Annotated in this window: 51 protein-coding genes and 2 tRNA genes (1 of these 53 running past the window's edge); 31 read left to right on the top strand and 22 right to left on the bottom strand. The window is 58.8% G+C overall.

The genetic code is table 11. From position 1 onward, the window contains the following. The 9 genes from JNB91_RS24995 to JNB91_RS24955 all read left to right on the top strand — a co-directional run. A protein-coding gene (locus tag JNB91_RS24995; RefSeq protein WP_220328186.1) for an Mrp/NBP35 family ATP-binding protein crosses the window boundary here: on the top strand, positions 1-1,036 show its 3' portion. Its footprint begins 119 nt before the window's first position; 1,036 of the gene's 1,155 nt are visible here — the last part of the coding sequence; its start codon lies off the left edge, out of view; the stop codon is at positions 1,034-1,036. 291 nt (positions 1,037-1,327) lie between these two features. After that, the gene (locus JNB91_RS24990; RefSeq protein WP_220328185.1) at positions 1,328-3,229 is read left to right on the top strand and encodes a potassium transporter Kup; all 1,902 of its coding nucleotides are present in this window, start codon (positions 1,328-1,330) and stop codon (positions 3,227-3,229) included. Between the two features lie 216 nt (positions 3,230-3,445). Further along, positions 3,446-4,624, top strand: coding sequence for a cell wall hydrolase (locus tag JNB91_RS24985; RefSeq protein WP_220328184.1), 1,179 nt, complete (start codon positions 3,446-3,448; stop codon positions 4,622-4,624). A 228-nt stretch (positions 4,625-4,852) separates the two neighbouring features. Next, entirely contained in the window at positions 4,853-5,212 is a 360-nt protein-coding gene (locus JNB91_RS24980; RefSeq protein ID WP_223218376.1) for an AtpZ/AtpI family protein, read from the top strand. A gap of 61 nt (positions 5,213-5,273) precedes the next feature. Continuing rightward, a complete protein-coding gene (locus tag JNB91_RS24975; RefSeq protein WP_220328183.1) occupies positions 5,274-6,026 on the top strand; it encodes a F0F1 ATP synthase subunit A in 753 nt (250 codons plus the stop codon). Between the two features lie 67 nt (positions 6,027-6,093). Beyond that, positions 6,094-6,321: a F0F1 ATP synthase subunit C gene (locus JNB91_RS24970; RefSeq protein WP_112455014.1), complete on the top strand. Its 228-nt coding sequence runs from the start codon at positions 6,094-6,096 to the stop codon at positions 6,319-6,321. Positions 6,322-6,412: 91 nt separating this feature from the next. Beyond that, the gene (locus JNB91_RS24965; protein ID WP_220328182.1) at positions 6,413-7,024 is read left to right on the top strand and encodes a F0F1 ATP synthase subunit B; all 612 of its coding nucleotides are present in this window, start codon (positions 6,413-6,415) and stop codon (positions 7,022-7,024) included. A 3-nt stretch (positions 7,025-7,027) separates the two neighbouring features. Beyond that, complete coding sequence (locus JNB91_RS24960) at positions 7,028-7,507, top strand: F0F1 ATP synthase subunit B (protein ID WP_220328181.1); 480 nt, start codon at positions 7,028-7,030, stop codon at positions 7,505-7,507. Between the two features lie 184 nt (positions 7,508-7,691). Then, positions 7,692-8,396 (top strand): hypothetical protein, encoded by a 705-nt coding sequence (locus tag JNB91_RS24955; protein WP_220328180.1) that lies wholly within the window; start codon positions 7,692-7,694, stop codon positions 8,394-8,396. 122 nt (positions 8,397-8,518) lie between these two features. On the opposite strand, the gene JNB91_RS24950 is transcribed toward JNB91_RS24955, so the two are convergent. Beyond that, positions 8,519-9,172, bottom strand: coding sequence for a ribonuclease HII (locus JNB91_RS24950; RefSeq protein ID WP_220328179.1), 654 nt, complete (start codon positions 9,170-9,172; stop codon positions 8,519-8,521). A gap of 385 nt (positions 9,173-9,557) precedes the next feature. Beyond that, a complete protein-coding gene (locus JNB91_RS24945; RefSeq protein WP_220328178.1) occupies positions 9,558-10,715 on the bottom strand; it encodes a PA0069 family radical SAM protein in 1,158 nt (385 codons plus the stop codon). Positions 10,716-10,842: 127 nt separating this feature from the next. Here JNB91_RS24945 and JNB91_RS24940 point away from each other — a divergent pair, with 127 nt between their 5' ends. Beyond that, on the top strand, positions 10,843-11,358 hold the full coding sequence (locus tag JNB91_RS24940; RefSeq protein WP_220328177.1) for a glycosyltransferase family 2 protein: 516 nt from the start codon (positions 10,843-10,845) through the stop codon (positions 11,356-11,358). A 41-nt stretch (positions 11,359-11,399) separates the two neighbouring features. On the opposite strand, the gene JNB91_RS24935 is transcribed toward JNB91_RS24940, so the two are convergent. Both JNB91_RS24935 and mutY read right to left on the bottom strand, forming a co-directional pair. Further along, positions 11,400-12,014 carry an HAD family hydrolase gene (locus tag JNB91_RS24935; protein ID WP_220328176.1) on the bottom strand — a complete coding sequence of 205 codons (615 nt, stop codon included), beginning with the start codon at positions 12,012-12,014 and terminating at the stop codon, positions 11,400-11,402. A gap of 33 nt (positions 12,015-12,047) precedes the next feature. After that, complete coding sequence (gene mutY, locus JNB91_RS24930) at positions 12,048-13,139, bottom strand: A/G-specific adenine glycosylase (RefSeq protein ID WP_220328175.1); 1,092 nt, start codon at positions 13,137-13,139, stop codon at positions 12,048-12,050. 93 nt (positions 13,140-13,232) lie between these two features. On the opposite strand from mutY, the gene JNB91_RS24925 reads away from it, so the two are divergent. From JNB91_RS24925 to JNB91_RS24905, 5 genes are all read left to right on the top strand, one after another. Continuing rightward, positions 13,233-13,751, top strand: coding sequence for a DUF721 domain-containing protein (locus tag JNB91_RS24925; RefSeq protein ID WP_220328174.1), 519 nt, complete (start codon positions 13,233-13,235; stop codon positions 13,749-13,751). Positions 13,752-13,893: 142 nt separating this feature from the next. Further along, a complete protein-coding gene (locus JNB91_RS24920; protein ID WP_220328173.1) occupies positions 13,894-14,595 on the top strand; it encodes a DsbA family protein in 702 nt (233 codons plus the stop codon). A gap of 36 nt (positions 14,596-14,631) precedes the next feature. Beyond that, positions 14,632-18,093, top strand: coding sequence for a chromosome segregation SMC family protein (locus JNB91_RS24915; protein WP_220328172.1), 3,462 nt, complete (start codon positions 14,632-14,634; stop codon positions 18,091-18,093). Positions 18,094-18,475: 382 nt separating this feature from the next. Continuing rightward, positions 18,476-21,148 (top strand): pyruvate, phosphate dikinase, encoded by a 2,673-nt coding sequence (gene ppdK / locus JNB91_RS24910; protein WP_220328171.1) that lies wholly within the window; start codon positions 18,476-18,478, stop codon positions 21,146-21,148. An 87-nt stretch (positions 21,149-21,235) separates the two neighbouring features. Then, entirely contained in the window at positions 21,236-21,595 is a 360-nt protein-coding gene (locus tag JNB91_RS24905) for a VOC family protein (protein WP_220328170.1), read from the top strand. Positions 21,596-21,602: 7 nt separating this feature from the next. On the opposite strand, the gene JNB91_RS24900 is transcribed toward JNB91_RS24905, so the two are convergent. Then, positions 21,603-21,872 carry a hypothetical protein gene (locus JNB91_RS24900; RefSeq protein ID WP_220328169.1) on the bottom strand — a complete coding sequence of 90 codons (270 nt, stop codon included), beginning with the start codon at positions 21,870-21,872 and terminating at the stop codon, positions 21,603-21,605. 210 nt (positions 21,873-22,082) lie between these two features. On the opposite strand from JNB91_RS24900, the gene JNB91_RS24895 reads away from it, so the two are divergent. After that, complete coding sequence (locus tag JNB91_RS24895; RefSeq protein ID WP_220328168.1) at positions 22,083-22,976, top strand: DUF1499 domain-containing protein; 894 nt, start codon at positions 22,083-22,085, stop codon at positions 22,974-22,976. 10 nt (positions 22,977-22,986) lie between these two features. Here JNB91_RS24895 and JNB91_RS24890 read toward each other — a convergent pair whose 3' ends face one another. Further along, entirely contained in the window at positions 22,987-23,931 is a 945-nt protein-coding gene (locus JNB91_RS24890) for an MBL fold metallo-hydrolase (RefSeq protein ID WP_223218375.1), read from the bottom strand. Between the two features lie 222 nt (positions 23,932-24,153). Here JNB91_RS24890 and JNB91_RS24885 point away from each other — a divergent pair. Then, positions 24,154-24,228, top strand: a tRNA-Gln gene (locus JNB91_RS24885). Positions 24,229-24,286: 58 nt separating this feature from the next. Here the strand turns inward: JNB91_RS24885 and JNB91_RS24880 are convergent. The 3 genes from JNB91_RS24880 to JNB91_RS24870 all read right to left on the bottom strand — a co-directional run bounded on the left by JNB91_RS24880 (position 24,287) and on the right by JNB91_RS24870 (position 28,174). Beyond that, a complete protein-coding gene (locus JNB91_RS24880; RefSeq protein ID WP_220328167.1) occupies positions 24,287-25,279 on the bottom strand; it encodes a GNAT family N-acetyltransferase in 993 nt (330 codons plus the stop codon). A 389-nt stretch (positions 25,280-25,668) separates the two neighbouring features. Further along, positions 25,669-26,757 (bottom strand): glycosyltransferase family 4 protein, encoded by a 1,089-nt coding sequence (locus tag JNB91_RS24875; protein WP_220328166.1) that lies wholly within the window; start codon positions 26,755-26,757, stop codon positions 25,669-25,671. Positions 26,758-26,773: 16 nt separating this feature from the next. After that, entirely contained in the window at positions 26,774-28,174 is a 1,401-nt protein-coding gene (locus JNB91_RS24870) for an NAD(P)/FAD-dependent oxidoreductase (RefSeq protein WP_220328165.1), read from the bottom strand. Positions 28,175-28,499: 325 nt separating this feature from the next. Between JNB91_RS24870 and JNB91_RS24865 the strand changes: the two genes are divergently transcribed. The 9 genes from JNB91_RS24865 (at position 28,500) to JNB91_RS24825 (ending at position 39,150) form a co-directional block, all read left to right on the top strand. Continuing rightward, positions 28,500-29,939 carry a lipopolysaccharide biosynthesis protein gene (locus JNB91_RS24865; RefSeq protein ID WP_220328164.1) on the top strand — a complete coding sequence of 480 codons (1,440 nt, stop codon included), beginning with the start codon at positions 28,500-28,502 and terminating at the stop codon, positions 29,937-29,939. 338 nt (positions 29,940-30,277) lie between these two features. Continuing rightward, positions 30,278-31,051 carry a glucose-1-phosphate cytidylyltransferase gene (gene rfbF, locus JNB91_RS24860; protein WP_220328220.1) on the top strand — a complete coding sequence of 258 codons (774 nt, stop codon included), beginning with the start codon at positions 30,278-30,280 and terminating at the stop codon, positions 31,049-31,051. A 21-nt stretch (positions 31,052-31,072) separates the two neighbouring features. Then, on the top strand, positions 31,073-31,633 hold the full coding sequence (locus tag JNB91_RS24855) for a dTDP-4-dehydrorhamnose 3,5-epimerase family protein (protein WP_220328163.1): 561 nt from the start codon (positions 31,073-31,075) through the stop codon (positions 31,631-31,633). Then, positions 31,633-32,961: a DUF4910 domain-containing protein gene (locus tag JNB91_RS24850; RefSeq protein ID WP_220328219.1), complete on the top strand. Its 1,329-nt coding sequence runs from the start codon at positions 31,633-31,635 to the stop codon at positions 32,959-32,961. Before JNB91_RS24855 ends, JNB91_RS24850 begins: the two co-directional genes overlap by 1 nt. Beyond that, positions 32,958-34,235, top strand: a complete 1,278-nt coding sequence (locus tag JNB91_RS24845; protein ID WP_220328162.1) for a class I SAM-dependent methyltransferase — start codon at positions 32,958-32,960, stop codon at positions 34,233-34,235. The genes JNB91_RS24850 and JNB91_RS24845 overlap by 4 nt, the downstream gene beginning before the upstream one ends. Further along, a complete protein-coding gene (locus tag JNB91_RS24840) occupies positions 34,235-35,176 on the top strand; it encodes a DUF707 domain-containing protein (RefSeq protein ID WP_220328161.1) in 942 nt (313 codons plus the stop codon). The genes JNB91_RS24845 and JNB91_RS24840 overlap by 1 nt, the downstream gene beginning before the upstream one ends. Before the next feature lie 13 nt (positions 35,177-35,189). Then, positions 35,190-36,236 carry an NAD-dependent epimerase/dehydratase family protein gene (locus JNB91_RS24835; protein WP_220328160.1) on the top strand — a complete coding sequence of 349 codons (1,047 nt, stop codon included), beginning with the start codon at positions 35,190-35,192 and terminating at the stop codon, positions 36,234-36,236. A 43-nt stretch (positions 36,237-36,279) separates the two neighbouring features. Beyond that, positions 36,280-37,605, top strand: coding sequence for a protoporphyrinogen/coproporphyrinogen oxidase (locus tag JNB91_RS24830; RefSeq protein ID WP_220328159.1), 1,326 nt, complete (start codon positions 36,280-36,282; stop codon positions 37,603-37,605). Positions 37,606-37,755: 150 nt separating this feature from the next. Further along, positions 37,756-39,150 carry a hypothetical protein gene (locus JNB91_RS24825; protein ID WP_220328158.1) on the top strand — a complete coding sequence of 465 codons (1,395 nt, stop codon included), beginning with the start codon at positions 37,756-37,758 and terminating at the stop codon, positions 39,148-39,150. Here JNB91_RS24825 and JNB91_RS24820 read toward each other — a convergent pair. The 4 genes from JNB91_RS24820 to JNB91_RS24805 all read right to left on the bottom strand — a co-directional run bounded on the left by JNB91_RS24820 (position 39,141) and on the right by JNB91_RS24805 (position 43,582). After that, positions 39,141-40,055, bottom strand: coding sequence for a glycoside hydrolase family 16 protein (locus JNB91_RS24820; protein WP_220328157.1), 915 nt, complete (start codon positions 40,053-40,055; stop codon positions 39,141-39,143). The genes JNB91_RS24825 and JNB91_RS24820 overlap by 10 nt on opposite strands. Before the next feature lie 356 nt (positions 40,056-40,411). After that, positions 40,412-40,720, bottom strand: coding sequence for a hypothetical protein (locus JNB91_RS24815; protein WP_220328156.1), 309 nt, complete (start codon positions 40,718-40,720; stop codon positions 40,412-40,414). 387 nt (positions 40,721-41,107) lie between these two features. After that, positions 41,108-42,355: a polysaccharide biosynthesis/export family protein gene (locus tag JNB91_RS24810; protein WP_220328155.1), complete on the bottom strand. Its 1,248-nt coding sequence runs from the start codon at positions 42,353-42,355 to the stop codon at positions 41,108-41,110. Positions 42,356-42,457: 102 nt separating this feature from the next. Beyond that, a complete protein-coding gene (locus JNB91_RS24805; RefSeq protein WP_220328154.1) occupies positions 42,458-43,582 on the bottom strand; it encodes a glycosyltransferase in 1,125 nt (374 codons plus the stop codon). Positions 43,583-43,861: 279 nt separating this feature from the next. Between JNB91_RS24805 and JNB91_RS24800 the strand changes: the two genes are divergently transcribed. From JNB91_RS24800 to JNB91_RS24785, 4 genes are all read left to right on the top strand, one after another. Further along, a complete protein-coding gene (locus JNB91_RS24800; protein ID WP_220328153.1) occupies positions 43,862-44,560 on the top strand; it encodes a sugar transferase in 699 nt (232 codons plus the stop codon). 220 nt (positions 44,561-44,780) lie between these two features. Further along, positions 44,781-46,820, top strand: coding sequence for a glycosyltransferase (locus JNB91_RS24795; RefSeq protein ID WP_220328152.1), 2,040 nt, complete (start codon positions 44,781-44,783; stop codon positions 46,818-46,820). Beyond that, positions 46,817-48,463, top strand: coding sequence for an exopolysaccharide biosynthesis protein (locus JNB91_RS24790; RefSeq protein WP_223218373.1), 1,647 nt, complete (start codon positions 46,817-46,819; stop codon positions 48,461-48,463). The genes JNB91_RS24795 and JNB91_RS24790 overlap by 4 nt, the downstream gene beginning before the upstream one ends. Further along, the gene (locus JNB91_RS24785; RefSeq protein ID WP_220328151.1) at positions 48,460-49,554 is read left to right on the top strand and encodes a glycosyltransferase family 2 protein; all 1,095 of its coding nucleotides are present in this window, start codon (positions 48,460-48,462) and stop codon (positions 49,552-49,554) included. The genes JNB91_RS24790 and JNB91_RS24785 overlap by 4 nt, the downstream gene beginning before the upstream one ends. A gap of 13 nt (positions 49,555-49,567) precedes the next feature. On the opposite strand, the gene JNB91_RS24780 is transcribed toward JNB91_RS24785, so the two are convergent. From JNB91_RS24780 to JNB91_RS24755, 6 genes are all read right to left on the bottom strand, one after another. Beyond that, on the bottom strand, positions 49,568-50,392 hold the full coding sequence (locus JNB91_RS24780; protein WP_223218372.1) for an ABC transporter permease: 825 nt from the start codon (positions 50,390-50,392) through the stop codon (positions 49,568-49,570). A 20-nt stretch (positions 50,393-50,412) separates the two neighbouring features. Continuing rightward, a complete protein-coding gene (locus JNB91_RS24775) occupies positions 50,413-51,759 on the bottom strand; it encodes a KpsE/RkpR family capsule polysaccharide export protein (RefSeq protein WP_220328150.1) in 1,347 nt (448 codons plus the stop codon). A 2-nt stretch (positions 51,760-51,761) separates the two neighbouring features. After that, positions 51,762-52,421 (bottom strand): ABC transporter ATP-binding protein, encoded by a 660-nt coding sequence (locus JNB91_RS24770; protein WP_220328149.1) that lies wholly within the window; start codon positions 52,419-52,421, stop codon positions 51,762-51,764. Further along, positions 52,418-53,188, bottom strand: coding sequence for an ABC transporter permease (locus JNB91_RS24765; RefSeq protein ID WP_220328216.1), 771 nt, complete (start codon positions 53,186-53,188; stop codon positions 52,418-52,420). The genes JNB91_RS24770 and JNB91_RS24765 overlap by 4 nt, the downstream gene beginning before the upstream one ends. A gap of 185 nt (positions 53,189-53,373) precedes the next feature. Next, entirely contained in the window at positions 53,374-53,730 is a 357-nt protein-coding gene (locus JNB91_RS24760; protein ID WP_220328148.1) for a hypothetical protein, read from the bottom strand. 64 nt (positions 53,731-53,794) lie between these two features. Further along, a complete protein-coding gene (locus JNB91_RS24755; protein ID WP_220328147.1) occupies positions 53,795-54,088 on the bottom strand; it encodes a hypothetical protein in 294 nt (97 codons plus the stop codon). Here JNB91_RS24755 and JNB91_RS24750 point away from each other — a divergent pair. Beyond that, positions 54,061-54,137, top strand: a tRNA-Pro gene (locus JNB91_RS24750). The genes JNB91_RS24755 and JNB91_RS24750 overlap by 28 nt on opposite strands. 69 nt (positions 54,138-54,206) lie before the next feature. Here the strand turns inward: JNB91_RS24750 and JNB91_RS24745 are convergent. The 3 genes from JNB91_RS24745 to cysD form a co-directional block, all read right to left on the bottom strand. After that, on the bottom strand, positions 54,207-55,097 hold the full coding sequence (locus tag JNB91_RS24745) for a hypothetical protein (RefSeq protein ID WP_220328146.1): 891 nt from the start codon (positions 55,095-55,097) through the stop codon (positions 54,207-54,209). Positions 55,098-55,314: 217 nt separating this feature from the next. After that, positions 55,315-56,832: a sulfate adenylyltransferase subunit CysN gene (cysN, locus tag JNB91_RS24740; RefSeq protein WP_220328145.1), complete on the bottom strand. Its 1,518-nt coding sequence runs from the start codon at positions 56,830-56,832 to the stop codon at positions 55,315-55,317. A gap of 1 nt (position 56,833) precedes the next feature. Beyond that, positions 56,834-57,671 (bottom strand): sulfate adenylyltransferase subunit CysD (gene cysD, locus JNB91_RS24735; RefSeq protein WP_220328144.1); only part of this gene is annotated, 838 nt, incomplete at its 5' end.

Below are 57,671 nucleotides of genomic sequence, written 5' to 3'. Positions count from 1 at the left end.
GGTCTATTTTTCGATCACCGTGCCTTCCGACAAGGCTCAGGAACTCGAACCCCTGCGGCTGGCCGCTGAAAAGGCGGTTACGGCCGTGCCGGGCGTCAAGGGCGCGCTGGTCACGCTGACTGCGGATCGCAAGGCGTCTGCCGCGCCGCAGCAACCTCCGGCCCCGCAGGCGCCCAATCATTCCCATTCGCATGCGCCCGCAGGCGGCCCGTCCCGCGGTCCCGGCAATGTAAAGGCCGGCGTGCCCGGCGTCGGCGCGATCATCGCAGTCGCATCCGGCAAGGGCGGTGTCGGCAAATCCACCACGGCTGTCAATTTCGCCCTCGGACTGCAGGCGAACGGCCTGCGCGTCGGCATTCTCGATGCGGATATCTATGGCCCCTCCGTGCCGCGGCTCCTGAAGATTTCCGGCAGGCCGGAACAGATCGACGGCCGGCTGATCAAGCCGATGGAGAATTACGGTCTCAAGGCCATGTCGATGGGTTTCCTCGTTGATGAGGAAACCGCGATGATCTGGCGCGGCCCGATGGTCCAGTCGGCGCTTCTGCAGATGTTGCGCGAAGTCGCCTGGGGCGATCTCGATGTTCTCGTCGTCGACATGCCGCCCGGCACCGGCGATGCCCAGCTGACCATGGCCCAGCAGGTGCCGCTCGCCGGCGCGGTGATCGTCTCGACGCCACAGGATCTGGCGCTGATCGATGCCCGCAAGGCCGTGACCATGTTCCGCAAGGTGGAAATCCCGCTTCTCGGCATTGTCGAAAACATGAGCTATTTCCTCGCGCCCGATACCGGCAAGCGTTACGACATCTTTGGCCATGGCGGCGCTCGCGCAGAGGCCGAACGGATCGGCGTTCCCTTCCTTGGCGAAGTGCCGCTGACGATGGATATCCGCGAGCGCTCCGATCTCGGGACGCCGATCGTGCATGCCGAGCCGGATGGTGAGATTACCGGCATCTACAAGGAAATTGCCGCCAAGGTTTGGGCGCAGCTCTCGCAAGGGTCCCGCCGCAAGGCGCCATCGATCGTTTTCGAATAGTCGGAGGGCTTGTGGCCGATCGCCGCAAGCCTCTTGCGAACAGCGCTTTGAAGCGCCATTTTCTCTGCATTGTCCGGGGCACCCCGCCTCCCGACCTTGGCAATCGCCATCTTGCATACGCCTCGCTTTAAAAGCTGGCGGCAGGCAGGCCGTTCTCGGACAGCAAGTTGAGACTGATCAAGACCCGCTATTTCGAAACGTCGTCTGGAACTCCGCCCGCTCCATTCCGCATGCCGCTATCCAATCCATTGTCCGTCGTCTCCTGAAAGGCTGACTGAGGTCAGGCACTCCATGGGTCACCCCGCTGAACATCACGCTGCTGAAAAGACGCGCACCCACAGCCTGTTCGCGCTCACCCTCGGCTCTGTCGGCGTGGTTTACGGCGATATCGGCACAAGCCCGCTCTATGCCTTCCGCGAGGCGTTGAAGCCCGTCGCCAATGATGGCGTGACGCATATGGAGATCATCGGCCTCATCTCGCTGATGATCTGGACGCTGACGATCATCGTCACCCTGAAATACGTGATCTTCCTCTTGAGGGCCGATAATGACGGGGAAGGGGGCACGCTCTCGCTTCTGGCGCTGTTGACCAAATCGGCCAATGGCCAACGCGCCATGCTGATGCTGCTCGGCCTGATCGGCGCTGCCCTTTTCCTCGGCGACGCGATGATTACGCCCGCGCTTTCGGTCATGTCAGCGGTCGAGGGCCTGAAACTGGTGACGCCGAAGCTCGACAATGCCGTTCTGCCGATCTCCGTGATCATTCTGATCGCACTCTTCGCCATCCAGTCGAAGGGCACTGCGCTTGTGTCCCGCTTCTTCGGCCCGATCACCGCGCTCTGGTTCATCGTCATGGCGGCGATCGGGCTGGTGCATATTGCCGATGATCTCAGCATTCTTCGAGCCTTCAATCCCTGGTACGCGATGGAATTCATGCTGCGCGAGGGCTTTGCCGGCATCGTCGTTCTCGGCGCGGTCTTCCTGACTGTTACGGGGGCTGAGGCGCTTTACGCGGATCTCGGTCATTTCGGCCGCAAGCCTATCCAGCTGGCCTGGTTCCTGCTGGTCTATCCGGCGCTGACGCTGAACTATCTGGGGCAGGGCGCCATGGTGCTACAGCATCCGGAAGCGATGAATAATCCCTTCTATCTGATGTTTCCCGAATGGGCGCTGATCCCGGTCATCCTTCTGGCGACCGCTGCAACCATCATCGCCAGCCAGGCGGTGATCACCGGCGCTTTTTCGCTGGTGCGCCAGGCGATCCATCTGGGCTACCTGCCGCGCATGCAGATCCTCTTCACCTCGGAGACCAATACGGGGCAGATTTTCCTGCCCGCAGTCAACACGCTGCTGCTTGCCGGCGTCATCGCGCTCGTGGTCGGTTTCGAAAGCTCGGAGGCATTGGCCACCGCCTATGGCATCTCCGTCACCGGCGCGATGGTGGTAACGACGTTGATGGCCTTCGAATTCGTCCGGCTGCGCTGGATGTGGCCGCAGACGGTAGCGATCGCAGTCCTTTCGCCGCTGCTGGCGTTTGAACTGGTCTTTCTCGGCGCGAACCTTTTGAAGATCCATGACGGCGGCTGGGTGCCGGCCATGATGGCCGCGTTCTTCACCCTCATCATGTGGACCTGGAAACGCGGCACCGCGATCCTGTTTGAAAAGACCCGCCGCATCGATGTTCCGCTCGAAGCCTTCGTGCCCATGGTGGAGAAGAAATCGGACCATGCCCCGGTATCCGTGCCCGGCGTCGCGATCTTCCTGACCAGCGACCCGGAAACAGCGCCTGCCGCACTCCTCCACAACATCAAGCACAACCACGTCCTGCACGAAAAGAACGTCATCCTGACGATCCGCACGGTCAACAAGCCGCGCGTTTCGATCGATGAGCGATATCGGGTCGAAAAAATCTCCGAGCGCTTCACCGTGATCGAGCTGCGCTACGGTTTCATGCAGTCGCACAATGTCTCCCAGGCTTTGGCCTATCTGCGCAGGACCGGCTTCAAATTCGACATCATGTCGACCTCGTTTTATCTCGGCCGCCGCAAGCTTATCCCGGATGCCCAATCGGGCATGCCCATGTGGCAGGACAGGCTCTATATCGCCATGGCCAATGCCGCGACCGACCCGTCCGACTATTTCCATTTACCGGCCAACCGTGTGGTCGAACTCGGCGCGCATGTGATCATCTGATCGGCACGAAGCCACCGCCTGCGCGTGTCCCGGCGGCAACATTCACGCCTTTGTTAAATGCGGGTGTGCTGAACAAGCTTGCGCTGCAAGGCTTTCCGCCCTGCGCGTTAACCGCTCATCAAGGTTAATGATTCATTCTTCAACCATAGTCGCTGCCCTGTCGGCTCCATTGGGAATGCTGGCAGGCCTCTATGGTTACCTTGTGGAGTTGCCGTTTTGCGTTCGAAAAGAGTTCTGCGTAAGAGGTCCCTGCCGCGTTGGGACAGGTTGGCCTCTCCGGTTCTGCTGGGCTTTACCGCCTGGCTGGCCTTCCCGGCAGTGCCGTCCCAGGGTGATCTCACCGACCTTTTTGCCGGCCGCAACGGATCTTCCGAAAGTTGGCGCATGGTGATCACCCAGTCGCCGGCCGGATCGCTTCACGCCGCCTCGATCGCCTTCCCGGGTGGTTCGCATGTGCTGGGTGGCGATGCGGGTGTCGTTCTGCCGGACGGGCGCAAGGTGGCTCTGGCCGACAAGGACAAGCCAGGGGAGGGCACGCCCGACGAGGACCGCATCAACCGTTCCGAAAAGAAGGGCCGGATCGTTGCCGTCATGCCGATGCTGCCGCCGAAGGCATTTTCCGCCGGCTCCATCCTTGAGCGTTCAAGTTCGTTGACCAAGCCTGTAGACGAGGAAGACGAGATGACCGCCTTCGTCAAGGTCGACAAGGGCGAGCAGGCCACTCAGCAGCCGGTCGAGGTCGCAGAATTCTACTTCCGCAAGGATGAGGTGAAGGAAAAGAGCCTGCCGCCGATGATCGCCAGCCTTGTTACCAACGACCGGGCAGACATTCTGGCGACGGCCTATGCCTCATCCGCTCCGGATTTCTCCCGCCAGTCGCCTTTCGATGCGATTCTGAGCAAGCCCGAGGCCGGGCGTTTCATTCCGCCGATCGGCCCGCAGGATCACGCCTGGGCGGCAAACCCGCTGCCGGCTGATTCTTTTTCGTCCAAGCAGCAGCAATGCCTGGCCTCCGGCATCTATTTCGAGGCGAGAGGCGAATCGGTGCGCGGACAGGCGGCCGTAGCCCAGGTTATCCTCAACCGCGTGCGCAATCCGGCCTATCCTTCGACAATCTGTGATGTCGTCTACCAGAACGAAGACTGGCGCAACCGCTGCCAGTTTTCCTTCGCCTGCGACAACATCAAGGACCGCGTTCGCTCAGGCGATCATTGGAAAGTGGCGCGTGAGGTGGCCATGGCCACGACTGCCGGCAAGATCTGGCTGCCAGAGGTCGGTTCCGCGACACATTATCACGCAACCTATGTCCGCCCGAACTGGGCGAAGACAATGAAGAAGGTGGGTCGCATCGGTCTGCATGTCTTCTACAGAACCTATGGTGGTGGTTGGAGCTGATACAAGCGCCCTATCGGCCGTTGATTCCCGCATCAGTTTTATTCGCTATCCTGCCGCCTAAGCTTTAAGGCGATGAATTCATTAGCTTTAAAACCCTTGGGGCAAGCTTGTTCAGCGCCTTGACTAGCAAGGCGGTGAAAACTATGTTGCGCGCACTTGAAAGAGGGCCGGAAGGCGCGAAATCCCTCGCTAACCGTCGTGTGGCTTCGCCGCGCGGGAGAGCCGGTGATGGAGGACGCGATGAACGAGCCTGATGATGGTCTTGATGAGCGCCGTAAACGCCTTTCTTCAGCCCTGGCTGACAGAAAAGCCGAAAGTGCTGCAGAGGATCGGAGAAACGGACAATCGGAAGCCAGCCGCAAGGGCATGGCGCTCGGTTTGAAGATATCCTCCGAATTCATTTCTGCCATCGCCGTCGGCGGTGTCATAGGCTATCTGATCGATTGGGCCATCGGCTCAAAACCTTGGGGGATGATACTTTTTGTCCTCCTCGGATTTTGTGCCGGTGTGTTAAGTGTGCTCCGCGCCGTGGGTATGGTGGCTCAGCCGCCGCATCTTGATGGCCGAAGCAATCAGGACAAAAAGTGAGACGAGTTTTCTCGTCTCGTCAAAACAGGCCGCATGAGCGGTGAACGAAAGAGGGTAGACGGTGGCAAACGATCCGATCCATCAGTTCCAGATCAGCAAGATCGTTCCGATCGAGATCGGTGGCGTCGACTTCTCCTTCACCAATGCTTCCCTGTTCATGGTCGCGACGGTCGCAGTTGCAGCCGGCTTCCTTTATTTCTCCACCTCGCAGCGCTCGCTGATCCCGGGCCGCGCGCAGTCGGTTGCCGAAATGTCCTATGAATTCGTCGCAAATATGTTGCGAGAAGGTGCGGGCAGCCACGGCATGAAATTCTTCCCGCTGGTCTTCTCGCTGTTCATGTTCATCCTGACGGCGAACCTGATCGGCATGTTCCCTTACTTCTTCACCGTCACCAGCCAGATCATCGTCACCTTCGCCCTGTCGATCCTGGTTGTCGGTCTCGTCGTTGTTTACGGTTTTGCCAAGCACGGTCTTCGCTTTCTGAAGCTTTTCGTGCCGTCGGGCGTTCCCGGAGCGCTTCTGCCGCTGGTTGTTCTGATCGAGGTCATCTCCTTCATCGCCCGCCCGATCAGCCTCTCGGTTCGTCTTTTCGCCAACATGCTGGCTGGCCACATCACGCTCAAGGTTTTCGCAGGCTTCGTCACCTCGCTCGGCGCACTCGGCGCACTCGGCATTGGTACGGCCATCCTGCCCCTCATCATGACCGTCGCTCTGACTGGTCTGGAATTTCTCGTTGCATTCCTTCAGGCCTACGTCTTCGCAGTCCTGACATGCATGTACCTGAACGATGCCCTGCATCCGGACGGTCACTGAGAAATAAAGTCGTTGGTGCTTCCAGCACCAGTCCAAAGCCGCAACAAACCATTCGAAGGAGTTCATCATGGACGCGGAAGCAGCAAAGTACATCGGCGCAGGTATCGCATGCCTCGGCATGGGTGGCGCAGGCATCGGCCTCGGCACGATTTTCGGCAACTACCTGTCGGGCGCTCTGCGTAACCCGTCGGCTGCGGATGGCCAGTTCGGCCGCCTGATCTTCGGCTTCGCCGTTACGGAAGCTCTGGGCATCTTCTCGCTGCTCGTAGCTCTCCTTCTCCTGTTCGCTGTCTAAGACTATCGTCTAGCGGCATAGGATAGGATCACGGCCGGCCGGCAACGGTGAGCCGTGATCCACTTTATATGGAATTCACCTGGAGGTGATGATGTTCGTGACCTCGGCATACGCGCAGACCGCGCCGGCCGCATCTGAAACGCCTGCTGCGCCCGCAGGCGAGGTTCATACCGAAACCGGCGTCGCTCACGGCGGAGAGCACGAGTCTGCGGGTTTCCCGCCATTCGACTCGTCGCATTTCGCATCGCAGCTGCTCTGGCTCGCCATCACTTTCGGCCTTTTCTATCTCGTGATTCAGAAGGTCATCATGCCGCGCGTTGGCGGTATCATCGAAGATCGCAAGGGCCGTATCGCCGGCGACCTCGAAGAAGCCGGCCGCCTGAAGGCGGAAGCCGACGCTGCCGTCGAGACCTATGAAAAGGAACTGGCCCAAGCCCGTTCCAAGGCAAACGGCATTGCCGACGCTGCCCGTAACGACGCCAAGGCGAAGGCCGCTGCCGATCGCACCGCGATCGAGGCGGAGCTTGCTGCCAAGCTCGCTGCAGCTGAAACCCGCATCGGCGAAATCAAGTCCAAGGCTTTTGCCGAAGTGGGCGCGATTGCCGAAGACACCGCGACCGCGATCGTCGATCAGCTGATCGGCGGCAAGGCCACCGGCGACGACATCAAGGCTGCTGTCGCAGCTGCCAAGACGGGAGCCTGATCCATGGACGCAACATTTTGGGCCCTTATCGGTCTCGTCCTCTTCATCGGCCTGATGGTTTACATCAAGGTTCCGGGTGTGGTGGGCCGCTCGCTCGACAAGCGCGCCGACAATATCCGTGGCGAACTCGACGAGGCCAAGCGCCTGCGTGAGGAAGCGCAGGCTCTGCTGGCCGAATACCAGAAGAAGCGCAAGGAAGCCGAAGCCGAAGCTGCAGCCCTGATTGCCGCCGCCGAACGCGAAGCAGCCCTTCTGACCGAGGAAGCCCGCCAGAAGACCGAGGAATTCGTTGCTCGCCGCAACGCTCTTTCGGAACAGAAGATCAAGCAGGCCGAAGCCGACGCCATCACCGCCGTCCGCTCTGCCGCCATCGACATCGCAGTCGAAGCCGCGGGCAAGGTCATCGCTGCAAAGACCGACAAGCCCACCCAGACAGCCCTCTTCAAGGACGCCGTCGCCAAGGTCCAGTCGCGCCTGAACTGATCAGTCGATCGGATATGGAATTTGAAAAGCCGGGTGGAAACGCCCGGCTTTTTTGTTGCGCCACTGAGTGTTGGGAGGGGCTTTCAGACAATGTACGTAACTTAGTATAAGCTGAGATAACTTGAAGCATTCGATCGGCTATGCGCTAGATACGCGATAGGATGAGGTGTGCTATATCTGACAAATGGACACTATTGAACAGAATCTCGCCAATTGGCGAGCATCGCTCCTTCAGAATATTTCCGTTGCTGGCCTGTATTCGCGTAACCCACTGGTCCACAAGTGGAAAGCACCTTTCCGGTGCATGATGATACGGGAGTGCGTATTTTGGCGGCTCACTGATTTGATCACGCAGTCGCTCGTTCTACATCGGCAGCGGCACGGTCTTGGATCCCGCATTTTACTACGCAGCGGATTTGAGACGCTAGCAATCTTGATTTACTTAAATCAGCTAATTGAGCAAGTACTCGCGGGTGCTCTCAATTTTCATGTGTTCTCGGAGAAAACATGCGTTCTGCTGCTCGGCTCGCGTAATGGCTCTACAGAGCACAAGTCCCTAAACATTATCACTATCCTTGAGAAGTGTGAGATACGGTATCCGGGTGTAGCTAAGCTTTATGCTGAGCTCTCAGAGAGCGCACATCCAAACTACGAAGGAATCCTCGCCGGCTATTCCAATGTAAATCGCGATGAGTACCAAACTGATTTCCAAAACAGATGGATGGATCGTCACGGCGAAAGCCATCTCGATCTCATTAGGTTGTGCATGGACACCTTCCATCACGAGTACAATGATGTTTGGACGAGTCGGATGGATGATTTGGAAGGTTGGATAGCTGCTCGAAGCGCGATGCTAGAGAATACGAAAGACAATCCGCTGCCTGCCTGATTCTGACCACTGCAGATATCAGCGTGAAATATTTCGGATGCCGTGAGGCTCGCTATTGTGAATGCGAGCAGCTTTGGTGTCTACCTCTGGAGCTTTTTTGAGGCTAGTAGCCTAGCCCAAGCCTAATCGTCCTTCTTCAACGGCCGAAAACTCATCCGGTGCAGCGGGCAGGGGCCGTCTGTGATGATCGCGTCACGGTGCTGCTTGGTGCCGTAACCGGCGTGCTTGGCAAAGCCATAGGCGGGATAGACGAGGCCGGCGCGGTCCATCATTCGGTCTCGCGTCACCTTGGCGATGATGGAGGCGGCGGCGATGGAGACGGAGCGGCTGTCGCCCTTGATGACCGCCGTGCCCGAGCAGGAAAGCCCCTTGGGCACATCGCGGCCATCGACCAGAACATGGGCGGGCGCGACGGAGAGACCGGCGACAGCGCGGCGCATGGCGTCGAGGCTGGCGCGCAAAATGTTCATTTCGTCGATCAGCTTCGGTCCGGAAGAGGCGATCGACACATGCGCCGTCGCCATGATCGCTGTAAACAAAGCTTCGCGCTGTTTGAGGCTCAGCTTCTTGGAATCGTTGAGCCCGGCCGGAATATTATCCGGATCGAGGATCACTGCCGCAGCGACCACGGGGCCTGCGAGTGGTCCGCGGCCTGCCTCGTCGGTTCCGGCGACCGGCCAGTGCCCGGCATTACGGGCGGCAAGTTCCAGGCTGAAATCACAGGTAAGGGGGCTATCGAAAGGCATCGGAGAATCGGGCGGCGTGTGAACCAACATGGCGGCAGGCTCGCACGCCGTCCCGATCTCCTGCAACCCCGAAAGCGAGTGCGGCTTCGCTTTCCACTGCCTGAATGCAGCGGGCTCGGGGCAATGTTCTCGGCGGGGCAAGGGGGCGGAGACCTGACCGAGAACGAAGTTGAAATGCGCCTAGAGAATTTCCGCCTTTCTTCGAAACGCGAAACTGCTCTATCTCTTTGTTTCTACGCAATTCCGGACGCAAAACCGGTTCCCGCTTTCGCTGGAATTGCTCTTGCCTCAGGGGAGGCGCATGGATGATGCGAAACTCGATATGCGAAGGACTGGAAGCAAATCTGGCTCAGAATGCGCGGGCATTCTTGGACGTTTCCCTTCCTGCGTGTCCCACGAGATCGATGCTTATCCTCTAAAGAAGCGACAGCTGGATGCCGCCACCATTGGGGCGGATGAACAGGTCGTCGCGCAGATGCATGCCGCGCCGGCCAAGCCCCAGCCTCTTGGTCGCCATTTCGAAACGGCGGCCGATCTGCCAGGCATAGGGACCGGCGCCCTTCATCCGCTTGCCGAATTCGGCATCGTAATCCTTACCGCCCCGCATCGAGCGGATCAGCGACATGACATGCCGGTAGCGATCCGGGTAATTGCGCAGCAGCCAGTCGCGAAACAGCGGGCTGACTTCCAGGGGGAGACGCAAAAGCACATAGCTTGCTTCTGTCGCACCCGCCGCATGGCCGGATTCCAGAATGCGTTCGATCTCGTGATCGTTCAGCGCCGGAATGATCGGCGACGCCATGATCGCAGTCGGTATGCCGGCATCGGACAAGGCCTTGATCGCTTCCAGCCGCTTGGCCGGTGTCGAAGCGCGCGGCTCCATCGTTCGGGCCAGCTTGCGGTCCAGCGTCGTCACCGAGATCCCGACCTTGGCAAGCCCCTTCGACGCCATGTCGGAGAGAATGTCGATGTCGCGCATGACGAGCGCCGATTTCGTCACGATCACCACCGGATGATTGGCCTTCTGCAGCACTTCGAGGATCTGGCGCATGATCCGCCATTCCCGCTCGATCGGCTGATAGGGATCGGTATTGGTACCGATCGCGATTGCCCGCACCTTGTAATCCGGCCTGCTCAATTCCCGCTCAAGCAGACGCGGCACATCCGGCTTGGCGAACAGTTTTGCCTCGAAATCGAGCCCCGGCGAAAGGCCCATGAAACTGTGGCTCGGCCGGGCAAAACAATAGATGCAGCCATGCTCGCAGCCGCGATAGGGGTTGATCGAGCGGTCGAAACCAATATCGGGGCTGTCATTGCGGGTAATTGCCGTTTTCGGCTTTTCCACCTGCACTTCGGTGCGAAACGGTTCAAGCTCCTCGATCGTCTGCCAGCCATCATCGAAAACCTCGCGACGGCCTTCTTCGAAGCGTCCGCTCGGGTTGAGGCCCGCACCTCTGCCGCGCCGACGATCGATCTCGATCCTGAGCCCGGACGTTTGGACCAGTGCATCGGCAATGTCAGCCGTATGGGCGGGCGCAAACGCACCCTGCCGCAGTTGGGACAGCTCTGTCATTGATGGCTCCTGACGGGATCACTTCCCGTTCTCGATGATTAAATTCCTACTCCTGAAATGAGAACATTGCAAGAACAAACTTTGTTCCTTGCTGGCTTTCCCAATTTCTATGGGTTAAGGGTCAGAAATGCTGACTGTTTTTATGGAATGCCGGGACCAGGAAGCCGAGCTTGCGCAGACGCTTTCGATCCTTGTCACTGCCGCTGTCGAAGGGCTCGTGAGTGACGTGATCATTCTTGATCACGCGTCGCGCGATGGCTCGTCGCGTGTGGCGGATGCCGCCGGCTGCCGGTTCCACAATCACTGGGATATCAAGGATGTGCTGCGCAGCGCGCGGGGTGAGTGGCTGCTATTCATCGAGGCCGGTGCGCGTCCGCAAAGCGGTTGGATCGAGGAAGTGGTCGAGCATCTGGCGATCCACAAGCAACCGGCGCGGTTTTCACCCTCGCGCAATTACCGCCGTCCGTTCTTTAAGCGGATCGGTCGTGCCGTTCCTCCGCTCGAATACGGGCTGATCTTGCCGAAGAAGAGCGCGATTGCCGCCGCCAAGTCCGGTATGAGCCTCGAAATGCTGGCCAGGGGCCACAAGACGACGCGGCTCGTCAGCCAGATGATTCCCGCCTGGGTCGTTCGGGCGCGCTGAAGGCAGCGTTTTTTGCTGCCTCCGGTGCCAATCGAAGTAACTTAAATTTCGATCCCGTGTGCGGCGAGATCAGCTTTCAGCTTTTCAGCGCCGGTAAAATGCACGCCCTGCCAGCCTGCGGCGCGGGCACCCTCCACATTCACTATCGTATCGTCGATGAAGATGGAGTTTTCCGGCGTCAGACCGAAATCCTTCGCGTGCCGTTCGTATATCGCCACATCCGGCTTGATAAGACCGATCTCGCCCGAAACGGTCACGCCGCGCGTCGCATTGAGGAACGGATACATCTTGCGCGCCTCGACAAACGTGTCGGCTGCAAAATTCGTCAGCATGGTAACGTCATGGCCCTTGTCGATCAGCCCGAGCATGATGGCGACGCTGTCGTCGTAGGAATGCGACACCATTTCTGGCCAGTATTTGCGGAATGCACGGATATGCTCTTCCCGCTCGGGATATTGGGCGATCAGCAGGGCTTCTGCATCCTCCCATTTGCGGCCGCGATCCTGCTCCAGGTTCCAATCATGGGTGCAGACATTCTGAAAAAACCATTTGCGCTCTTCGGCATCGGGAATGATGCGGGAAAACGGCAGGTTCGGATCGTAATGAATAAGAACCTTGCCGATGTCGAAGACGATGTGGTCGATCTTGTCTGCCATGATGTTTCCTGTGATCCCTGGTTTGTTTCTGGGTCAGTGTTTCATGAAAGCGGTCGGAATAGCCTGACTGATTACCTTTTTCATGACAGTCGGCAAGGCTTCATCGCCAAGCGTCTCGACAGGCACCCACCAGCCGACCGGTTCTTCGCCTGAAGGCACCCGTGTTCGGTAGACGGAAAGCCTCAACTCGAAATGGGTGAAGACATGCGTGATGACGCCGCATGCCTCCCAATCGCCTGCAAAAGGTGCATGGTCTGTTCCGGTTCCGCCATCCATCCGTGCGGTCCATCCGGTGGTCGGCACTTCCGTCATGCCACCGAGCAGCCCGGTCTCTTGCCGCCGCCTCAGCATGATCGCGCCATTTTCATTAACCGCAACGAAGCCGGCGCCGACACGCACCGGTTTCTCCTTTTTCGCCGCCTTGACCGGAAAACGCTCCGGGTCATCCTGCACCAGCGCAAGACAGTCGTCGCGGAAGGGACAGAGCGCACAGGCGGGGCGTTTTGGCGTGCAGATCGTGGCGCCCAGATCCATCATCGCCTGGGCAAAGTCTCCGGGTCTGTCGCAAGGTGTCAGGTCCCGCACCTTTGCCTTCATCTCCGGCTTTGAGCCGGGCAGGGGGGCATCGATAACAAACAGGCGAGAAATGACCCGTTCGACATTGCCGTCCATCACGGCGGAAGGCCGGTTGAAGGCGATCGCGGCGACGGCCGCCGACGTATAGTCGCCGATGCCGGGCAGCGCGCGCAAACCTTCTTCGGTATCGGGAAAGATGCCATCATGATCGCCTGCCACCGCTTCGGCGCATTTCTTCAGGTTGCGGGCGCGGGCGTAATAGCCAAGCCCCGCCCATGCGGCCATCACGTCTTCGGAGGGCGCTGCTGCCAGATCCGTTACCTTCGGCCAGCGTTCGAGGAATTTGGCGAAATAGGGTTTCACCGCCTGCACCGTCGTCTGCTGCAGCATCACTTCCGACAGCCAGACATGATAGGGATCGGCCCGTTTGCCGGCCTTCGCCGCCGAAGGGCTGACGCGCCACGGCAGTTCCCGGTGGTGGCGGTCGTACCAGGAAAGCAGCTTTGCCGCATAGGTCAGCGTGGGTATCGGGGATAACGTATCGAGCATCGTTTGCCGTTTTGGGGGTGTGTGCCCTATACTTGGAAGATGAATGCGCCGGCATCAAGGACGGCAAGGTCTAAAGGCACCGGTTATCCCGTCATGAATCAGATCACCAAGAAAACTCCCTTCACCCGCAAGGGCGCAAACCAGATCGCCGAGATCGCCAACGGCATCATCGACCCGGTGCTGGCGAAACGCGCCGGCATTTCGACGTCGCTTCTCGGCTCCTGGGATGAGATCGCCGGGGAAGAATTTGCCGATTGCACGCGGCCGGAAAAGATCACCTGGGCGCGCAATGACGGTTACCGGGATGACGGCTATACACCGGGGGTACTGACGATTGCCTGCGAAGGTGCGCGAGCGCTGTTCCTGACCCATGCCCAGGGTGAACTGATCGGCCGCATCAACAGCTTTTTCGGCTTTCCCGCGGTGCGCCAGATCCGCATCGTCCAGAAGCCGGTTTCGCCACAGATCAAGCATTCCAGAACGCCACGCCCCTTGAAGGGAGAGCCGGCGCGCAAACTGCATGACATGATGGAAGGCATCGAAAGCGAGGCTCTGCGCAAGGCGGTCGAAAAACTCGGCACCGCCGTCATGCAGCAAAAGCGCACACGTTGAGGTGAAGGCGGTTAACAGCCTTGTTTTTCCCAGCTTTCGTCACAATTCTTTGAAGTAAGTTACCTATCGGCAACTTGCCGAGGATTGAACGCCGGGATACGGAGGTTCCAATCTTTCTTTTTTGCTCTCACACGGGTGTCCCATGTTTTTGAACGATATGACCACGACACGGCGCGCGCTTCTCGGCGGTGTGGCTGTCACTTCGCTTGCTCTTGCCCTTCCGTTTAGCATTACCGATGCCTTTGCTCAGGAAAAACCGGAAGCGCAGGGTGATGTCGATATGGCTGCCGCGCTGAAGCCCGGCACCCTGCCGGAAATGGCGCTCGGCAAGGACGATGCGCCGATCAAGGTTATCGAATACATGTCGATGACCTGCCCGCATTGCGCTCATTTCCACATCACCACCTTCGAGCCGATCAAGGAAAAATACATCGATAGCGGCAAGGTGCAGTTCATCATCCGCGAATTCCCGTTCGATCCGGTTGCCACCGCCGCCTTCATGCTGGCGCGTTCCAATCCGCAGAACCCGACCGAGCATGCAACACCGGAACAGTATTTCGCCATGGTCTCGATGCTGTTCAAGCAGCAGCGCGCCTGGGCGGCCCCGGCCGACAAGGATGTCCGCGGCGCACTGATGCAGACCGTCAAGATTGCCGGTTACACACAGCAGACTTTCGAAGCCTGCTTGACGAACCAGAAGCTTCTCGATGAAATCAACGCGTCGGTGAAGCGTGGTGCGGATGAATTCAACATCAACTCCACGCCGACCTTCCTGATCAACGGGAAGAAGTATTCTGGGGACATGTCGGTTGAATCCATGTCGGCGCTTTTCGACAGCATCTGATAACGCACTCTCGCTCAAGAGTGTGAGGGGCGCAGCATGAAGTTCAACAAGCTGCGCCTTGTCGGTTTCAAATCCTTCGTCGAACCGACGGAATTTTTCATCGAGCGCGGCCTGACCGGTGTGGTCGGGCCGAACGGCTGCGGCAAGTCCAATCTTGTCGAGGCGCTTCGCTGGGTGATGGGCGAAAACTCCTACAAGAACATGCGCGCGTCCGGCATGGACGATGTCATCTTCTCCGGTTCCGGGAACCGCCCGGCGCGCAACACCGCCGAAGTCGGCCTGTTTCTCGACAATTCCGATCGCACCGCGCCCGCAGCCTTCAATGATGCCGACGAGATCCAGGTCACGCGCCGTATCGAGCGCGAAAACGGTTCCGTCTATCGCATCAATGGCAAGGAAAGCCGCGCCAAGGACGTGCAGCTGCTTTTCGCTGACGCCTCCACCGGCGCCCGCTCGCCGTCCATGGTCGGGCAAGGCAGGATCGGCGAACTTATCAACGCCAAACCGCAGGCGCGTCGACAATTGCTGGAAGAAGCCGCCGGCATTTCCGGCCTGCATTCCCGCCGCCACGAGGCCGAACTTCGCCTGCGTGCCGCAGAAACCAATCTGGAACGGCTGGAAGATGTCGTCGTCCAGCTGGAAAGCCAGATCGAGAGCCTGAAACGCCAGGCCCGCCAGGCCAACCGCTTCAAGTCGCTGTCGGCCGATATCCGTGCCCGCGAGGCGATGCTCCTGCATATCCGCTGGGTCGAGGCCGAACAGGCGGAACTGGAAGCCCAGACGGCGCTCAATCAGATCACCGTCACGGTTGCCGAAAAGGCGCAAAGCCAGATGGAGGCTGCAAAGGATCAGGCCGTCGCCAGCCTCAAGCTGCCGGAACTGCGTGAGGAGGAGGCGAAAGCCGGTGCCGCCCTGCAGCGCCTGCAGATCGCCCGCAGCCAGCTGGAAGAGGAAGCCGGACGGCTGCTCAAACGCCGCGACGAGCTGACCCGCCGCCTGGCGCAATTGGCCGAAGATATTCGCCGCGAGGAACAGCTGGCCGCCGACAACACGTCTTTCCTCGAAAAGCTGGATGAGGAAGAGGCCGAGCTGAACGACATGCTGGCAGACAGCGGTGCCGAAAGCGCCGAACTGCACGAAGCCTTCGAAGCGGCAGGTGCAGCGCTTGCCGAAAGCGAACAACTGCTTGCGACGATCACCGGTGAGCGCGCCGAGGCCGCAGCCGGACGCAACCAGCTCGAACGCCTGATCCGCGATCTTGCCGAGCGCCGCCAGCGCCTCGATCGTCAGCGACAGGATGCCAGCGCCGAACTGGATGCCGTCTCCGAGCGCCTGTCCTCGCTGGACGACCCGGCGGAAAAAGCCGAACTGGTCGAGGCCGCCGAGATCGCGCTGGAGGATGCGACGGCCGCGGCCGAAGAGGCCGAGGCGGAACTCAACTCCACGCGTGCCGCGGAAGTTGCCGCCCGCCGCCCTGTCGAGGATGCGAAGACCAAAGTGAATGGGCTGGAGACGGAAGCCCGTACGATCAAGAAGATGCTGGCCGCCGGTGCCGCTTCCGGCGACTATGTTCCGGTCGCCGAAATGGTTCATGTCGAGCGTGGTTATGAAGCAGCGCTTGGCGCGGCCCTAGGCGACGACCTCGAAAGCCCGGTCGATGACGCAGCCCCCACCTATTGGTCGGTCAATGGCGATGCCTCGGCCGATCCGCGCCTGCCGGATGGTGTCGAGCCGCTGTCCGCTCGTGTGACCGCCCCGCCGGAACTGGCACGCGTACTGGCTCAGATCGGCATCGTCTCGGCCGGTGATGCCACGAGATTGATGGCTGGCTTGAAACCCGGCCAGCGTCTGGTGACCAGGGACGGCGCTGTCTATCGCTGGGATGGCCATGTCACCGGTTCCGAAGCGCCCGGTGCTGCTGCCCTCAGGCTGTCACAGAAGAACCGCCTCTCGGAACTCGAAGCCGAGATCGATGAAGCCCGCGATGTTCTGGCCGAATGCGAAAGCCTGCTGGCCGATGCCGTGGCCGAGATCACCACCAGCGAGCGAGTGCTTGCCGATGCCCGCGACCGGGTGCGGCTTGCCACCCGGCAGGTTGCCGATGCCCGTGAGGCCCTTGCCGCCGCGGAACGCGCCTCAGGCGATCTGATGCGCCGCCGCGATGTCGTGGCGGAAGCCGTAAGCCAGCTGGATGCCCAGATCGAGGAAGTCGAAGCGCAGGGCGAAGATGCCCGTATCGAGCTGGAAAATGCGCCGGATATTTCCGATCTCGACAATCGTCTGCGCGACCAGCAGGCAGCAGTCGCCACCGATCGCGGCCGTTTGGCGGAAGCCCGCGCAAGCTATGAGGGCCTGAGCCGCGAACTCGAAGCCCGCAAGCGCCGCATTGCGGCCATCGCCCAGGAGCGCTCCTCCTGGAAGGCGCGCGCTGATAGCGCCGCCGCCCATATCGAAAGCCTGCGCGAGCGCGAGGAAGAGGCGCGCGACGAGATCGTCGAGCTGGAAGCGGCTCCCGAAGAGGTTGATGATCGCCGTCGCAGCCTGCTGTCCGAATTGCAGAAGGCGGAAAACGCGCGAAAGCTTGCTTCCGACGAATTGGCGATCGCCGAAACCCGCCAGCGCGAGGCCGACCAGCGCGCCGCAACCGCCTTGTCTGAACTGGCGGACGTTCGCGAAAAACGCGGCCGCGCCGAAGAACGCCTCGTGTCTGCCGCCGAGCGACGCCACGAGAGCGAACAGCGCATTCGCGAGGCCCTGAATGTTTCACCTCCGGAAGTCCTGCGCCTGACGGGCCTGCAGCCCGGCCAGCCGATGCCGGATATCCGCGCCATCGAGCGCGAGGTCGACCGGCTGAAGATGGAGCGCGAGCGCCTTGGCGCGGTCAATCTGCGCGCCGACGAGGAGCAGAAGGAGCTTTCGGACAAGCTCTCGACGCTGACCCGCGAACGCGACGACGTGGTCGATGCGATCCGCAAGCTGCGTGGTGCGATCCAGAGCCTCAACAAGGAAGGCCGCGAGCGCCTGATCGCCGCCTTCGATGTGGTCAATACCCAGTTCCAGCGCCTGTTCACCCATCTTTTCGGCGGCGGCACGGCGGAATTGCAGCTGATCGAATCCGAAGATCCGTTGGAAGCTGGGCTTGAAATCCTTGCCCGTCCGCCCGGCAAGAAGCCGCAGACGATGACGCTTCTCTCGGGCGGGGAGCAGGCGCTGACCGCCATGGCGCTCATCTTCGCCGTCTTCCTGACCAATCCTGCGCCGATCTGTGTGCTGGACGAGGTGGATGCGCCACTCGACGACCACAATGTCGAGCGTTACTGCAATTTGATGGACGAAATGGCCGCTTCGACAGAGACGCGTTTCGTCATCATCACCCATAATCCGATCACCATGGCGCGCATGAACCGGCTCTTCGGCGTCACCATGGCGGAGCAAGGTGTTTCGCAACTCGTATCTGTTGATCTGCAGACCGCGGAACTATTGCGCGAAGCAAGCTGAAATAATCGACAGTTTTTCGTGTTATAATTGATTGTAGTCACATCTACGTTGTTTCACCCATATAGGGGATGCGCCGGATGTGGTATACGGCTATGCAGAATTACGGATTCGGCGGGGGCTGGGGGGCGTCTATCAGGCGCAAAGGCCATTTCGGCGAATATGTACCCCCCGCGTGGGTTTCCTGTCCTGCGCGGAAGGCTTTGCGGGGCCGAGTGTGATCCGGCCCCGCAAAGCTTTTATCTCCACCAGTCTCAACCCTGTTGCAAATTTGCGCCAAATTGCCTGTTGCATAATGCTGCAGCGCACATAATGCTGCCTCCATGATTTCCCAAGCTGTTGCAAAAGCTCTGAATTTCAGAGAAAAATGCACGGGGAGGCGTGAATGGCAAAACGGGTTTACTGGTTCGGCGGTGGTAAGGCAGAAGGCGGCGCGGTGGATATCGCATTGCTGGGCGGCAAGGGGGCACATCTCGCCGAGATGGCGAGCCTTGGTTTGCCCGTGCCTCCGGGGCTGACCATTACCTGTGACTGTTGCCACGAATTTTTCCGCAATGGCAAAAAGATTTGCGACGACCTGAAGGCTGATGTCCTGACAGGGCTGAAAGCGGTTGAAGCGGAAACCGGCCGTATCTTCGGCGGCAGCGAGAGGCCGCTGCTTTTATCCGTTCGCTCAGGCTCGCGTGCCTCGATGCCGGGCATGCTGGATACGGTTCTCAATCTCGGCCTCAACGACGAGACGGTCCAGGCACTGGGCCATGATGCCGGTGACGCCCGTTTTGCCTGGGACAGCTATCGCCGTTTCATCCAGATGTATGCCGATGTCGTCATGGGTCTCGACAACGAGATCTTTGAAGAGGTTCTCGAAGACGAGAAGGGCCGCCTCGGCCGCCAGCACGACACGGATCTTTCCGCTGTCGAATGGCAGCATATCGTTGATCTCTACAAGCGCCTGATCGAGGACGAGCTGGACGAGAGTTTTCCGCAGGACCCGCATGTTCAGCTCTGGAAGGCGATCGCCGCCGTGTTTTCCAGTTGGCACAATGCCCGCGCTGTCACCTATCGCACGCTCCACCGCATTCCCGAAACCTGGGGCACGGCAGTCAATGTCCAGGCCATGGTCTTTGGCAATCTCGGTTCCACCTCCGCCACCGGCGTTGCCTTCACCCGTAACCCGTCCACCGGCGAAAAGGCTCTGTACGGCGAATTTCTGGCGAACGCCCAGGGCGAGGATGTCGTGGCCGGCATCCGCACGCCGCAGTCGATCACCGAAGAAGGCAGACTTGCATCCGGCTCTGAAAAGCCGTCGATGGAAAAGCTGATGCCCGAGGCGTTTGCCGAGTTTCGCGAAATCTGCAATCACCTCGAACAGCACTATCAGGACCTGCAGGACGTCGAGTTCACCGTCGAGCGCGGAAAACTCTGGATGCTGCAGACGCGTACCGGAAAACGCACCACCAAAGCCGCCATGCGGGTTGCCGTGGATATGGTCGAGGAAGGGCTGATCTCTGAAGAACAGGCGGTCTGTCGTATCGACCCGCCGTCGCTGGATCAGTTGCTGCATCCGACCATCGATCCGCGCGTTCCCCGCCATCAGATCGGATCCGGCCTTCCGGCCTCGCCGGGTGCGGCGACCGGCGAGATCGTTTTCACCGCCGAACAGGCGGTTCAGGCAGAGGCCGAAGGCAAGCATGTCGTACTCGTGCGCATCGAGACCAGCCCGGAGGACATTCACGGCATGCATGCCGCCGAAGCGATCCTGACCACGCGCGGCGGCATGACCAGCCATGCGGCGGTCGTCGCGCGCGGCATGGGTATCCCATGTGTTGTCGGCGCGGGTTCGATGCGGGTCGATCTGCGCAACGAAACGCTGACCGGAACCGGCGGCGTAACACTTCGCAAAGGCGACATCGTCACCATTGACGGCTCGTCCGGCCAGATCCTCAAGGGCCGCGTCGCCATGTTGCAGCCGGAACTCTCCGGTGATTTCGGCAAGCTGATGGCCTGGGCCGACAAGGCCCGCCGCATGCAGGTCCGCACCAATGCCGACACGCCGCAGGATGCCCGCTCGGCCCGCTCCTTCGGGGCCGAGGGCATAGGCCTATGTCGCACCGAACACATGTTCTTCGAAGGCGACCGCATCCACGCCATGCGCGAGATGATTTTGGCCGAAGACGAAGCCGCGCGCCGTACGGCGCTGGCAAAACTCCTGCCGCTTCAGCGTTCGGATTTCACCGAGCTTTTCACCATCATGCATGGCCTGCCGGTAACGATCCGCCTGCTCGATCCGCCACTGCATGAATTCCTGCCCAAGACGGAAGCGGAGATCGATGACGTCGCCCGCGCCATGGGCATGTCCGCCAATTTTCTCGCCCGCCGCATCGATGCGATCCACGAATTCAACCCGATGCTCGGCCATCGCGGCTGTCGCCTTGCGATCTCCTATCCCGAGATCGCCGAAATGCAGGCGCGCGCCATTTTCGAGGCCGCAACCGAAGCCGCGAAGGAAACCGGCGAGCCGGTGGAACTGGAAATCCTCGTGCCGCTGGTCGGTCTCCGGGCAGAGCTTGATTACGTCAAGGGCGTTATCGACGCCGTGGCGAAGGATGTCTGGAAAGAGACCGGCATGCAGATCGGTTATCTCGCCGGCACGATGATCGAGCTGCCGCGCGCCGCGATCCGCGCCCATGTGATTGCCGAGACCGCCGAATTCTTCTCCTTCGGCACCAACGACCTGACGCAGACCACATTCGGCATGTCGCGCGATGACGCTGCCACCTTCATCCCGACTTACCAGCGAAAGGGTATTATCGAGCACGATCCCTTCGTCTCGCTGGATTTCGACGGTGTCGGCGAACTGATCCAGATCGCCGCCGAGCGTGGTCGTAAAACCAAGCCCGATCTCAAGATGGGCATTTGCGGCGAACATGGCGGCGATCCGGCATCGATCCATTTCTGCGAAAACGCCGATCTCGATTATGTCTCCTGCTCGCCCTTCCGTGTGCCCGTGGCCCGTTTGGCCGCAGCCCAGGCCGCGATCGCCAAGCGCAACGCCTGATCCGCATCTTGGCGGACGGGGGAGATGGCATCGTCCTGTAGCATCATGCTATCGTGCTCCCATGGTGGAAAGCCTAGGGAGGGGCCGATGCCGCGCCTGGATCATGTCAACATTCAAACCCGCGATGCGGCTATCATGATCGATTTCCTGAAGACGCTTTTAGGCGTGGAAGAAGGCTATCGCCCGCCTTTCGACATGCCCGGCCACTGGCTTTATCTCGAAGGCCATCCGGCAATCCATCTCAATGTCGTGAAGCGCGACGGTGATTTCCCCCAAGGCATGCTCAACCACGCAGCCTTCGCCTTTTTCGACCGCGAGGATGCGGTTAAACGTGCGGAAGCAACCGGCTATCGTTTCGAACACGATGAGATACCGGGTGCCGGCATCGGCCAGATTTTTGTTTATGGCCCGGAAGGGATCAGGATCGAGTTGCAGTACAGGCAGTAGGGAAACATTACCGCCGATGCACGATCACCCGCCGCTCCACCACGATCGGCGGCTGCCAAAACATCGAGTCATTGCGCTCCATCATCGAGCGGCTCTGCGCGCGCCGGTCGAGTTCGAGATCGAGCAGGCAGCGCGACATGGCGTCGGTCTTGGCTCTAAAACCGTAACCCAGGCAGGTTCGCTCATCCGCCGCTCGCCGCTCCTCCGGCGTCATCGTCTGGCATGAGGCCAGAACGAGAAGCAGTGCCGAGGGAATGAGAATTCGGTGAAGACGCATGGTCATGCTCCATCAGATCGCTCAAGCTGAGCCGCGAATAGATATGTAGAGCATCGATGACGAAAATGCGCGGGGTCGATGAAAAAATCGAGGTGGAAAAGACAAGCTGCGGGCAGCGTTATCCCTGGTCTGCGATGCTTTGAGATTCCATTTTTTAAACGCCTGTCCTACACAGTCATTCAGTGTTTCGTCCGGAGCTTGCGCCGCAAAATGACTGTCCGTTTCGTCCGGCCCGTATCCCAATCCGCCTATCTCGGCCGGCGGCTGGCCTTGTCGGCATTGCTGTTGTTCCTGATCTCAGCGCTTGCCCATCGCTTCGGTCCACTCAGTCAGCCGGATTTTCTGGCGCTTCTGTTCCTCTCCGCTGCCATCGCCGCCGTATCTCTGCCGCTGTTGCTCATCGGCCTTGCCCGCCTGTGGCAGGTAGGAGCCGATGGCGGTGTCGCGGCAACGAAAGGGCTGATCTATGCAGCGCTGCCGCTCGGAACAGTCGCCTATGGCGTCATGCAATATTACACCACCCCGGCAATCTATGACATCTCGACGGATCTCGCCGATCCGCCGGCCTTTATCTCGGAGCCGCATTTTGCCCAGCGTTGGCTGCCCCGGCCACCGGTACCGGTCGCAGGCGAACGGCGTGCGCAATTTGCGGCCTATCCGGGCCTGATCGGCCGGCGATATGAAGGCGCGCTCGACCGGGTCTATGAAGGTGTCCGCAAGGCGTCGCTGTCTGCCCGGATTGCCATCGCAAAGACGGAAGGGCTGTCCCTGGTCGAGCCGGATCGGACTGAGCGCACGGCGCCGAAGGATGACCAGGCTCCGGTTCCCGATATTGCGCCGGTGCCGACGCCACGCCCTGAACCCTCCCTCGATGCTGCCGTCGGCAACCCGACCGAAGTCGTGCTGCAGGGGGCGACACGCACGCTGATCGCCGGTCTGCGTTTCGATGTCGTCATCCGGCTGCGCGAGGATGCCGAAACGACCTTTGTCGATATCCGTGTCGTCTCCCGATATGGGCCACACGATCTGGGCTTCGGTGCGGAAATCGCCGAGGATTTCCTTGATCGGCTGGATGCCGAACTGCTCGGGCTTGCCGGTAGCTAAATCAGTCCTGTCAGACTGGCCGGTAGAGGCCGTGAAGCGACGGAGGTCCATCCGTCTCCACCCGGCCCTTCTCCAGAAGATCCTCGATATGGGCGAGAACCGAAAGCGCCGCCGCGCCATGCAGCCTGGGGTCGGTCTTCGCATAGATCGTTTTGACCATGTCGGTGATCAGCCGGTCGCCGGCGATGATCCGCTCCATTACCGCCCTTTCCCGCATCCGCCTATGTGTTCTGAGGCCCCTCAGGAAAGAGGCCGGTTCGCGCACCGGGCCGCCGTGACCGGGAAAATAGACCCTATCCTTGCGGGCCAGAAGCTTTTCGATCGAAGTCATGAAATCGGCCATGGACCCGTCCGGCGGTGCAACGATGGTTGTCGCCCAGGCCATCACATGATCGGCCGAAAATACGATGCCGGTGCCGTCGAGCGCGAAAGCGGAGTGATTGGCCGTGTGGCCGGGCGTGTGAATGGCCGAAAGTGACCAGCCGTCACCCTCGATCACGCCGCCATCGGCAATGGCGATGTCCGGCACGAAATCCGTATCGGCGCTTTCGGAAAACGGATTGATCTCACCTTCATGCAAAACCCGCGACGCGCGGTGCGGGCCTTCGGCCACCGTCAATGCGCCGGTCGCATCCTTCAGGCGCCTTGCAAGCGGAGAATGATCGCGATGCGTATGGCTGACGAAGATGTGGCTGACGGCCCGGCCATCTATCGCTTTCATCAGCGCATCGAAATGCGCCTCGTTTTCCGGGCCGGGATCGATGATCGCCAGCGTGGATTGGCCGATGATATAGCTGTTCGTGCCATGGAAGGTGAAAGGCGAGGGGTTGTTGACCGTCAGTCTCAGAACACCGTCGGCAACCGGAACGGCGTGGCCGTAAGCCGGAGAAAACTCCATGTCGAAATCGATATCGCGTGCCATATCCTGCGCCTTGCCAGCCTTACTGCGTGTCATGGCCGCTTTAAAGCACGCCGCGCAAAACTGTGCAGCGGTTTTGTGCCAAAAGACATGCGATCAAACGGAGGCCTGAAGCGCTCGGAGCAGATCCAGACGCTTGAGATCAAAAACTATCGCGAGGAAAATAGGCGAATGAACGAAGATTGCCGTTGAGGGCGAAACAAAGCTTTGCTAGAGGAAGCGCCTGTCGTGTGGCGTTTCATGCCGTCACGACCATGTTGGGGCGTCGCCAAGCGGTAAGGCACCGGTTTTTGGTACCGGCATTCCCAGGTTCGAATCCTGGCGCCCCAGCCACCCTCGCCATAGGGCGGTCTGTATCTTCTCTGAAAGACTAGCCGGTTGGCTCCCTCTCTTAACAGAACGCGTTGCTAACCGACGAATCCATCCGGCGGATCTGCCGCAGGACGCGATAGGGCATGCTGGCCTTGGTGACGATATAGCGTGGCGATGTCTTTCCGCCGAAGCCGGAAAACAGGAGGATCGATCCTTCATTGACGATCCCGTCGAAATCGAACACGTAGCCCATCGACGAGGCAGACTGGATTGCGTTCCACAAGAGCAGCGGCACGACGCCATTGCCGGCATCCGGTGCGCGGGTCGACATCAGATAATAATAGGTGCTGTTGTCCCAGACGCAGAATATCGCGGCCTTCGGTGTGCCTGTCGCGCATTCCCTTGCGACCCAGATATGGCCGCGCCCGCGGCTGATCGCCTGTTTTGCGATCTCCAGGCAGGTATCGAAATCGATATTGGCCTGCATGTTCTTCTGCTCGAGATGCGCCATCGAGAGATGAAGGAAGGCTTCCGGGTCGACACTTTCAAAAACGTCGAAGTTTTCCGCCGCGCGGCGAATGACGTTGCGTGTCTTGTCGCGCATGCCTTTCCAGATCGTCGCTTCCGGATAGGGCTCTATCTCGAAGGTGAACTGAACCTGCACACCATAGCCTTGAGCCTGAAAGGGCAGGGCGTCGCAAATGCCGCGATGCATCTTCTGGCGAAAGGATGAAAGCTGCGGAAGCTTGCGGATGAGTTCCTGGGTGATCGAGTTGCGTTTGACATAGCGATTGGCTTCGCTGCCGCCGCCGTCATCGATGCCGGGACCGAGGAAATGCGTCAGCGTCGGCATATTGCTACTCGTCAGCCCGTATCGCGAATTCACCATATAGGGAAGGCGCCCGACCGTCCGTCCGCCATCGGTCACTTCGGCGAACTCGATCCTTCCCCTCGTGGCAGCTTCCAGCCACCATGCTTCGTGAAATATTGTGGGTGTCAGCTTGTTGAAGGCCTTTTCTGCTGTGGCCTTTATCTGGGCATGCCTGTCAATACTCTTGTTACTCGTGAGCATGGAATCTAGCCTCAGTACTATAGATTCGGAACAACGCTATGAGGTGAGTTCTTGGCCTTGTTTTACTTTGTTTGTATTTTATCGACCATGTTAAATGAAAATTATATAAAGTGAATAAGGCGTTAATATTTATTTTTCCAAGTTTAGAGAGGGGCGTCTGCCGGTGGCCGGTGAGTTCCAAGCCTGGGAAAGCCATTAATTCGGGGAATCAATAACTTAATGAACGGCCTGTGGTTGCATCACGGGTGGGCTCTCTGCCGAAAAAATATTCATCGCAAAGGAAGTTCGCCGGAATTCGGGTGTAAGGCGCGGTTTTCAGGCATCAATCCGCACTGCACTCACCCGGAAAATGTCGGGCGGAGCTGTTTGCTCGTCTCCGGAGAGGGACGTCAGACTGCCCGGCTGGCGGCGCCGATAAGCTTCGGTTGTGTCATGGCGGATCGATAGACGGCGGTCGTTTCCAGTGCCACGCGCTCTATGGTCAGGTTGTCGATGCGAAGCTGGCTTTTCTCCCGCCATTCCTTAAGTTTTGCCGGATCGCCGAGAAGATCGATAAGCGCAGTGGCCAGCATCTCCGGCGCCGATGGGGGAACCAGAATTCCGGCCTCTCCGAATTCCAGCAGTTGCGGAATGCCGTCGACCTTGGTTCCGATAATGGCGCAACCCGCCTCGCGTGCCTCGGAAATCACCAGCGGAGCCGGATCGGCAAGCGACGGCAGCACGAATATGTCTGCCGCCAGCATGTAAGGATAGGGGGCGTCTACCGAGCCGACGAAGGTGATCGCATCGCCGCAGCCGGTCTGACGGGCAAGTGCGTGATACTCGTCCTCCATCGGGCCGCTGCCGACAATATAGAGCCTGGCTGCCGGAAACGCCGAATGGGCCGTCTTGAAGGCGGCGATGAGATCGACCACGCCCTTGCGGGGATGCAGTCCGCCGACAAACACGATGTTCGGATGCGCAAGTTTTGCGGGTTCCGCATTCCTGTTTGCAAACCGAGCTGTCCCGATCGTGCCGTTGAGCACGACATGCAGCTTCTTCTGTGAAATGCCGCGCTTCTGCATGGAGCGGCTGACGGATTCGCTGACTGCGATAACGCAGCTGCCAAGTCCCATCAGAATGGCGCTCTTTTCGAATTCGTTGTGAACGGTGGTGACAAGCGGAATGCCGGAAAGCTTGCAGACAGGGAAGGCAAGTACGGCGCTCGTCATCATATGCGCGTGGATGACATCGGGCCGCCATTCATTCACGCATCTCTTCAGCCTCATCATCGACCGGATAACGGCCAATGGCCGCCTTTCGTGATCGACGAGCCGGGTTGCCACGTGGTGGCTTGCCAGAAGCTCGTCGAAATCACCGCCGCCGCTGGCAATGCACACCTCATGCCCCAGTCTTCTCTGCTCGCATGCTAGGTCGACCGCGGCATGCACATGTCCGTTCAGCCGGTAAGTGTGATTGAGGAGGTGCATGATACGCATGGTCTGTTACCCGCTTTCACATGGGAATAAGCTCAAGTCTCTTGTCATGCTGGTCCCGGTCTGCCGGGTTGTCTGCCGGTTCCGGGTGACGGTATCCCAAAGCCCGCTCCGCTTCCAATGTCGAAACGCGGGCCGTGGGCTGATAGTTGAAGGCCCCGTGGCGGCCGAATGACTCGATCCCGAACTGCTTCAGTCGCTCTATCTGCCTGTCTGCCTCGGCAGGCGCGCCATGGGTATAGATCGGGTAGGCATTTTCCAGAACCTGCCCGCCTTCGAGCCTCAGGTCGCCATCGAAGATGTTGTTTCTGGCGACATGCGCCCGGAACTCGGCTTCGGCGAGCTCGATGCTGGTTATCGTCTCGTTGCTGACCACTTCCACTGCGAAATACTCGCGGCCATCGGTCTGACCGTAGAAATCCGAGTAGATGGTCAGTCGCTTCCAGGCGGCTTCGTAGGAAAAGTTGTAGAGGATCGATTGTGCAAAACCGCGGTCGCCGGCGAAGCTGAAATAGAGGCTGATCAGGGTGATCGTCTGCAGCGGTTTTTCCTGCTCCAGGCCGCAAAGCCGATGGGTAATGTTGATCGGAACTGTCGAGATCATCCGCCTGGAGGAAATCTTTCTGCCCTCGGTCGGGATGACGATGAAATGGTCATCGTTCTTCACCACCTTTGAAATGAATGTCCCAAGGCGGAAGGTGACGCCTTTTTCGGCAAGCCCACGCTTGGCCGGCTCATAAAGCGCGGCATAACCTGCCTTCGGTCGCGCAAGCTGTTTGTTCTTCATGTGTGGCGGCTTTTTCTGCGTCATCTTTTGAAAGAGACTGCGCAGCGATGAATGCTCCTTGATCCACATCATCCGCTTCTCGGCCAGTTCCAGGTCGATATGCTCCGGCGGCATGCCGTAGAACCGCGCCATATAGTTTTCCAGCCCCGAACGCCTGAGCAGATAGGCGCCGATCCAGAATGCGGCGAAGTCACGGGCGTTGCGCAACGGGCGGCGCCGGATGCGCGCATGGATGACCGAGAACGCGATCCGGCAGATTTCGATCGGTCCGGCGCGCAGGATGTCATCGGCGACCGAGATCGGGTAGCGCGTCACCTTTCCTTGCGGGTTGAGCCTCCCCCAGCTCGGGTGAATATGGATGTAGTGCTCAAGCAGTTCCGGAAAGTGCTTCAGAAGCGGCGAGTCATCCTGAAAGATCAGGCTGCCGACGTCGAAGGTGAAGCCGTTCGCAGACCAGTCAATGTGGTTCCCGCCGATATTTGCGTATTCGTCGACAACCGCGATGCGCTCGTTGTTCTGCCGAAGTAGGACCGATGCTGCGACAAGCCCGCTTACGCCTGCGCCGAGTATGATCGCGTCAAAGACCTCGGCTTCGGACACCGCTTCCTGCTGCAACTCGTAAGAATCATGCATCGATTCTCCCTCGCGGTCGGTCAGACGTTTAAATAATACTTGTCGGAAATGTCATAGATAGTAAATCGGCACTATAATTACTGAAGTGTCAACGGAGGAAATTCACAATAAAGTGCTTTTATCAGGTTTAGACATTCCGGCGCGATCGGAGATATCTTTGATTTCAGTATAGATTATTGTTTGTTTGTGTGTATCGTTGGTTGCGTTGGAAGGTCTGCTGATCCTCTGTTCCGGAATGATCCGCATGTATCGGCCCGCGGAACGCGGCCCCGGTGAAAACCGGAGGGTTCGCTGACGGTTCTTGTTGTTGAGGGTTGGGTCGTCGATGCTTGCATTTGCCACGCTGAGAGGCGCATCCTGGCTTATCTTCTCGCGTCTCTTCGGTCGCGTGGTCGATTTCCTCAATCTGCTCATTCTGGCGCGGCTGCTGGTTCCTGCCGATTTCGGCGTTACTGCGCTCGCCATGGCCTTGGTGCTGATCATCGATAGCGTGCTGGAAGTGCCGGTCACGCAGGCACTCGTGCGTCTTCCCGCCATAGACAAGAAACATCTCGATACGGGTTTCACGCTCGCCGCTTTGCGGAGCATTGCCGTGGCCGTCCTGACGATCGGCTGCGCATGGCCCTATTCGTGGATAAACGGCGATCCCGAACTGGTGCCTGTGGTCTGCATCCTGGCGATCGGCACGGTGGTGAAGGGGCTTTACAGTCCGGCAATGGTCTATTTCGCCCGCAACATCGACTTCCGCCCGACCTTTATCGCCGAAACGACCAGCAAGATATGCGGGCTTATCGCCGCTATCGTCATTGTCTATACCGAAGGTGGCTATTGGGCTCTTGTCGCCAATTATGTCGTCGCCGCAAGCGTCACGACCATCATGTCCTATGTGTTCGCCCGGTATCGCCCTGCATTCTCGTTCCAGCGATTGCCGGATTTTGCCGGCTTTATGGGCTGGTTCACCGCCTCGCAGGTCGTGTCCGCGCTGAACTGGCAATATGACCGGCTGATGATCGGCGCCTATGTTCCGAAAACTTTGCTGGGTCGTTACACGGTCGCCAACGACGTGTCCCTGATCCCGACGCAGAGCTTTATCGGACCGGCCCTTCAGCCGCTGATGTCTGCCTTTTCAAGGATAAGTTCGGACCGTGGCCGGGTGGGCCTCGCCTTTTTGAAGGCGATCCGTATCGCCATGCTGATCTGCGTGCCGGCCACGCTTGGTATCGCGCTGACGGCGGATCTCGTGACCAATCTTCTGCTCGGTCCGCAATGGGCGGAAGCGGCCCCTTATCTGGCGCTGCTCTCGGTTTCCATGCTGCCGGTTCCCTATTTCCAGACGCTTATTTCCTTGAGCCTTGCGGTGGACAGGCCGGATGTCATCTTCCGGATCAACCTGATCGATTTCATTCTCCGCACGACCGCAGTCACGCTCGGCTTCTATTTCCTGTCGATAGAGGGCGTCATCTATGCGCGGCTGGTCATGGCCGTGGTCATGGGCGGCTTCTATGTGTTCCAGGTCCGGCGTCTTCTGGGCCTCGGCTTTCGGCGGCAGATCCTCAACCTGTGGAAGGTGGGCGCCGCGGGCGCCGTGATGGTGATTGCCGTTTATTGGTTAAGGGCGCAGCTCGACAGGCCGGGTATTGCCGATTTCTTCGAAATGGTGCTGGTCGCAGGTTTCGGTGCGGCCTGTTATGGCGCGACCCTGCTGGCGCTTGGTTTGAGACTGAGGCTCGGTGGCGGCCGGTTTGAATTGTTCGATGCGCGCTGAGGCTTTGGCCATCTCGTGAGCTGCGGCCCAATCCTGGTTCGGCCTGATTGAGCGCGGCACTTGGGATGAAATTTACTTCGCGGTGGTGACTTCGGCGGCGGCTTAACTGCTATTTGCGCCGCGATCTGATCGATATTTCAATTCAATTGTTGGAATGGCATTTTTATTACTCACCTATATTTTCTCAAAGCTTAATAATAAATAAAAACCGCTTGCTAGCCTTCATGAATTGTGTTTTGCTTGGCTTATCAAGAGAAATTGCCGGCATTCGAGTATCGTTTGTAGTTCAATGTGAAATCCATTTTTTGGGTGTCACAGAGTGGGTGGCGTGTTTTACTATGAAAGCTGTGATTTTGGCGGGAGGTCTTGGAACAAGACTTTCTGAAGAGACGTCGACTGTGCCGAAGCCTTTGGTCGAGATTGGCGGTCAGCCAATACTCTGGCACATCATGAAGATATACGCAGCCCACGGTGTGAAAGACTTTATCGTGTGCTGTGGTTACAAGGGACATCTGATCAAGAAGTTCTTTGAAGACTTGCGGATGCGTGGATCGAGTGTGACATTCGACCTTGCGACATCGGAAGTCACGTATCTTGACCCGCCTTGCGAAGACTGGCGCGTCACGCTGGCGGATACGGGTGCGGATACGATGACGGGCGGCAGGCTCGCCCGCATCCGGCACCTTCTGGGCAACGAGCCGTTTTTCATGACCTATGGAGACGGCGTCGGTGACATTGATCTGACGGCCCTTTTGAAGTTCCACAAGGACCATGGCAAAAGCGCAACCGTGACCGCCGTGCAGCCGGTCGGCCGTTTCGGCGCAATGTATCTGGAGGACGAAGATCCGCGCGTCCAGACCTTTAACGAAAAGCCGGAAAACGGCGGCACCTGGATCAGCGGCGGTTTCTTCGTCCTCAATCCGTCCGTGCTCGGGCTGATCGAAGGCGACGAGGTCATGTGGGAGAGGGGGCCGATGGATGAGCTGGCCAAGCAGGGCGAGCTGATGGCCTATCGCCATCATGGCTTCTGGCATCCGATGGATACGCTGCGCGACAAGACGGTGCTGAACGACATGTGGGCTTCGCGTTCGGCCCAGTGGAAAGTCTGGTAGAAGCCGGCTTGAGGAGGCGTCATGAACTTCACCTCTCTCGGCGGCTCGGATGCTAGGCTTATCGATCTCAAGGTTCACGGCGACAGTCGCGGCAGTTTTGCTCGCACCTGGTGCACGAAGCTTTTTGACGATGCCGGTATCGCGTTTACGCCCATCCAGGGAAACACGTCCCTGACGAAGACGCGCGGTGCCGTTCGCGGCATGCATTTTCAACGGTCGCCGCATGCAGACGCCAAGGTCGTGCGTTGCAGTCATGGGCGTATCCATGACGTGATTGTCGACCTGCGCGAAGGATCGAAGACGCTGGGAGAGAGCTTCCATGTCGATCTCGGCGCAGATGACGGGAGGATGCTGTTCATTCCGGCGGGGTTCGCTCACGGGTTCCAGGCACTGACCGAGGACGCGATTGTCGAATACCTGATGGGCGATGCCTATTACCCGGAACTCTATGACGGAGCGCGTTACGATGATCCGCTCCTGTCGATAAAATGGCCGGAACCCGTGACGGAAATCTCCGACAAGGATCTGGCATGGCCGGATCTTCAGGCGCGAATGCCCTGGCTCCAACGGAGCGCTGCATGATGCTGGATGGCGTGTTCAAGACTGCTGGTAATGAAGACGGTGGCATCCTGCCGCCGCTCGACATGATGTCCTTGCTGCGCAGCCTGTTCCCTCTGCCGCGTAGCCTGACGGGCAACGGCGTGCGCGCTACGCTGGCAATGCTGAAACAGCATATCCCGCTCGATATCCACGAGGTGCCGACCGGCACGAAGGTGTTCGACTGGGACGTGCCGCGTGAATGGAATATCCGTCGCGCGACGATCAAGACACTTGATGGCCGGGTTCTCGTCGATTTCGCCAACAACAACCTGCATGTCGTCGGTTACAGCGTGCCCGTGCGTGGCACCTTTAGCCGCGAGGAACTGGCAACCCATATCCACACGCTGCCCGACCAGCCGGATGCGATCCCGTATCGTACCTCATATTACGCCGAGAACTGGGGATTCTGTCTGCCGCATTCGCTTTGGCAGGTGATGAAGGACGAAAGTTACGAGGTCGAGATCGACAGCGAACTTTCCGATGGATCGCTGACCTATGGCGAATTCTTCATTCCCGGCGAGAGCGACAAGGAGATCCTGATCTCCGTCCATGTCTGCCATCCGAGCCTTGCCAATGACAATCTCTCCGGCATCGTCGTCGCAACCGCGCTCGCAAGGCATTTTCTGGCGCAGACAAAACCTCGCTTCGGCATCCGTCTCCTCTTCCTTCCGGCCACCATCGGCGCGATCACCTGGCTGGCTCAGAACGAGGATCGTCTCGGCCGCATCGCCCACGGCCTTGTTCTCACCTGCATCGGCGATGGCGGAGCGTTCCACTACAAGAAGACCGTCAATGGCGCTGAGGTCGACCTCGCAGCCGAGCACGTGCTGCGACACAGCGGCCATGCGTTCGAGACGCTGGAATTCTCGCCCTATGGTTATGACGAACGGCAATTTGGCTCGCCCGGCATCGCCCTTCCGGTCGGTTGCCTGATGCGCGCAATCCACGGCACTTTTGCCGAATATCACACCTCGCTCGACAATTGCGACTTCGTCACCCCGGAAGCGCTCGGCCAGTCTTTTCGGCTGCTGGTGGATCTCGTCGACCTGCTGCAGCAAAACGCCACCTATCGCCGCGTCGATGGCAGGGGCGAACCGCAGCTTGGCCGGCGCGGGCTTTACCGCGCCATTGCCGGGCAGAAGGAAGCCGGTGGCGCCTCGCAGATGGACCTGCTCTGGGTCCTCAACCAATGCGACGGAACCCGCTCGCTCCTCGATATCGCAGAGCGCGCCAAGGCACCGTTTACGAGAATACGGAAAGCCGCAGATCTATGTTTGAACGCTGAATTGATAACGGAGGTTCGGCCATGACCATCGCAAGCATTCAAGTGGAAGCATCAACGCCGAAATCCGGCCGCATCACCGCCTGCCGGTCCTGCGGCGGCAACCATCTGGATACGATCCTCGATCTCGGCCAGCAGCCGCTGGCAAACGCGCTGCTCGAACCCGAACAGCTCGGCGTCATGGAGCCGCTCTTTCCGCTGGAAGTCGTGCTTTGCCAGGAATGCGGCCTTCTGCAGGTCAGCGAGGACGTGCCGCCGGAAATCCTTTTCGGCCAGGACTATCCGTATTTCTCCTCCTTCATTCCAGCCCTTCTCGTCCACAGCCGCGAGCACGCGCTCGATCTGATTGCGGAACGCAAGCTTGGGCCGGACAATCTCGTGGTCGAGATCGCCAGCAATGACGGCTACCTTTTGAAGAATTTCGTCGAGCACGGCATTCCGGTGCTCGGCATCGATCCGGCCAGCGGCCCGGCGAAGGCGGCGATCGAGATCGGCGTGCCGACGGTGATCGATTTCTTCGGCAAGGACGTCGCGCAAAAGCTGGTCGCGGAGGGCAAGCGCGCCTCGGTCATGCTGGCCAACAACGTCCTCGCCCATGTCAATGACATCAATTACTTCGTCGAAGGTTTCGCAATTCTGCTCGCCGATGACGGCATTGCCGAATTCGAGTTCCCTTACGTCAAGGATCTGATCGAGACCTGCGCCTTCGACACGATCTATCACGAGCATTTCTTCTATTATTCGCTGGCCGCCCTCGAGCCGCTGATGGGCCGTCACGGGCTTTATCTCAACGATGCGAAAAAGCTGGATATCCATGGCGGCTCGCTGCGCCTGCGGGTCAGCAAAACGTCCGGCAAGACGGATCGCCTGCAGAAAATGCAGGACGAGGAAGCCGCAATGGGCCTGACCGGATTCGAGTGCTACCGCGATTTCGGCCGCCGGGTCGAAGGCATCCGCACCGACCTTCGAAAGATGCTTGGCGCCTTCCGTGAAGATGGCAAGACGATCGCCGCTTATGGCGCAGCTGCCAAGGGCGCCACGCTGTTGAACTATGCCGATCTGCCTGCAGGCACGATTGAATATGTCGTGGACCGCAACACCCACAAGGTCGGCAAGTTCATGCCGGGCGTGCGCCTGCCGATCAGGGCGGTTGAGGAACTCGCCACCGCGCCGACCGACTATCTTCTCATCCTGCCGTGGAATTTTGCCGACGAGATCGTCGCCCAGCAGGCGGACTACAAGAAGAAGGGCGGCACCTTTCTCAAGGCCATTCCCTATCCGCAGGAGATCGAGTTGCCGTGATGTCTGACATCCACGAAGCCCGCAATCTGGTTTTCGCCCGTGTCGGCGGCCTGTCGCTGCATCGCAACTGGCTGCTCGAACCCAAGGCATCGCGAAACTGGGACCTGCAACTGAGCACCTATGACGAGCAGTTGCAGGGTCTCGACGATGGAGATCTTTCGCTCTCCATCGATACGGGCACGAAATGGGACAGCGTCTGCCGCTATCTGCGGACCAATCCCGATCTGCTCGATCGCTATGACTATATCATGTTCCCGGATGACGACCTGTTGTTCGAGCCGAACGGCCTGTCGAACCTGTTCAAGATCATGGCCTCCCACGATCTCGATATCGGCCAGCCGTCGCTTCTGCCGTCGAGCCATATTTCCTATCCGGTCACGGCGCATTGCCCGGGCTTTGTGCTGCGATACACCAACTATGTCGAGCCGATGTGCCCGATCATCCGCACGGATTATCTGCGCACGCTCCTGCCCATCCTTGCCCGCTGGCCGACCGGTTGGGGGCAGGACGATATCTGGACCATGATGATGGCAAAGCCCGCTTATCGAGCCGCCTTCATCGATGCCTCGCCGATCCTGCACACAAGGCCGCTCTACACCGGTGCCGTTTACAAGACCTTCGAGCGGCTGGGCATGGATCCGGAAGGCGACCTGAAGGAGGTCAGAAGCACGTTCCGGGGCCTGCCGCTGCCGAAACTGATCTATGGCGGCATCAGCGATAAGGGCCGCAAGATCGGTCATATCGGCGCCAATATCCGCAATGGCCTGCATCTCCTGCGCGCGGCAAGCGCGATGCGAAAGCCGCATGAAGCCCGAAGGGTTGGTTACGGCATGCTCAGTCGCACGGTCACCCAGTTCGGCTACCGGCCGGTGCAGCTTGAAAAAATGGTCGGGCCAAGCCCGGCTGTCACAATCCTTTCGACAACCACAACCACAAGATAGAGGCGGGTCGTCTATGCGTATTCTGATCACCGGAAATATGGGTTATGTCGGCCCCGTCGTGGCAGCACATTTTCGATCGGTCTGGCCGGATGCCGAACTGATCGGCTACGACAATGGATATTTCGCCCAATGCCTCACCCTGCCGGATGAATTTCCCGAGCGTGTGCTCGACAAACAGGTCTTTGGTGATGTGAGAGACTTCCCGGCCGACCTCTTGGAAGGTGTGGATGCGGTCGTCCATCTCGCAGCCCTTTCCAACGATCCGATCGGCGCCCGTTTCGAAAAGCAGACCGAAGGCATCAACTACCGCGCCAGCGTCGATATCGCAGAGGCCGCTGCCGAAGCCGGCGTGAAGAGTTTTGTGTTTGCCTCCAGCTGCAGCGTCTATGGCTTTGCCGAAGGCGGTCCGCGCAAGGAGACCGATACGCTGACACCGCTCACCGCCTATGCAAGGTCGAAGATCGCCACCGAACAGGCGCTGGAGCAGTTGGAGGCGCCCAACATGGCGATCACCTGCCTTCGCTTCGCCACCGCCTGCGGGCAGTCTCCGCGGCTGCGGCTCGATCTGGTGCTGAACGATTTTGTCGCCACCGCTCTGTCGACCGGCGAGATCAAGGTTTTGAGCGACGGCACGCCCTGGCGTCCGCTGATCGACGTCCGGGACATGGCCCGTGCCATGGAATGGGCAATCAAGCGCGATGCGGAAAATGGCGGTCGCTTCGTGTCGATCAATGCCGGTCGTAATGAAAACAACTACCAGGTCTTCCAGCTTGCCGAAGCGGTCGCCAAGGCAATTCCGGGTACCCGCGTCTCGATCAACAAGGATGCGCTGCCGGATTTGCGCTCCTATCAGGTCGATTTCACCCGTTATGCCACAGCCGCCCCCGAGCACCAGCCGGCGGTCTCGCTGTCGGAATCGATCGAGCGGCTGGTCGATGGCCTCGGCCGCGCCAAGGAGGCGGGACGCGAAGTCATCCCGGCTGCGGCCAAGCGTCTGACCACGCTCGAACGCCTCATTGATGCGGGGCGTCTGTCCGACGATGTTCGCTGGGTGAACTGAGCAGCGAGTAACTGCCGTAAGCGAGTGGTATAAGGGAACGATGATGGAGCATCAGGGATACGCGATCTTGGGCAGCGGCATGGCCGGTTTCGGCGCCGCCAACGTTCTGTTTGCCAATGGCATCCGGGCCAGGATCTACGACAAGCGATCGAGGCCGGGCGGCCTGACCTCGAGCTTCGGCAATGGCGACGGCTTCGTTTTCGACGAGGGCGTGCATATCTCGTTCACGAAAAATCCCCGCGTGAAGGATCTGTTCGCGGAATCGACCGGCCAGAAGTTTGAAGTCGGCAATGTCTATTGCAACAATTACTGGCAGGGCCATTGGATCAAGCATCCGGCCCAGGTCAATCTGCACGGGCTTCCGGCCGATCTGGTGGTCAATTGCATCAAGGATTTCATCGAGGCGCGGCAGATCGAAAACCCGAAGATCGCCAACTACGAAGACTGGCTGATGGTCGCCTTCGGCAAGACTTTCGCCGACACCTTCCCGATGATCTATACGAAAAAATACCACACGACCGACGCCAGCAACATGTCGACAGACTGGCTCGGCCCGCGCCTTTACCGCCCCAATCTCGAAGAAGTGCTGCGCGGCGCGCTGGAGCACGAACCGCTCGATGTCTTTTACGTCAACGAGTTCCGTTACCCGACGGAAGGCGGCTTCGAATCTTTCATCAGCGGTTTCTACGACAAGGCCGAAGTGCTCTGCGACCACGAGATCGCGGCGATCGACACGAAGGAAAAGCAGCTGACCTTCAAGGACGGCACGACGCATGACTTCAAGAAACTCATCTCGTCGCTGCCGCTTCCCGTCGTCATTCCGCTCATCAAGGGCGTGCCGGATGATGTCCGCGAAGCTGCGGCAAGGCTTGCCTGCACCCAGGTCGTGGTCGTCAATATCGGCCTCAACCGCCCGATCGAAACCAAGCCGCAATGGTCCTATTTCTACGATGAGGACATCCCGTTTGCCCGCGTCAGCTATCGCGGCAACCTGTCGAAGAAAAGCGTGCCGGATGGCTGCGGAGCGCTGCAGGCGGAAATCTATTTCAGCGAAAAGTACCGGCCGCTGACCGGCCACGCAGATGACTGGATCGAGCCTGCCATCGATGCGCTGATCAAATCCGGCGTCGTGCAGTCGCGATCCGAAATCATCCACAAGAGCGCCATCATGCTGCCCTTCGGCAACGTGATCTTCGATCTCGACCGTAAGGCCGCCGTCGAGATCGTGCATGCCTATCTCGACGAGGTGGGCATCGAATATTGCGGCCGCTTCGGCCAGTGGGGCTATATCTGGACCGATGCCGCCTTCCTGAGCGGCGAACGTGCGGCACGCGCAGCACTCGGTCTAACCGCAAGCGCTGAGGAGTAGAGCAATTCCAGCAAAAGTGGGAACCGGTTTTGTGTCCGGAATTGCGCTAAAACAAAGAGATAGATCGGTTTCGCGTTTCGAAGAAAAGCGGAAATGGTCTAGGGTGAGGGGGCGTCGGACACATCTGGCCAGAACGGCGGGGTCTCAGCGATGAGTATCCCCCCCATCGGCGTGCTGACGCTTATCATCGGCATTCTCTGCCTGATATCGGGTTATCGGGCGACAGCCATTGCCTTCGGCGTCATGACCGTGTTCGGCGGTGCTGCTGCGGTCATGATCGGTGGAGCCGGCATCCAGCCCGGCCACCTCTTCGTCGGGTTCCTGGCGCTCGCGACACTCTCCTATCGCGAGAACATGAAAGTCGCGCTTAATGCGCTGGCCTTTCCTCAGCCCGCCTTCTGGCTGGTCTGCCTTCTGACCTATGGCGTGATTGCCGGTTTTTTCGCTCCGCGATTATGGGCGGAAACGATGAACATCATCCCGCTCGGCTCGTCGGAATATCCGGAAACCGGCGGCGCTGTGCCGCTTGGCCCGGTCTCCAGCAATCTCACCCAGGCCATCTACAACACGGCCAACATCGTCACCTTCGCCATGATCGTTGCAATGGCCTCGACCGTGGCCGGGTTTCGTGCCGCGACCGGCACGGTTCTCGCATTCGCATCCGCCAACCTGTTCTTCGGCATCGCCGATCTGGTCACTTACGGCACGCCGATCCAGGAACTCTTCAGCTATATCCGCAACGCGCCTTACGCCTTCCACGACGAGGCGATCGTTGCCGGCGTCAAGCGCGTCGTCGGCTCCTGGCCGGAAGCCTCGACATTTGCCGGCGTCAGTTTGGGCGTAGTCGGCTTTACCGGCACGATGCGCATCTGCGGGCGCTACAGCAAGCTCACCGGTTTTCTGTTTCTCCTGACCTCGGTCATGGTCATCCGATCGACCTCATCCGCCGGCCTGTTCGGCCTGCCGGTCTGCCTCGCAATCCTCTACGTGACCTGTTTCTTCCGCTGTGGAGGCCGGTCCGGCACCCGCATCAGCGGCGGCATCGTGCTCTTCGCGCCGATCATCGTTCTCCTCATCTGCATGATGATCGTGATGAACGAAGACATTTTCCGCCAGCTCTACGCTTATTTTGATCTTCTTCTGTTCAGCAAGGCGACCTCGGCTTCGGGTATCGAGCGCGGCATGTGGAACGCTTATGGCTGGAGCAACTTTATCGAGAGCTACGGTCTCGGCGTCGGGCTTGGAACGGCCCGTACATCGAGCTTCGTCATTGCCCTTCTCTCCAATGTCGGCATTCCCGGCGTGATCTTCTTCGGCCTCTTCTTCCTTTCCGCCTTCTATACGAGAAGGGGAACGCCACGCACATTCGACGATGATGTGCGGCTCGCCGGCCGCAATGGTTGCCTCTGCATCCTGATCGGCGCTTCGGTATCGGGCTCGACGGTCGATACCGGCCTCCTTTTCTTCGTCATGGCAGGGCTTGCGACCGCTGTGCCGGCGCCGGAGCGCCAGGCATCCTTCTCACCCGTGCCGGCTCAGGCGTAGACCTTCACATAGTCCACCCGCATCGATGTCTCCTTGTCGTTCTCAAGCAGCGGCTCCGGATAGGGCACGTCCGCGCGCAAAGCCAGCGTCACCAGTGGCCAGAAGACATCCTTGTTGGCTTTCATTTCGTCTGCGCGACTGATCGTCCAGACGGTCGGCCTGCCGGTTGCGGGATCGATCACCGGCTCCCGCTCGAAATACGGCCTGCATTCGGTCTCGGTGACCAGCATCCCGTATCGGCAATATTGGGTCGTCATGTCGACTGGTGTCTTGATGCCGACTTCGGCATGCCGTTCGCCGGGCTCACCCCATTCGTGCAGATAGGCCCCGTAATTGCTTGGCTCGAAACCCTTCTGTTCGACGATATCGATTTCGATACTGGTCTTGGGAAAAAGAATGCTGCGCCCATTCATCAGCCAGAAGGCCGGCCAGGTGAGGGGATGTTTGGGAAAGATCATCCGTGTTTCGAAATAGCCTGTCCGCCATCCCCTCATGATCGTCCCGTCTCCGCGGGCAGTCTGCAGGTTGCCGGAGATCCACTGCTGCTGCGGCTCCTGGTTGCCGTAATAATGCGGTACGGACATCTCCTTCCCGATATATTTAGCCGAGATTTTCAGCGCCTTGCCATTTGCCGTCGCTGCATCGTCGACGATTTCGTAAGGGTTGAAGCCTTCTTCGCCGATGCTGCGGGCAAACGCCGAGCGCCCGTAGAAACCGGGGTCGAATGTCGTCGCTTTCCGCCCGGCTTCCCAAATCGTCCAGTCGATCGCCCTGAACTGCTCGTCGAAAATCAGGCGACGCCCGCTCGTCGGGTCCCCGGCCGCAACCGCCCGGCTGCCGAGCATCGCTCCCGCACCAGCCAGTACGGATGCCTTGACGAATGTTCTACGTGGCAGCTTCGACATCTCGGATCCTATTGGGCAAGGGGTTTCAGATCTTATGGCAAGCCTGCAATTGCGGAGTGATGAAGTAATGCTGTGCACTTAAACTAGATTATACTTGAGCATGTGACAAAATAAGTTTTTCATCGGGCTGTGGCGCGAGTAAGTCAAAGCCGCAATTCTTTCCGATAGAGTAGAACGACGATGGATTTGGCGTCTATCGAAAATGCGCGACGATACGCATTTTTGATCGCTCGGCTGAATGATCTGGATGAAAACGCGAATTTGCAGATAAGGCGGGCGAGGGCCCACGTCACTGGCGGTGAAGTTCACCGGCGGATCCCGGCAGACCACATCCAGAGCAGCGCGCGCCTATAGACTTACGGCTGCTGCTGGTCGTGGAGATATTTGCTGCCGGCATCCAGTTCTGAGTGACGGATCCTGGCTTTTTGTGCTCTCGTATGGATGACATAGCGCGCCACATGCGATGCAATATAACCGGCGCAAAGTGCGGCGCTCAGCATCATGATCCACAGCAGAGCGGATACAATCGAAAAGCCGGTGGCAATCGCGGTAACCAGATAAACGATCGCAACGAATACCGAAAGCACGGTAAAGACAACGACATGAAGCCAGATTCCGCAAACGGCGCCGATCGCGGCGGAGAGGATCAGGATCCAAGTAATCATGCATTACTCAATTTTAATTAGTGTTTTCTAATATTAATATCGCATGCCGGCCCACCTCCGATCAAGCCCCGCCTGCCGTAGTTATGAGTTTTCCTCTCCATTAGAGCCTTTCCGGGTTAAATTGAACCATTCTGTTGGCTCAAACGGAGTCGGATGGTCGTCCGGCAGGCGCGCGTCGTAGCCTAAGCATACGGCCAAGCCGGCCGGACGATCAGGCGGCCCGTTTCAGCCAACCCGAAGGGCCGGGCATCTTTCCGCCAGGATCAAAGGCGATCGGCTCGACCGTACCTTCGGGTATGCCCTTCGCCAATCGCCTTTGCCCTGACGAAAACCTGCTCCGGCAGAATGGTTCAATTTAACCCGGAAAGGCTCTAAGGTTGACGCCGGTTATTGCGAGGCGCTGCCGTTTTGCGCCAGGTTGTTCAACTGAGGCTCCACGCGGATCAAATCGCCGGGTTGCACCGGATCGTCGTCCTTGACGACGAAAGTCTCTGACACCCCATTGATAGTGCGGCTGATCTTGGTGATCGTGCGGGGACGGCCATCGGCGCTCAGCGCCGATAGCGCTGCCGGTGATCGCATCTCGATATTCAGCAGCAAGGCCTGCGACGTTTTCATCTTCTCTTCATTTGCCGCCAGCTTGTCTCTGAGATCGGAGGCTTCCGTCAGCGCGGCTGCCTTGAATTTCTCCACAACCGCCAGCGCATCCTGATCAAGCTTGGTCAAATCCTGCTGTGTGGTCAAAAGTGCAAGCGATACGTCGAGATTGCGGCTCTCGAGATCCGCAAGGTTCTGGTTGGCGCCGAGCTGGCGTGACGACACGGTCAGGCCTTGCGACACGAGCTTGTTGACCGAGCTGAGATCCTTGTTGGCAAGATCGATCTGCTTCGTCAGCGACGCTTCCTTCTGTTTCAGCCCTTCAATCTGGTTCTTGGCGAGCACTTTGGATTGTTCAAGCGCCGAGAGATCCGAAGCCATCGATCTCAGATGGCTGTCGAGAAGCGCCTGCTCGTTGCGCATCACCTGCATCACCGCGGCCTGAGATGAGCGGTCCGTCAATTCCCGCGGAAAATTGATCTTGCTGTTGTTTGCCAGCATGGCGTCGACGCGCGCCTGCCTAGCCACAAGGCCCAGGCGTTCCGCTTCGAACCCGCGCATGTCTCCCTGATTGACCAGCGCCTCACGCTGTACCTCCATGACCCTCGGATCGATACTTCCGGTTCCGCCTGCCATGCTCAGCGCCTGTGTCACGGTCAGGCCGGGCAGGAAGTTGAATTTTCCGGGCGTTCCGACGGCCCCGGTGACGAAGAAGGGCCGATAGCTGGAGATTTCGATGGAAGCGTTCGGCTTCTTCTGAAGCCCGATCTGCGCCTGCAACTGTTCACCGATGATGTCGGACACTTCTTCAGGCGTCTTGCCGGCCACCGGGATGGTCCCGACGATCGGCAGTGACAGCGTTCCGGACGCCGATACGGTAAATTCTCCCGTCAGCGGCACCCATTCATAGGCAATGCCGGCGCTTGGCCGCCATTCGAAGACACGGATCTTCAAGACATCGAGAGGCCCAAGCAGATAGGTGGCCGCCATTGCGGGACTGAAGGCGGATGCAAACATGCCTGCCGCAAGTGCAAGCATCCATGCGCTTGCGGAGAAAGAAGAGATTGCTCTGCGGCGGCGATGACAGGAAGAATTGGTATGCGTCACGGTCCCGATGCTCCTTCTGCTATTTCACCTGTTTCACGCTATCTGTGCGGGTCTGACGGCCGGCGGCGGTTCCGTGCCGAGCGCCCTATAAGCGAAGTTACTGAATTTCCGGATGAAGACAGGCGTCGCAAAATCGGCGGCGCGCGTCACTGCATCGGCGGGATCGAAGTCCATGCGCTCCAGCCGGTCAATGGCGTCTATCAGCGTCTCGACCGATTGATCATTGAAGAAGACGCCCGTTCTGCCATCGATGACGGTTTCGGTGGCGCCGCCGCGTCCAAAGGCAATCACCGGACGGCCGCTTGCCATGGCCTCCAGAGGCACGATACCAAAATCTTCTTCACCGGGAAAGATGAGGGCTCTGCACCGGGCGTAGTGATACTTGAGAACATCAAAGGATTGTGACCCCAAGACTGTTACGGTCGGGCCGGCAATCTTGCGAATATGGTCCAGCATCTCGCCGCCGCCGATAACGACAAGCTTTTTCTTCGTCAGATTGAAGGCCTGCACTGCCAGATCGGGCCTTTTATACCCGACGAGTTCGCCGACCATCAGATAATAGTCGCCCACTTCCTGCATCGGCACCGGTCGGAAAGCCTGGGTGTCGACGGGCGGATGGATGACATCGGCATCCCGCCGATAGTAGCTTCTGATGCGGTTGGCGACCGTGACGGAATTGGCGGCAAAGTGATCGACGCGGCTTGCCGTGCCGATATCCCAGGCCCTGAGGCGATGTGCAAGCGGCGGCATCATCAGCCGCGTCATTAAACCTGACTTCCGATAGTATTCGTGGTACATATTCCAGACATATCGCATCGGAGAGTGGCAGTAGCAGATATGAACGGCTGGAGAATTCGGAATAACGCCCTTGGCAGGCCCGGATTCGCTACTGATGACAAGATCATATTGACTTAGATCTAATTGTTCCAGCGCCATGGGCATCAATGGAAGATACTTTTTATACATCCGTTTTGCATAGGGCAAAGAATTGATGAAGGTCGGATAAATTGTGTGTGAATTGATCGCGGAAGATATGGAATCTTTGTCATACACATGTGTGTAAATGTCTGCCTGCGGATAAATCTTGCAGATCGCCTCAAGGACTTTCTCGCCGCCCCGCATCCCGACGAGCCAATAATGAATAATTGCCACGCGCATGAACAACCTCACGAGAATCGTTATATTCTCTGAACCGTAATATTTCTGCAGTTCTTAGGATGAGACGCGATATTTTTCATGTCTCAAAGAAAAGCTGGATTGATCCGGTCCGGAAAGCATCAAAGAAGACTTTCTGGATATTCACTCATTTTTCAATAAACTACAGTCAATAAATATATTGTCAAACTTTTAAGCATTTGTTAGCAATAATTAACAGTGTTAAGCAGTGCATGCAAACCGACTGATCTTTAATCACATCTGCTGATATGGAGTGCGTCAATGCGTGACGTTAATGCAAACGCCAATGAAACTGGCGTACAGAGATTGTTTGCTTCAGAAAAGATAAAGTTAAGACTGTCTCCAAGGCTATCTTTTACCTCAAAAAGAGCTTTGGACGTTGCGGTATCCGCCATTGCATTGCTTGTTCTTACTCCTTTGATGTTGATGACATCCATTGTTTTGCTTCTGATCCAGGGAAGGCCGATCTTTATTGCGCATAGAAGGATCGGACGTGGCGGGGGGATGTTCCCGTGCCTGAAGTTTCGGACGATGGTCAACAATAATGAAGAGTTGCTTGAGAAATACTTGGCTGCCAATCCGGCGGAGCGGGCTGAGTGGGCTGCAACGCGCAAGCTGAAGAACGATCCGCGTGTCACGCCATTCGGCGCATTTCTGCGCAAGAGCAGTATCGACGAGATCCCGCAGCTCATCAATGTTGTGCTGGGGCATATGAGCATGGTGGGCCCACGCCCGATCGTTCCGAGTGAATCTGTCTATTACGGTCAGAATTACGCTGACTATATCCGGGTGCGCCCCGGCCTTACGGGCCTGTGGCAGGTGAGCGGACGCAGTGATGCGGATTATGTCAAGCGCGTCCAGCTGGATTCACTCTATGTCGCCAATCATAGCCTCGTCGGTGATCTGGTGATCATGGCGAAGACGATACCTGCCGTCCTGAATGCGCGTGGAAGCTATTGATCGGTCTCGCTCATTGGTTTCAGGCGCGCCGTTCCAGCCCTGGTTGCGTCTAGCCGATCCGCCTGAAATGGTCGGCTTTTCCCCTTCCCGGATTAACTATTTCAAATATTAGTTACTGCAGTTCAGTTTTGGTGTGCTAGTGTTGTTGGTGTCCCTGCTGTTTTTACTGGGGAGCATTTCAACAATATTTTCTGTTGCAGGGAAGCGTTGGAATTGATCGATGGTCCTAAAGCATAATTTCGCAGTGAATGGTCGCTTTCTGACCCAGACGCCGACCGGCGTGCAACGTTATGCCTTGAATGTACTCAAAGCACTGGACGCAGAAAGTGACGGCAGCGCGATCATTCCGCTTCTTGTGCCTCCGGGGGCTGCCGATCCGACGCTCAAGTCTTTCAAAAGACATGAGATCGGAGGCCGTTTCAAAGGCCATGCCTGGGAACAGTTCGCCCTGCCGCTAAAGTGGCAGGGGCGTTTGCTCAACCTGTGCAACACGGCCCCCGTTCTGAAACGCGAGCAGATCGTCTGTATCCATGACGGCAATGTCTTTGCCGCTCCCGATAGCTACAGCCTCGCATTCCGCACAGCCTACAAGTCGATCCAGCCTGTTCTTGCGAGGCGTGCAACGAGAATTGCAACCGTTTCCCATGCGTCTGCCCGCCAGCTTGCCCGCTATCTGCCGATCGAGGCCAAGGATATTGCTGTCCTGCCCAACGGCTACGAGCATGTGCTTCAATGGCAACCGGACGCGGCGGAGACTGCACCCGGCATCGTGCTGTCCATCGCCTCGCGCTCCCGCCGTTATGTCTTCGCGCTTGGCTCGCGTGCAAAGCACAAGAACCTGTCTCTCTTGTCGAAGATTGCAGGCGAGCTTGATGCGCTCGGCATTGATATCGTCGTCGCAGGCGGGGATTTGGGCATTTTCAGCGAAACTACCGCTGAGCAGCAACCCAATATCATCATGGCCGGCCGCGTGTCGGATGATGATATCGCCTATTTTCTCAAACATGCCCTATGCCTTGCCTTTCCATCGCTGAACGAGGGGTTCGGCCTGCCCGTTGTCGAGGCGATGGCTTTGGGATGTCCCGTCATCTCCTCCTATCATTCGAGCATGGCCGAGGTCTGTGGCGATGCCGCATTGATGGCCTCTCCCTTTGATTCGGGCCAATGGGTCCGCCATGTCGAGACCCTGAAGACTTCGGCCTCGGCGGCAGACGACCTTCGTGCAAAGGGCTTTGTCCAGATGCAGAAATTCTCCTGGCGCGAGACTGCCGCCGGATACAGGGAATTGCTGGAAAAACCGACGACGCGTCTTGCGCCTGTCCAGCCCGCCGCACCGCCTCTTGCAAGGGTTGCGGTCGCCATCGCCACACGTGGTCGTCCGGCCGTCGTATCGCAAACCCTGCGCCATCTTCTGGCAACGCAGACGCTGGCTCCCGAACGGGTAATCCTGTCCTGCGTCGAGCGCAGCGATGCGGGAGATCTCGTCGATGACGATCGTGTCGAGATCATCACCGGAAAGCCGGGCCTGTCGGCGCAGCGTAATGCGGTCCTTGATCATTTGCCGCAGGGAATTGACGTCCTGGTCTTTCTGGACGACGATTTCGTCGCCGACCCCAACTGGCTTGCGACCGCGGCTCGTACCTTTGCGGATGAGAGCAGTGTCGTCGGGTTTACCGGTCGCGTGGTGGCCGATGGCATCAAAGGCCCGGGCATACCGTTTGCGGAGGCGATCAGGCTGGTCGATGAAGCTCCGGTAAGTGGCGGCCCGGTCTGGGAGCGTCCCTTCAGCCCCTATGGCTGCAACATGGCATACAGAGTGTCGGCCATAGGCGATAATCGCTTTGATGAGCGTCTTGTTCTCTACGGCTGGCTGGAGGATCGGGATTTCGGTGCGTCGCTGGCGAAAAAAGGCGGGGATCTGGTCAAATGCGCTGAAGCCTATGGCGTTCATATGGGGGTCAAGGTCGGCCGGGTCAGCGGCCAGCGTCTCGGATATTCGCAGGTAATCAATCCCGTTTATCTACGTCGGAAGGGAACGATGACGACCAAACAGGCGATCGGCCAGATCTGGCGCAACATGTCGATGAATTTTGCAAAATCCCTGGCACCGGAACCGTTCATCGATCGCCGGGGCAGGGTGAAGGGAAATCTGACAGCTTTGCTTGATCTTCTCCGCGGGCAGATCAATCCGGAAAAGGCAGCCTCCCTGGAAGTTCCGCAGGCCAAAATCGAACGCCTCGGCGGAGGTGTTGCACGATGACTTTTGACAGACCGGGTCCCGTCGAGCGAGCGTCGCGCATCTGGCCGCTGGATAACGTGCAGAAGGACAACAGGGTCGATGGCCCGGTCATGTTCCTGAAGCTGGTCTTTGCCATTGCCTGGCAATACAAGATCCGGCTGCTCGCCTGCATGTTTTCCGGCATTGTCGTGGCGGCGCTCTACGCGCAGTCACTGCCGCGCACCTATGATGCGACGGCGACCATGCTGCTGGAGCCGCGCCAGTTCGCCAATGCCACGACCTCGGTATTGCAGCAGGGACTGGATCTGAACAGCGCCGAGAGCGAGTTGCAGATCATCCTGTCCGAACGGCTTCTTTCCGGCGTTTTCGAAAGCCTGAAGCTCTATGAAAGCCCCGAACTCGCGCCCAAGCCCGAAGGCGTCTTGAAGTCGGCCATTCTCGGCGCGATCAATCTGGTTCGAGCGACCTTCTCGGGGCAGCCGAATGAGAGCGACGCTTCCACGCTGACGCAGAGCCCGGAGGAAAACCTCAAGCGCATCGCTTTTGCCAATTTCGTCGAGCGGGTATCGGCCCGCCGTGTCGGCCAGTCCTATGTCGTTGCCGTTGGATATTGGTCGACGGATCCCACGCAGCCTGCGCGTGTCGCCAATGCGATCATTTCGGGTTACATCCTGCAATCCGTCACATCCAAGGAGCAGATTGCCAGCGCCGGAACGGAAACGCTGCAAGGCCGGCTCGATGTCCTGACGGCCCAGATCGAGACGGCCACCCAGGCGATGAAGGAGGGCACGCTGCCCAAGGCGGCAACGCCTGATGCCGATGCCAAGATTACCGGCGCAGCTCTGCCTCCGCTTGCACCATCCAGTCCCCGGACTTCGCTCATCGTCGCATTCGGTGGCATATTGGGCCTGTTTGTCGGCATGGCGGCGCTGGCGATGAGCATGGCTTTCGATCGAAAGGTTCGTGGCCCGAAGGATCTCGAACTTGAAACCTCGCTGCCCTGCATGGCGCAGATCCCGGAAGTCGGCGGCCGGTTGCAGCTGGCGACGCGGGTAGGCGCCGGGCAGCGAATGCAGCGCCATTCGGTGGCGATCCGTGATTTGCGCACGCTGATCGATATTTCGCACACTCACAAAAAGGGCGAGAAGAATGCCGTGATCGCGCTGGCGGGCTGTTCGAGGGACGCTGGCGGATCGGCCCTTACGCTCAACCTTGCCGACATGCTGAAGCGAAGCGGGCGGCCGGTAACCGTATTCTGGTGCGGCGAGCAGACCAGAGGTGTTGCGGGTGGTCCCCTGGCGTCGCTTGCCGATGCCGCGATTTCGAATGCCGATATCGCGGATATGGTCTTCGAGCAGCGGGATGGGATTGCCATTCTACCGGTCCTTTCTCGTGACGAGGTGACCAACGTCTATTCCAATTTTCGCCATCCGCGCATCCGCGAGATCATCGAGGCTGCCCGGCAGAAGGGGGATGTGATTATCGACCTGCCGGCATTGGACAGTTCACTCGATGCTCTTTCATTGGCCTCTCAGGTTGATGTGGTCGTGATCGTCACGCGCTGGGGCCGCACCACGCGGGAAGCGGTCAGGAATGCTGAACTGCAATTGCGCAGAGCTGGCGCCAATCTCGTCGGTTACATCATCAACAGGCAACGATCATGAGTGACCATGCTGCCCTGAAACCCTATAGGATTGTGGCGGCGGATTTCGGCAGCAACGTTTCCGTGAGAAAACGGCGTGTGCGCTCTCCCAGGCTGGCGGTCATCGTCACCTGCTGGAATTACGCGGATTACGTCGGCGATGCGATAGAAAGCGTCATAAGGCAGGGGCACAGGGATTGCGAACTGGTCGTCATTGACGACGGCTCGACCGATAATTCCTGGAGCGAAATCCGGCGGACAGGTGTGCGGGCCTATCGCACCGAAAACGGAGGGCAAAGGCTCGCCTGCCTGCGCGGCCTGCAGGAAACGACGGCGCCGTTCGTCCTGTTTCTCGATGCCGATGACGAGCTTATGCCCGGCTCATTGACCGAAATCCTCTCCCGTCTGGACGAGGATGTGGCCAAGCTCCAGTTTCCGCTGCTCAGAATGGATGCGCACCGACGGGTTATCAGTGGCCCGGTACCGCCGCTTTCCGATTTCCGGGGGCGGGAGCTGGCGGAACATGTCTTGAAGACGGGCGATTATACAAGCCCGCCCACATCCGGAAATGTGTTTCGCCGGGATGTCTGCCAATTCATCAAGGATGCCGATTACGAACGCGCCGTCGATGGCGTCATCCTGTTCGTGGCGCCGTTCATGGGTGATATCATCAGCCTCTCCAAGCCGCTTGGCCTCTATCGCGTCCATGACCGCAATGATTCCGGTTTCGGCAACGAACTGAACCCCATCCCGCTCAAGCGTGAGGCGGAGCGCTTCGAGAACAGGCTGGAGCATTTGCGCCGGCTTTTGAACGAGCGGGGGCTTGGCTCCCGGTTGGTCACCGCGGATCGCGCCTATTTCTATCAGGAAAGAAGCTTCTATCTGGCGATCGCCAACAGCATGCGTGTCGGCCTGCGTCAGTTTCTCTTTCTTCTGTCGCTTCTGTGGCTCTACCCGTATTCCGCCAAGATCAAATTATCGATGACGCTCTTCTTCGTCCTGACCTTCCTTTTGTCTTCCGAGCGGGCGAAGCGCGTCGTCAATTACCGAATGCAGGCGCATCGCAGATCCGCCCTCGGCCTGATCAAGTCGATATTTCGCCGAAAGGCTTGATGGCAGCCTGGCCCTATTCGCGTGCGCGAGCGACGGGGAAGACGGTAAATAGAAGCATCCCGACAAACAGAAGGCCTGCCGAGGTGGTGATCAGAAACGGCATGTCGAGCCCGGTGTCTCCGTGCTGGACATAAAAGCCTTCGCGGAACAGCACGACGACCTGCGTTATGGGATTGGCCAGAAGTATGTCCGAGAACGGATGCGGCATATGCGACGGCACGTAAAACACGCCTGAAAGCAGGAAGAGCGGGCGCATGACGATGTCGAAGATCTTCTGGTAGAGCGGAAACTTGAAGAAAAGCACCGTATTGCCGAGCGCGACCCCAAGCGCCATGATCCAGGCAAAGGCGGTCGCTTCGACGATATAATTCCACTGGATGGTGATCGGCTGGTTGGTCGTCCACGTTGCTGCGTAGAGAATGACAAAGGCCACCACACAGGACGTCATGGCCTGTAGGATGAACCGCCCCGCTACGGCATCGAAGGGCGAAACCTTCGGATAGCTCATCAGCGCCTTGTTGCCGCTGACAGCCGAGGCGAGATAACCTTCCATGTTCTTGTACATGCTGAAGGCGAGGTAGCCAGTGGCGTAAAACAGCGTGAAGCTGGTCCCAAGCGCTGGCAGTCTTCCGAGAGACCCAAGCAACAGCGACATCAGGCCGATGAAAGCCACGGGTTCAAGCAGTGCCCACACATATCCGCCCGGGCTTCGGCCGTATCGCGTGGCGATTTCACGGATCACGAAGGCGGTGACGATGCGGATATGGGTCATCAGATAGTTCAAGAGCGTGCCTCGTCTTGAGACGACGAAGGCAGGCGCCGGCGGATCGGATCGCATTCCGTGGCCGGCATCTGCCGTTAGTGCCGGTCGCGAATATTGTAGAAGACCATCACAGCGACACCCCAGAGCAGCAGTCCTGCCAGCGTCACCAGGATCGGGTTCAGCAGGCGATGCGGATATTGCGCCATCTGCGACAGCGTCGGCTTGATGAACACCGCGAGATAACGCTGTTTTGCGCCAGCCTCGACCCGCGCCTTTTCGAGCGAGGCAAGCGATGCGGTATAGGCGCGTTCGGCAAACTCGTTCTGCGTCTGGATCGATTCGTACAATGCGATACGGCCGGCCACGTCGGTTGCCTGTCCGGTTGAGCGTCCAGCCTTGCCGGAAACGCCGCTGCCGAAACGCTGGCGTTCCTGCGCGATCTGGTTTTCAAGGCTGGAAATCTGCGAACGGATCACCCGCACACGCGGCGTGTTTGCACTCATCTGGTTGAGCGCGGTCGAAAGTTCTGTTTTCAGCTTGACCAATTGCTCTTCGAGCGAGCCGATCAACTGGGCCGCAAGCTTGGCGCCTTCGACAGGATCGGCTTCCTGCGATGCGTCGCGATAGCTTCGAAGCGAAGCGCGGGTCTGCGTCAGGCGGTCTTCCGCGGTCTGAACTTCGTCGCGCGCGGTTCTCAACACTTCGTTGCGGGCGGTCAGCGACAGGTCGTTGATCAGCCTTTCGCTCTGGGAGATGACGAAGTCGGCCACCTTCTGCGACATTTCAGGGCTGAACGCCTTCACCTGCAGGTCCATGATCCCCGAGGTCTGGTCGAAATTCACCGTGATCATGTTCCGCCAATAGGCAAGCTTGTCTTCGATCGGCATATCCGGGCTGATGCCGTAGAAGAAATCCATGCCCTGGCGTGCAAAGATCGCATCGAGACCGAAAGCCTCGTCGACCATCTGCACCATCCGTTCGCTGAGGATGAAGTCGACAAGCACATAGGAATCCGAAAGCGTGCTGCCGGCCGAGCTCTGCGTGAACATGCCGAGAAGGTCGCTGGACGGCGCGGCTTCGATGCTGCGGACAGAGAAGGACGAGAAGCTGTGATACTGGTCGGCCGCGATAAAGGCCATGTAGCCGGTGCTGACGGTTGCCGGCACCGCGACCAGAGCGAGAAAGCCGCCAACAATCGCCATGTGCCGCGTTTTCAGCGCTGACAGCCAGCCGCGCTTCGCAGGGACTGTCGAGGCGGGATCCACCGTGATTTCCGGAGAGGCCGGATGAGCGGGCTGTACCGGCTGCGCCGGTACGGAAGCGGGGCGCTCGAGCAGCGATTCCAGCAGGCGCAGGTTTCTGCTCTTCGGCGCGGGGTTTCCATCCGCGGAGTGCAGCGCAACCTGATTGCCTGATACGGTGTTCTGAGCCGTCTGGTTCAAAGTCAGTGCCTCTTCATATTGCTTTCATGCACGGCGATGGCCTCGTTGATGTCATCGTAGTAGGTCATCTGCCCATTTTCCAGAACGATCCCGGTCTGGCAATAGTCACGCAACGTTCCCGTGCTATGGGATACCATGATCACGTCGGAATTGCTCAGCTTTTCCTTAAAAGTCTGCTGCGACTTCCGCTTGAAGTTGGTGTCGCCCACGGCGGTGATTTCGTCGACGAGATAATAGTCGAAATTGATTCCCATGCTGACGCCGAATGCCAGCCTTGCCTTCATTCCCGAGGAATAGGTTCTGACCGGCGCATGGTAGAATTGCCCCAGTTCGGCGAATTCGGCAACATAGGCAACCAGCTCGTCGGTATCCACGCCATAGATGCGGGCAACGAAGCGGACATTCTGCTCGCCGGAAAGATTGCCCTGGAAACTGCCCTGAAAGCCAAGCGGCCAGGAGATTTTCCCCTGCCGGATGATGCGGCCGCGGTCGAGTTCCAGCGTGCCTGCGATAATCTGTAGCAGGGTCGATTTTCCAGCGCCGTTGCGGCCTAAAAGCCCGATGCTCTTGCCGCGCGGAAAGGTCACCGTCACGTCGTCGATGATCATCTTCCGCACACCCTTCATGCGGACTTCTTTCGTGGCGCGTTCCAGTCGGATCATCGATCTCTCAGCCTTCCTCTGGATGTCGTAAACAGCACGAGCCCCAGGAAAACGAGGCAGGCGGCGACAGTCCAGACATAGAACCCGTCATATCCGGCAGCGCGATATTGCGGATAGAATCCGGTTCTGAATTGCATGACGATATGAGCCAAAGGGTTAAAAAGTACGATATCCCTGGCAATCGGCGGCAGCGAATCCGGCAGGAAGAACACACCCGATACGAGGAAGAGCGGGCGCGTGACGATGCCGTAGAGCTTTTCGTAGATCGGATACATCACGAACAGCACCGCATTGGCCAATCCTATGCCGAGTGCGAGCAGGCTTGCCATGGCAATCGCTTCCATGATCGGCGGCAGATGGATGGAAACCGGATGGCGGACCGTAAAGACGATATAGCCCAGCACGACGATGGCGACGATCGTTGTCGTCACAAGCTGCAGCACATAGCGCGCGGCCATCGTGTCGATCGGTGCAACGCTCGGATAACTGAGCAGCGCCTTGTTGCCGCTCACCGCACTGTTCAGATATCCCGCCAGCGCCTGATAGAACTGGAAGCCGATATAACCTGTGGCGAAGAACAACGGAAAGCTGGTGCCGAGCGGCGGCAGATGCGCGATCGCCATGAAGATGACGGACAGAAAGACGATATGGCTGACCGGATCGAGGAAGGCCCACAGATACCCACCCGGCTTGGCTCCGAAGCGCGTCGACATTTCGCGCATGACCAATGCGCTGACGACACGAGCGTGAGTTGCGAGATAGGTCAAGCGCGTCTGGAAACCCTGGTTGATGAAACGACCGGAAACTGACGCCAAATTATGTCAAATCGGCGGTTTATGCTACCGGAAATGATAGCGTATCCAGACCGGTAGCTGATTTGTCCATCATTGCCTGGGAATTTGAAGGGGAGCGCGGGCGAAAAAGCCCGCCGCTCCTGAAGGATTGACGCTGCTCAAGCGCCGGCCAGAAGTTCCTGGCAATAGCTCGGTCCGGTTGCGCCAGGGCGGTCGGACGTGATTTCGATATTGCGGATCGTATAATCGGAAGACACGGTGATCTTTGCCGCGCAGCTGACGCTGGCGCTTTTGCCGTTCTCCAGCTTGATGCGCTTGTAGCCGCCGCGCCAGCTGTAGATGGTGCTCGAGCCGGATGCGACGTCATCGATCGGCGGATTGTACTTGGCAAAAAACTCGCCGGCCGAGTGGCCGACCCAGCGCTTGGAGATCGGGCTGTCTGAAATGGTGACGGTCGTGCAGCTGGAAAGCGCAAGCGCGAGAAGGGCGGTCGATGCGATGAGGCGGCGGCTCATGATCCGTGAAAATCCTTGGTTGGTAGCTTGGTGTGATGGCTGTCTGTGCCCCGGGAGGAGGGCGTCACCTTCCAGCTAGCAGATTTTCCAGCCGCGTCACGCCATTAGAGGTCGGCCCGGCATCAAAATCCCAAACCGCCGCTTTTTTGCAACGGATCAGCGACGGTCGGAGAATGCTTCCTGTCTGAAGCACCGTTTTTTTCCCACGAAACCAGCCCGTGCTGCGGCTCAAGCCCAGGGTGCGACAAACGAAATTCACCTTGTCACATTTTTTTCGAAAACGGTGCTTGTCGAAGGAAAAATGCTGTTCTATAGAGGCGCCACTGGTCACGGAGTGTAGCGCAGTCTGGTAGCGCACCACGTTCGGGACGTGGGGGTCGCAAGTTCGAATCTTGCCACTCCGACCAGTCGAAAAAGCCCGCGTCGCGGGCTTTTTTCTTTTCCAGTCCGATTTTGGAACATTGCAGGCCTGCCGTTTACGCTGCTTGGTCCGTGAAGCTGACGCCGATGAATTCGTTGTCGGCTGTGCGCCTTGCCCGCTCAGTTGTGCCGGGTGTGCGTATCGCGTGGTCATGCACATGCAGGCCGTGGATATGCTCGATCCATTTGGCATTTTTGCAGATGCGTCGTGCTCTGAGCATGTTCCACGGCGCGATCTTGCGCATCTTGTTTTCGTCGTTGAATTCGTTGACCGCCAGCCATTCGCCGACCCAGGGATTTACGGTGATGTCGCCGACGTCGTCGAGATAGATCGGCACCAGCGGCAGGTACTTTTCCGGTGTATCGCGGAACACGGAAAGCGAATCCTTGGCCGATGAATAATAGTCGACGTCCACCGATGCGAAGCCGATCGGCGAGGACGCATCTACCGTCTTGAGGAAAGCCGGCAGTGTTTCGGTAATAGGTCCAAGGATGAGTTCGCAATTGGCTGGAAGGCTTGCCTTCAGCTTTTCATGGTCCATTGGAAAATCGCCTGCGGCATAGGCTTCGGGCAGGTCCCGATAGTCGATCGGCTCGGGCATGCCGGTGCCGGTGTCAAAGCCAACGATACGGAACTCGATGCCGGTAATCTTCGTCACTTCGGCGGCGATGTGGCAGATGTTCACGAGGCCAGCCCCCGCCGCCACGCCGAATTCGAGCAATGTCAGGCGCTTGTAACCCCATTCATTGGCAAGGTCGGCTGCACGCAGAATGGGAAAGGCATATTGCGGTCGCACCACGAGATCGAAATCGACCTTGCGGCGAAATCCACCGAACAAGGCGACGAACGCCGAAGCGATATTGATGTGAAGCGGTTCCGTCAGGCGCTCGACGAAAACACGGGACAATTTGTCTTTACGCAGAATTCTCTTGAAAAGAGGGTTCATCTGTCCGTCTCCCGATCAACGATAACGTCATGTCGTATCGGGAGGCACAATATGTTTCTCGGAAAGGTTGTAAATGGGCTGTCGCTATCTGTTGTCCTGTTCGGACGGATTAGTTGCATCTATGATTACCGCAAAGGGTAAATGCCACGGTTAATCTTTCCATTAAAGCGTGTGTAGGGCCGAGGCAGCGGACGCTGCCTCCGAGCCTAGCTCTGGGTCAGATATCGCTGCCGGCATTGGAGAAAATCTCGGCAGCCTCCGCAGCCGTTAGTCTTCGGATTTCTGCCTCGTCGCGGCGTGATGCGAAGAGTTCGCTTGCCATCAGCTGTTCGGCCAGATCCGCGGGAAGCGACAGTACGACGCGCTGCTCGCCATCCTTACCACGATGAATGCCGCCGACATCGGCGCGCTTGGCCGTCACCATACCGCCAGCAACCGTGTTCAGCGTGTCGGGATCGATCAGGATGAAGGCGCCGGTTGCGCGGTTCTGATCATAGGCATCGAACACCGCCGGTTCTTCGAAGGAAAGATGCACCTTGCCGATCGCGTTCATCGCAAGCTGCGAGGCATGCGGCTTCCACTGGCCGGTCGAAAGATCGAGCTGCGAAGTGGGCTCGATCGTCACCCGCTGGCGGCGTGAGCCGCTTTTCAGCCAGTAACGCTTGCCCGGCTCGATGCCGCCCGGCTGCAGAGCCACGAGCTGCGCATCGAAGGATGTGCCGGTCATCGGCTGGCCGTCGATGGAAACAATCAAGTCGCCGCGCGCCACATCCACCTGCCGGTCGAGCACGAGCGTGATCGCGTCACCGGCAACCGCTGCATTGCGCACGAGGTCGAAGGTGACGATCTGCTTCACGTTGGCGACGGTGCCGGAAGGCAGGATCGCAACCGAGTCGCCCGGTTTGATCGCGCCGCCCGATACCGTCCCCTGATAACCGCGAAAACTCTCACCGGGGCGCACGACGCGCTGGACGGGGAGGCGGAAACCACCAGCCTGCGCCGAGCGGCTGGTGGCAAGTTCCAGCGCTTCGATCAGCGTCGGGCCCTCATACCACGGCATTGCTTCAGCGCCGGAGAGAACGACGTTTTCACCCTTCAGCGCCGACATCGGGATCGCCGTGATCTGCCGCACACCGAGCGCTAGCGCGAATTCGCGGAATTCGGCCGCGATCTTTTCGAACACCGCCTTGTCATAACCGATCAGGTCGATCTTGTTGATCGCCAGCACGAACTGCCGGATGCCCATCAGCGCCGCGATCGTCGCGTGGCGGCGGGTCTGTTCGAGCAGGCCTGCGCGGGCGTCAGCCAGCAGAATGGCGAGATCGGCGGTCGAGGCACCGGTCACCATGTTGCGGGTATATTGCTCGTGACCGGGCGTATCGGCGACGATGAAGGAGCGTCGGTCGGTGGAGAAATAGCGATAGGCGACATCGATCGTGATGCCCTGTTCGCGTTCCGCCTGGAGACCATCGAGCAGCAATGCGAAATCCGGCAGGCCGAGATCGTTTTGCGCGCCACTGTCACGCGCAAGCGTCGCCGCCTGGTCTTCCTTCACCGCCTTGGTGTCCCAGAGTAGCCGGCCGATCAGGGTCGACTTGCCGTCATCGACGGAGCCGCAGGTGATCAGGCGCAGGGGCCGCGTATCGCGCGAAACGCGGGCGGCGGATTCGGCGAAGGGAATGACATTCGCCGAAGCGGCGACGGATGTATTTGTAGCTGTTGCGGTGGCGCTCATCTTAAAAATACCCCTCGCGCTTCTTCTTTTCCATCGAGCCGGACTGGTCGCGGTCGATGGCGCGGCCCTGTCGTTCGGAAACGGTTGCGATTTCCAGCTCCGCGATCACCTCTTCGAGGTTGGACGCCGTCGAGCGGATCGCGCCGGTCAGCGGAAAGCAGCCGAGCGTGCGGAAGCGGATCGATCCATGCTGGATCTCTTCACCGGGAAGCAGTTCAAGCCGCGGATCTTCGGCCAGGATCATCATCCCGTCGCGTTCCACATAGGGGCGTTCGGCGGCGTAATAGAGCGGCACCAGCGGAATGTCTTCCGCCTGGATGTAGCGCCAGATATCGACCTCGGTCCAGTTCGACAGCGGGAAGGCGCGAACGCTTTCGCCCTTTTTGATCATGCCGTTATAGATGTTCCAAAGTTCCGGCCGCTGGTTTCGCGGGTCCCATTTGTGGTCCGGCGTGCGGAAGGAATAGATGCGCTCCTTGGCTCGCGAAGCTTCTTCATCGCGACGAGCGCCGCCGAAAGCCGCGTCATAGCCGCCGGCATCGAGCGCCTGTTTCAGCGCTTCGGTCTTCATCACGTCGGTATAGAAGGCCGAGCCGTGGGTAAACGGCGTGATGTTTTCTGCCTTACCGCGCTTGTTGGTGTGAACCACCAGATCGAGATCGTATTTCTCGGCGATCTGGTCGCGGAACTCGATCATCTCCTTGAACTTCCAGGTCGTATCGACATGCAGAAGCGGGAAGGGGACGCGACCGGGATAAAAAGCCTTGCGCGCCAGATGCAGAAGCACGGATGAATCCTTGCCGATCGAATAGAGCATGACCTGTCTCTTATACACATCT

Source organism: Aliirhizobium wenxiniae (assembly GCF_019511445.1).
In the GTDB taxonomy this organism is placed as follows: domain Bacteria; phylum Pseudomonadota; class Alphaproteobacteria; order Rhizobiales; family Rhizobiaceae; genus Neorhizobium; species Neorhizobium wenxiniae_A.
The sequence above is the reverse complement of the archived record's forward strand: the minus strand, read 5'-3'. Positions and strand labels throughout refer to the sequence as shown.

Coding starts and splice junctions, on each gene's coding strand:
- JNB91_RS24845 (WP_220328162.1), top strand. CDS start 32,958: ATGACCATCGCAAGCATTCAAGTGGAAGCATCAACGCCGAAATCCGGC.
- JNB91_RS24965 (WP_220328182.1), top strand. CDS start 6,413: ATGTTCGTGACCTCGGCATACGCGCAGACCGCGCCGGCCGCATCTGAA.
- cysN (WP_220328145.1), bottom strand. CDS start 56,832: ATGAGCGCCACCGCAACAGCTACAAATACATCCGTCGCCGCTTCGGCG.
- rfbF (WP_220328220.1), top strand. CDS start 30,278: ATGAAAGCTGTGATTTTGGCGGGAGGTCTTGGAACAAGACTTTCTGAA.
- JNB91_RS24825 (WP_220328158.1), top strand. CDS start 37,756: ATGAGTATCCCCCCCATCGGCGTGCTGACGCTTATCATCGGCATTCTC.
- JNB91_RS24760 (WP_220328148.1), bottom strand. CDS start 53,730: ATGAGCCGCCGCCTCATCGCATCGACCGCCCTTCTCGCGCTTGCGCTT.
- JNB91_RS24800 (WP_220328153.1), top strand. CDS start 43,862: ATGCGTGACGTTAATGCAAACGCCAATGAAACTGGCGTACAGAGATTG.
- JNB91_RS24920 (WP_220328173.1), top strand. CDS start 13,894: ATGTTTTTGAACGATATGACCACGACACGGCGCGCGCTTCTCGGCGGT.
- JNB91_RS24805 (WP_220328154.1), bottom strand. CDS start 43,582: ATGCGCGTGGCAATTATTCATTATTGGCTCGTCGGGATGCGGGGCGGC.
- JNB91_RS24900 (WP_220328169.1), bottom strand. CDS start 21,872: ATGCGTCTTCACCGAATTCTCATTCCCTCGGCACTGCTTCTCGTTCTG.
- JNB91_RS24950 (WP_220328179.1), bottom strand. CDS start 9,172: ATGTTGGTTCACACGCCGCCCGATTCTCCGATGCCTTTCGATAGCCCC.
- JNB91_RS24855 (WP_220328163.1), top strand. CDS start 31,073: ATGAACTTCACCTCTCTCGGCGGCTCGGATGCTAGGCTTATCGATCTC.
- JNB91_RS24840 (WP_220328161.1), top strand. CDS start 34,235: ATGTCTGACATCCACGAAGCCCGCAATCTGGTTTTCGCCCGTGTCGGC.
- JNB91_RS24810 (WP_220328155.1), bottom strand. CDS start 42,355: ATGCTTGCACTTGCGGCAGGCATGTTTGCATCCGCCTTCAGTCCCGCA.
- JNB91_RS24880 (WP_220328167.1), bottom strand. CDS start 25,279: ATGCTCACGAGTAACAAGAGTATTGACAGGCATGCCCAGATAAAGGCC.
- JNB91_RS24785 (WP_220328151.1), top strand. CDS start 48,460: ATGAGTGACCATGCTGCCCTGAAACCCTATAGGATTGTGGCGGCGGAT.
- JNB91_RS24890 (WP_223218375.1), bottom strand. CDS start 23,931: ATGACACGCAGTAAGGCTGGCAAGGCGCAGGATATGGCACGCGATATC.
- JNB91_RS24970 (WP_112455014.1), top strand. CDS start 6,094: ATGGACGCGGAAGCAGCAAAGTACATCGGCGCAGGTATCGCATGCCTC.
- JNB91_RS24815 (WP_220328156.1), bottom strand. CDS start 40,720: ATGATTACTTGGATCCTGATCCTCTCCGCCGCGATCGGCGCCGTTTGC.
- JNB91_RS24875 (WP_220328166.1), bottom strand. CDS start 26,757: ATGCGTATCATGCACCTCCTCAATCACACTTACCGGCTGAACGGACAT.
- JNB91_RS24835 (WP_220328160.1), top strand. CDS start 35,190: ATGCGTATTCTGATCACCGGAAATATGGGTTATGTCGGCCCCGTCGTG.
- mutY (WP_220328175.1), bottom strand. CDS start 13,139: ATGCTCGATACGTTATCCCCGATACCCACGCTGACCTATGCGGCAAAG.
- JNB91_RS24865 (WP_220328164.1), top strand. CDS start 28,500: ATGCTTGCATTTGCCACGCTGAGAGGCGCATCCTGGCTTATCTTCTCG.
- JNB91_RS24830 (WP_220328159.1), top strand. CDS start 36,280: ATGGAGCATCAGGGATACGCGATCTTGGGCAGCGGCATGGCCGGTTTC.
- JNB91_RS24905 (WP_220328170.1), top strand. CDS start 21,236: ATGCCGCGCCTGGATCATGTCAACATTCAAACCCGCGATGCGGCTATC.
- JNB91_RS24940 (WP_220328177.1), top strand. CDS start 10,843: ATGCTGACTGTTTTTATGGAATGCCGGGACCAGGAAGCCGAGCTTGCG.
- JNB91_RS24790 (WP_223218373.1), top strand. CDS start 46,817: ATGACTTTTGACAGACCGGGTCCCGTCGAGCGAGCGTCGCGCATCTGG.
- JNB91_RS24745 (WP_220328146.1), bottom strand. CDS start 55,097: ATGAACCCTCTTTTCAAGAGAATTCTGCGTAAAGACAAATTGTCCCGT.
- JNB91_RS24820 (WP_220328157.1), bottom strand. CDS start 40,055: ATGTCGAAGCTGCCACGTAGAACATTCGTCAAGGCATCCGTACTGGCT.
- JNB91_RS24795 (WP_220328152.1), top strand. CDS start 44,781: ATGGTCCTAAAGCATAATTTCGCAGTGAATGGTCGCTTTCTGACCCAG.
- JNB91_RS24770 (WP_220328149.1), bottom strand. CDS start 52,421: ATGATCCGACTGGAACGCGCCACGAAAGAAGTCCGCATGAAGGGTGTG.
- JNB91_RS24935 (WP_220328176.1), bottom strand. CDS start 12,014: ATGGCAGACAAGATCGACCACATCGTCTTCGACATCGGCAAGGTTCTT.
- JNB91_RS24870 (WP_220328165.1), bottom strand. CDS start 28,174: ATGCATGATTCTTACGAGTTGCAGCAGGAAGCGGTGTCCGAAGCCGAG.
- JNB91_RS24915 (WP_220328172.1), top strand. CDS start 14,632: ATGAAGTTCAACAAGCTGCGCCTTGTCGGTTTCAAATCCTTCGTCGAA.
- JNB91_RS24960 (WP_220328181.1), top strand. CDS start 7,028: ATGGACGCAACATTTTGGGCCCTTATCGGTCTCGTCCTCTTCATCGGC.
- JNB91_RS24925 (WP_220328174.1), top strand. CDS start 13,233: ATGAATCAGATCACCAAGAAAACTCCCTTCACCCGCAAGGGCGCAAAC.
- JNB91_RS24780 (WP_223218372.1), bottom strand. CDS start 50,392: ATGCGATCCGATCCGCCGGCGCCTGCCTTCGTCGTCTCAAGACGAGGC.
- ppdK (WP_220328171.1), top strand. CDS start 18,476: ATGGCAAAACGGGTTTACTGGTTCGGCGGTGGTAAGGCAGAAGGCGGC.
- JNB91_RS24990 (WP_220328185.1), top strand. CDS start 1,328: ATGGGTCACCCCGCTGAACATCACGCTGCTGAAAAGACGCGCACCCAC.
- JNB91_RS24850 (WP_220328219.1), top strand. CDS start 31,633: ATGCTGGATGGCGTGTTCAAGACTGCTGGTAATGAAGACGGTGGCATC.
- JNB91_RS24945 (WP_220328178.1), bottom strand. CDS start 10,715: ATGACAGAGCTGTCCCAACTGCGGCAGGGTGCGTTTGCGCCCGCCCAT.
- JNB91_RS24980 (WP_223218376.1), top strand. CDS start 4,853: ATGGAGGACGCGATGAACGAGCCTGATGATGGTCTTGATGAGCGCCGT.
- JNB91_RS24895 (WP_220328168.1), top strand. CDS start 22,083: ATGACTGTCCGTTTCGTCCGGCCCGTATCCCAATCCGCCTATCTCGGC.
- JNB91_RS24955 (WP_220328180.1), top strand. CDS start 7,692: ATGGACACTATTGAACAGAATCTCGCCAATTGGCGAGCATCGCTCCTT.